Here is a 56080-nt window from a genome sequence, read left to right on the forward strand (position 1 = left end):
CGCGCGCCCCTGGTCCTGATCGGCCACGACGGCGCCAAGCACAAGAAGCACCCGGCGATGACGGGCCGCGCCCACCGTCTCGTGAACCACTGCGGTTTCCATGTCGCCGTCATCGACGCGCCCGGTCACGGCGACCGGCCGCGCACCGCGCACGACGAGCGGGAGCGGGCCGCGCTGTCCGAGGCGTGGCTGCGGGGGCGATAGCGCACACCCTCAAGATGAGAAGGGATACCCCGCACTATCCGACTGAAAGATTCCCGCGACCCTGCCGGTGTCTTCATCGCTTGATGTGGATGATGGGGCCGTTTCACTCGTAGACGCGAGCGGCCATAACCATATGGGCAATCAGTTGCCAGTCCGGCTGCTCTGGTACGGGAATGCCGCGATTCTCGTACCATCCCGGCATATCGTCCAGCCAGGCGGCCCATGCAGCCAGAAAACTCTCAAGGGAGCTGTTCTCCCAGCGTTCTGGATTCTTTGACAAGTCGTCAGCGGCTGAACGCAGGAAAGTGACAAGATCGTCGCGACGCTGAACATTTTCTGTCCCGTCGGAAATTTCCATGATTATCTACGCCTCACGTTGATGGAACTTCCATCGTTTCTAGTGGTGAATTTCCAGCCTTCGTTCTGGATTTCCTGAGGTGTGGCTCTCGCGAATTTTATGTCAACGCCAGCCTCCTGGAAAACGTGGAGCCTTCGATTGTCGAGAGTGTAGATACTCCCATTGCGCTCGAATACTCGAATCGCTGGAAACTCGTCTGTGGTGACCCGTCCATGCCGCAGATCCTCGATAACGTCATCGATGCTCTTTCCGTTCTTGAATCTTTCGCTGATGCTGTCCTGACTAAAACGCACTGCCCTTGGTGAGATTGTTCCCGCTGCGGGAAGCCCGCGAGGTCCAGGCCCGGGTCGGCTGGGCCCCGGACGCGGGTAGTCCGGCGCGAGCCCCAGCGGATCGGCCCAGGTATGCGGGTTGTGGACGTATGCAACCGGGTTGGGCGCCGGCGTCAGGCCCAGTGGGTCCGGGGTGAGGTAGCGGGCTGTTTCGGGGTCGTAGTGGCGGTGGAGGTTGTAGTGGTGGCCGGTTTCCAGGTCGTGGTATTGGCCGGGGAAGCGGAGTGGGGTGTAGGCGGTGGCGTCGGGGTTCCAGGTGGTGGTGCCCCAGAGGGTGGCGTGGGCGTGCCAGGCGATGTGGCCGGATTCGTCGACGAGGTGGGTGGGGGTGCCGATGAGGTCGGTGATGATCGCGTGGAAGCGGGTGTCGGTCTCGGACTGTGGGGTGTCGGCTGCGGGGGTGTAGTGGGTGGTCTGGGTGAGGGGGGTGAGTCCCGAGGCGTCGTGCTCCCAGGTGAGAGTTTCGCGGCCGGGCCAGTCCGTGGATGTGGTGGTCTGTTCAATGAGCGTGTTGCCGTGCCAGGTGAAGGTTGTTTCGTCGGCGACCGCCGAGTCGTGGGCCAGGCGTTGTTTGGAGGTGCGGCGGCCCAGGGGGTCATAGGTGTAGCGCCAGGTGGTGCCGTCAGGGGTGGTGACGTGGGTGAGGTGGTCCTCGGTGTCCCAGGTGTAGTGCCAGGTGTCGGGCTTCCTGGAGAGACGGGTCTTCTGGCGGAGCGTGGTGCGCCCGGCGGCGTCGTACTCGTAGCGGACGCTGCCCGCGGTATCGATGCGGGTGCCGGTGTAGGTGCGGGTGCCGGTGGCTTCGGAGTGGGGAAACGCCTCGGGCCAGGCGGCCTGCGTCTGGTTGCCCGCCTGGTCGTAGGCGTAGGACTCCTGCCAGGTGGTGGCCTGGATGTGGGTGACGCGGCCGGCGGTGTCGAGGGTGTAGTGGGTGTCGTCGGTGGCGGTGAGACTGCCGTCGGAGCGCCAGGTGTGGGAGTGGTGCAGGAGCGGGGCTGTGGTCGCGTACGTCTGGGCGGTGATACGCCCGGCTGTGTCCCGGTCCTGGGCGAGAGAAAGCGCACCGTTCCAGGAGCGCGCGGTTTCACGGCCGGCCGGATCGAGTCGGTGGGTGAGGGTGCGGCCGGACGTGGTCAGGGCTGTGCGCTGTCCCGCGAGGTCGTGTGTGTAAACGGACAGGGACCCGGCAGGTGTCTCCCTGTGTGTCAGGTTGCCTGCGGGGTCGTAGCTCATGCGCAGCGTGCGGCCGTTGACCGTCTCCGAGAGCAACCGGCCCGTCGGGTCGTAGGCGCGGATCAGGTCCGCCCCCGCTCCAGTCGCCTGGAGGAGGTCGCCGGTGGGCGTCCAGCGGTAGGTGGTGCGTTGACCGGCAGCCTCCTTGGTGAGGACGCGACCGAGCGGGTCGTGGGTGAAGTGGGTGACCTGGCCGAGCGGGTCGGTTTGTGCGGTGAGTTGGCCCGCCTGGTCGTGGGCGTAGGTCAGCGTGCGGTCGTCGAAGTCGGTCTCGGACCGCAGACGGCCGGCCGGGTCGTACACGTAGTTCCAGGTCAGACCCTGGGAGTTGGTGACCTGGGTGAGGCGGGCCTCGGCGTCGTGGGTGAAGGCGTAGCGGGCGCCGTCGGGGTCGGTCCGCGCGCTGAGCAGGTCGAAGTGGGTGTACTCGTAGCGGGTGACCCGGCCGAGTTCGTCGGTGTGGGTGGTGCGGTTGCCCTCCCCGTCGTACGTCCATGACTCCGTGGCCCCGTCCGGGCCACTGCGGTGCAGGAGATGGCCCTCCACCGACCAGGTGAACGCGGTGGTGGCGCCCAGGGGGTCGATGGCGGTGGCCACGCGGCCGAAGAGGTCGCGTCGGTAGTAGGCCGTGGCGCCCAGCGGGTCGGTGACCTCCGTGGGGAGCCCGGCCGCGTCGCAGCGGATGCGGGTGGTCGCGCCCAGTGGATCGGTGACGGCGATCAGGGCGCCGTTCGCGGTGTACGTGGAGCGGGTGACCCGGCCCAGTGGGTCGGTGAGGCTGGTGCGATGGCCCGTCGGGTCGAAGCTCTGCTGCCAGACGGCACCGGCCGGGTCGGTGATCCGGAGCGGGTTGCCGTGCTCGTCGAGCGTGGCCGCGATCTCGGTACCGTCCGGGCGGAGCACCCCGGTCAGGTGGCCGTGCCCGTCATGGCGGAAGCCGGTGGTGCGGCCGAGCCCGTCGGTCTGCGCGATCGTGCGCCCCGCGTCGTCGTACGCGGTACGGGTCACCGCACCGGTCGGGTCGATCTCGCCGACGACCTGATGACGGTCGTCGATCAGATACCGGCTGACGGCCCCTTCCGGCGAGGTCAGTGTGGTGACGCACAGGCCTTGGAAGTCGGGATCGGTGCCCTCGTAGGTGAAGCGGAAGGTGTAGTGCCCGCCCTCTCCGCCCTCGGCGGTCACCCGGTCCCGGTCGTCGTAGGCGTACGAGTAGGAGCGGCTGTTCGTGTCGGTCCACGAGGTGATCCGGCCTTCGGCGTCGTACGTGAACCGCAGAGGCAGGCCCGAGGAGTTGACTGTTTCGGTGAGGTGGCCGGCGGTGTAGCCGTACGCCATCGCCCTGGTCCCGGCCAGATGCAGGGCGGTGATCCGGCCGTCGGTGGTGGTGAGGCGGAGCCGGTAGCCACCGCTGTGCTGGATTTCGAGGGGGGTGCCGTCGAGTGCGTAGGTGAACGTGATGCGGTTGCCGTTGCGGTCGGTCAGGTCCGTCAGCAGCGCCGGGCCGTGGCCGTGCGGGGTAAACGTGCGGACGTGACCGGTGTCCGGTTCGGTGACCGTGTAGGTGCCGTCGGCTGCCCTCAGCAGCGGGCGGCGTGGGCCGTCCTCGGGCAGCACTTCAATACCTGCAGCGGAGTGTGGGTAGGTGAGGAGCAGCCCATCCTCGGTGAAGAAGACGACGCCCTGCTCGTCGAACTCAAGACGTTGGTCGGCCGTGGAGGACCAGCCGGGCCCGAACCAGCGACCGCCTCGGTAGCCGGAGTCGGCGCGCCTCGTGAACACCAGGGGCAGTACTCCGGGCAGTTCGATGTCGGTCAGCGGGAGGAACATCCGCCCGGTTGCCAGGTCCACGGGGTCGGTGCGGCCGTGGCGTATTCGGTCCCGGGCGCGTGTGAAGAGTCCCCGCCCGCGCCTGGCCGCATTGCGTGCCCACGCCATCGCTTCACGTTCGGCCACCCTGACCGCGATCCGCTCAGCCACTGGGGCAAGCAGACGCGAGCCCGCCATCATCAGTAGGTCGCCGGCGATCGACTCGCCCAGCAGGAGTTCCAACGGCATACCGAAGGGGCCGGCGAACATCAGCAACGCCATCAACAGGGCGGGGGCCAACTGGACAATCTTTTCCAGGAGGAAGGTGGCGGTCTTGTACTGGTCGAATACGCCTCCCTCCGGACCGAAATTGCTTGAGAGTGACCACAGCAGGCCACCGGCGACAAGGGATCCCGTCAGTGTCACCACGCGCAGCACGGACGCAGCCTGCGCCTCGGCCAGTGTCTCCAGGCGTGCGGCACGTAGCCCGCGGATCGCGAGGACCAGACGGATCAGTCCGAGAAGTAGTCCGGCCAGAGCTGTGGCGACCAGCAGATGCCAGCCGGTGCTGGTGGCGAAGGAGTCCTCCCAGTCCTGCGCCCAGGGAAAAGCCCGCACCGCCATCAGCACACCGGCGGGGACAAGCAGGAGCGCGCCGACTACCAGCAGAACCTTTTCCCACCATGGCCAGCGCCCCGACCGGGCACGAATCCTCTGCCAGACCTGCCGGCCGCCGATGCCTCTCCAGGCAGCCTCACTCGAAGCGGCATCCATGCGCCCCGTCTGACCGGTGACCAGCTCACGCAGAGCCGGCAGTTGTTCGGAGCGGGTCCGTGGGTGGCTTGCGGAGTACAGCAGCGCACGCCGTCGGCGGGCGTAACCCAGCGCGACCACCGGAGTCCAGGGCAGGCGCAGCAGTGCGAAGTTCAGCAGTGCGGCACCGGCCGAACTTCCATTCCGTTCCATCGCGAGCCGGACAACCGGCTCCAGCTGCTTGCCCCGACGTCCCGCACGGATGTCCCAGATCACGGCCAGAGCGATGCAGATCAGCACGGTCCACCAGCCAGCTCCTTCCAGCCGGTCGTACCATTCCTGCGGCCAGCCGTCCGCCCCCTGCCGGGCGGCCGCGTAATTGACCACCATGTGCTGCCCGATCGCCAGCATGGCCGGCACGAGTCCGATCAGTCGCGCCCACCACGAGTGCCCGAGCAGGAATAGCCCCACCCCGAGGCCTCCGAGTGCCGACCACACCACGTGGTGCCCGGCTGTGATGCTCATGTCGAAACTGCCGAGCGCGACTGTGCCCACCGGAGAGGGAAACCAATGTCCGAGGAACTCCGGGAACCCTGCGACGAACGGCGCCGAGAAGCCGCTTCCCACCATCCAGCCGCCGTCGATGCCACGCACCACCGCGTCCGGTGCCAGCGCGTACTGAGCAACCGCCTCCAACAGACCGAAGCCGGCCCCGATGGCGCCACCCAGTACGACGAAGTCCGCCATACCCCACTGCATTCGCCGACGTAAAGTCCAGGCGGCCAGCGCGAGTGGTGCCAGCTTCAACAGCTCTTCGGACGCCGGGGCCGTAGTCCACATCACTGTGTCCAACACGTCGTGGAGCGAACTCTCCCGGGAGCCCGCCAAGCGCTGTGCGACGAAGACCTCGACCAACACCGATGCGACGCCGCTGCCGTATGCGCCCACTCCAAAGGCCAGGAAAACGGTGGGCCATCGAACCGCACGCACCGGCCAGGTGAGCAGGAGTAACTGCAGCACGCACCACACCGATGCTGCCGCCATCCAGAACGCCACGTGCCAACCCCCACCATTAATTTGCATACGCACATTCATGTGTGTGGGTAGGCTAGGTTGAGGAGGTCGGTGGGTTCAAGACCGGGCGGGGAATGCGACGCAAAACCGCATCTCGAACGTCCGCCTCGCGAAGCGAATGACCAGCTCGCTGCTCAGATCAGTTATGAGACCACCTTGGCGAGCTGGGTCTTCGCCCGGCCCGCCGCCGATGCGGGCGCCGTGGCGGGAGCCGTCCCGGCAGGTCCGGCCCGAACCGTCTCGGGTAGCCGTCAGGCACGTGAGATTTCGTCCTACCGCCCGCCGAGTCGGAGCACGACCACCACGTAGAGGCTCGCGGACACCGTCAGAACCAGAAGGGCGAGAACCGTGTGGCCTACCAGCCCGCGCCCTGGGGCAAGGCCCAGATGTGCCCGAGCCGCGCGGCTCACACGGGGTCCGGCGGCGCCTCGCGCGGCGTTCGCGTCGGCCTTCTCTATCGCTCGGCGCAGCTTTCTGCGGCTTCTTTCGGTCGTGATGCCCAGCGCCACCCCGTCGGCGTCGCGGACCAGCAGGGTCCGGTACGCGCTGCCGTACGAGAAGGTCGTCAGCAGCCGGACGGTGGTGATCCGGTTGAGGTCGACGGACCGTTCGCCGGTCAAGGTGCGCGCGATCAGGTGCGACGAAGAGTGCCGGAACGGGGCCCGCTCCTCGCACAGGGCGGGCAGGAGGACGCCACCGGCGATCAGCGACAGCAGGCCGAGCGCGATCGGCGTTCCGTCCGGGACCAGCCCCGCCCTGGCCAGCCCGTAGCCGCCGAAAGGCAGCAGGAGGACCGTCACCGCCAGGGCCGATCCCATGCGTGCACGCGTCACGGCGCGGATTGTGTTCGCTGCCACTGATGGCCCCCGTCTCTGTCGGCAGCCATCAGCATGCAGGTGCGGCAAGCCTCCGCACACTGCCTGGGTCCGGCAGTCTTCGGCCCGGGAACAGGGCAGCCATCGCCTCTACGCGGTGACGGACGACTCCGCGAGGCACTCGCCGCACCTGCCGGGCTCGGGTGCTCTGAACGCGCGGTCGCAGTCGTCGCAGTTCTGGAGCGGCACCGGGGGAGGGGAGAACGGTGCGGGCGGGACGGAGGCCGGGAGCAGTGTGTTCAGCCGGTGCGCGAGCAGCTTGGCCGGGTACTTCAGGGGGACGGGCAGGTCCGTCGTCAGGGCCCGGGTGATCGTTGCGGGGACGGCGTCGCGTTCGAGCCAGGTCGCGACGGCGGGGGTGAGGCTACGGATGTCCTTGTCGGAGAGGACGAGTACGGGAGCTTCTCGCCGCAGCCCGAGCAGGATCGTCGAGGCACGTCGGTGCAGGTCCGGGGTGAGTGCCTGCGGCTGGGGGAGGGTGGGTACGGGTACGGGTACGGGGGCTGGTGGGGCAACTGGGGCCGGAGCCGGGGCCGGGACCCGAGCCGGAACACGGGCTGGAGTGGGTGCAGGAGTGGGCGCGGGAGCCGGAGTCGGTGCGGGCGGGCCGACCGCCTGCGTACACGGCTGGTTGTACGACGTCGTGCGCGTGATCACGCGGCCGCTGGCCAGGCGTTCGCGGTCGCGCCTCAGGTAGCCGTTCTCTTCGAGTTCGCGCAGTGCCTCGGCGATGCGGGCCTCGCTCTCCGGGAAGCGCTCGACCAGGAACTTGATGCCGACCTTCGCCCCGGCGGGCAGCGACTGGATGTGGGTGGCGAGCCCGATCGCGACGAGTGAGAGATCCTGGTGCTGTGCCAGGTGGTTGCCCACGACCGTGAAGTGGCTGGTGTGGCGCACGTTGACGTGTAAGACACCGCCGGACCGGGCGCCGGTCCGGATGCCGGACGGGGTGCCTGGCCGGGTGCCTGACGGGGCGCGCGAGGGCGCGATAATCTGCTGGCTATCCATCGGGAAGCGTCTTTCTTCCGTGGTGGTCAGGCCCTCGCTCGGGATGTCAGTCCCGGCGGGGGCCGTCTCAATGTCTGAAGTTGGTTTCGCGAGCATATGCCAGGCAACCCGGGCGAAAGCCAGCCCAGTTGGCCAACCTCACCCGTGTGAGTGACGGGCGCCCCCGTGGGCGCGCGGGGGCCTGCTGAGGTCCGCCGGGATGGGTTGGGTCGGGTTTGGTTTGCGAGTTTCTTCTTCCCAAAGGACTTAAAAGCCTTTTACGTCGTGGGCCGCCGCGTCGCGGCCGGCCGGGACGCGCCCCACCGGGTCGTAGCCGGCCGCGTCGCGCTCGTTACGATCCGGTGAGGGAGATCTCCGCCCAGACCGTTTTCCGGGGGAACGGCCCGTGCCGGACGCCCCAGCGCGTGGCCAGCGCCTCGACGAGGAGGAGCCCCCGCCCGGACTCGTACGTCTCGGACTGCTCCAGCACGCGGGGCAGCCGCTCCCCGCGTGCGTCAGCCACCTCGATGCGGAGCGTGTCCCCGGTTACCGTCAGCAGGATGCGGAAGTCCCGCCCCGGTACGTAACCGTGCAGCGCCGCGTTCGACGCCAGCTCGGCGATGACCTGGCTCGCGTCGTCCAACGGCAGTCCCCAGGAACGGAGCTGTTCGGTCGCCAGCAGCCGGGCGAGCCGGGCGCCCCTGCGGGTCGCGGAAAGCTGCACGGCGAATTGGCCGCTGCGTGCACGCGGTTGGGTGATTTCTCGGTTCACGTCACTCAGCGTGGCCGTCCGTCGCTACGCTGAAAAGCAGTGACACGTATACGGACGGTGACTGTCCAGCGGTCGTACGGGCCTGTCCACGCCGTACAGCGCCGGAGCGCCGCGAACGGGTGGAGGCGGATGGCGCATGAGTGGCAACGACGTGGTGGACGGACCGGATTGGGCTGTTGACCCCGAGGACGAGTCCGGGGCCGTGATGGCCGTGGTCGGCCGGCAGATCCGGCTCTGGCGGGAGGCGGCGAACCTGCGCGCCGCAGAACTGGGCGAGGCGATCGGGTACGGCGAGAACCTGGTCTACAAGGTGGAGACCGGCACCCGGATTCCCAAGCCGGAGTTCCTGGACCGGGCGGACAAGGCCCTGGGCGCGAACGGCAAGATCGCCGCGATGAAGCGGGACGTCGCGGAGGCGCGGTATCCGAAGAAGGTCCGCGATCTGGCCAAGTTGGAGGCCGGTGCGGTCGAGCTGGGCTCGTTTGCGGCTGGTGTGATTGACGGGCTGCTCCAGACGGAGTCGTATGCCCGCGCCCTCTACGGGGAGCGGCGCCCGGCGTTCACCGAGGAACAGGTCGACCAGCTTGTGGCCGCGCGGTTGGCCCGGCAGGCGATCTTCGCGCGTCGGCCCGCCCCGCTGCTGACCTTCGTGCAGGAAGAGGCCACGCTCAGGCGCCCCACGGGCGGGAAAATGGTGTTGCGTCAGCAGCTCGAACACCTGCTAGAACTGAGCATGTTGAGGCATGTCGAGATCCAGGTGATGCCGACCGAGACCGAGGAGCACGCGGGCTTGGGCGGCCCTCATCGGGTGTTTAAGCTGAGTGACGGCACGGCTGTGGGGCTCAACGAAGTTCAGCTCACCAGTCGGCTGATCAGCGATCCCAAGGAAGTCCAAATCCTTGAGATGCGGTACGGCCTGACCCGGGCCCAGGCACTCACGCCTCGGCTCTCACGCATCTTCATCGAAAAACTGCTGGGAGAGACATGACTGCGAAGCCCTCGGTCGGAAGCCCTTCCGAACTGACCTGGTTCAAGAGCAGCTACAGCACCAACGACGGCCCCTCGTGCGTCGAGGTAGCCACTGCCCCCACCGCCGTCCACGTCCGCGACTCCAAGAACATCCCCGGCCCCGAACTCGGCTTCGCCCCGGGCGCCTGGGCGGACTTCGTCTCGTACGCGTCGGCCAACTGAAGACAGCGCCGCCCGGCGTCACCGCCACGCGGCGATCACGGCCTCCGGCCCCCAGTGCGCGGCCAGCCCCTCGGCCGCCGCTCCCGTCGGGGGCCGGCGGCTGACCGCGACCAGGGCCGCGTCCTGCGCACCCGGCACCTGCTGTGCTGACGCGACGAGTCCGGCCAGGTCCGTTGCCCCGAACGGCGTCTCGTCGCGCCACTTCACCGACCCCACGAAGGCGACCCGGCGCGCCACCGGCTGGGTGTCGGCGCCGATGAGGTCGACCTCCGGGTTGTTCTGACGGTTCCACCAGCCGCCGACCTCGGTCGCCTCGGGGAAGAGGCCGTCCGGTACCCGGCGGGCGAGTGACTCCCTGATCACCGGTTCCACCGCGCGTCCCCTGTCCCCGAAGTGACGCGCTCCAGCCATGTTCCGAGAATGCGCAGCTCACGGCTGCGTCCGGTGAAGGCCACGGGCTCTCCTGAGGCAGGCGGTAAAGTAGGAACGGTTCAAAGTATGAATGGTTCCTACTTTGCTGCTCGGCCGCAGGAACGGAATCGCCCCTTCAGGAGCCGTTCAGGTCCACTGCCGGCGTCTCAGGCGGCCGGTCCCTGCTCGAAGGCCGCCTTCGACCGGGTGGTGAGCAACGCGGTGATCTCATCGGCGACCTGCGGGCCCAGCTCGCCCCAGCCGTCCTTGTAGCCGTAGACACCGGACAGGGTGCGGGCGTCGTAGTCGCCGTTCAGGATCTCGATGTCGTTGGCCGTGATGAAGGCCGGGTGAGCGACGCCGACGGCCGCCGAGACCTTCATCAGCTCCATACGCAGGGTGCGCAGGTAGACAGCGGCCCGGGTGGCCTTCGAGGTCGGGTCGAGGCCGCGGGCCAGCCGCGGGTTCTGGGTGGCGATGCCGGTGGGGCACTTGTCGGTGTGACACTTCTGCGCCTGGATACAGCCGATCGACAGCATCGCCTCACGCGCCACGTTGATCATGTCGGCGCCCAGCGCGAAGGCGACCACGGCGTTCTCGGGCAGGCCGAGCTTGCCGGAGGCGATGAAGGTCAGGTCGTCGGTCAGCCCCAGCTCGGCGAAGGTGCCGTAGACCCGGGAGAAGCCCATCCGGAACGGCAGTGACACCGAGTCGGCGAAGATCAATGGTGCCGCCCCGGTGCCGCCCTCGCCGCCGTCGACGGTCACGAAGTCCACGCCACGGTCGCCGTGCGCCATCAGCGTGGCCAGCTCCTGCCAGAACCCCATCTCTCCCACCGCGCTCTTGACCCCGACCGGCAGACCGGTCTCGGTGGCGAGCAGTTCGACGAAGTCGAGCATCGAGTCGACATCGCTGAACGCGGTGTGCCGCGACGGGGAGGCGCAGTCCTCGCCGACCGGGATGCCACGGATCTCGGCGATCTCCGGGGTCACCTTCGCGCCCGGGAGCAACCCGCCCAGCCCTGGCTTGGCGCCCTGGGAGAGCTTGATCTCGATCGCCTTGACCGGGGCGCCGGCGACCACGTCCAAGAGCTTGTCGAGGTTGAAGCTGCCGTCCTCGTTGCGGCAGCCGAAGTAGCTCGTACCGAGCTGAAGTATGAGGTCGCCGCCATTGCGGTGGTACGGCGAGAGGCCACCCTCGCCCGTGTTGTGCATCGTGCCGGCCAGTGCCGCCCCCTTGTTGAGAGCCGTGATCGCCGCACCGGAGAGCGATCCGAAGCTCATCGCCGAGATGTTCACCACGCTCGCCGGCCGGAACGCCTTGGCCCGCCCGCGCGGCCCGCCCAGCACCTTGGCCGACGGCAGCGGGGCCTGCGGGTCATGCACGTCGGGGAGCAGTCCGGCGAACGTGCGCTGCTTCACGTACGCGTGCCCCTGCACGTGCTCGATGTCGTTGTCGGTTCCGAACCCGAAGTAGTTGTTCTCCCCCTTCGCCGACGCGTAGATCCAGGTGCGCTGGGCGCGGCTGAACGGGCGCTCCTCGTCGTTGGAGGTCACGATGTACTGCCGCAGCTCCGGCCCGATCGTCTCCAACAGGTACCGGGCGTGCCCGACCACCGGGAAGTTCCGGAGCAGTGCGTGCTTCTTCTGGATGAGGTCGCGGGCGCCCACCAGCGCCAATGCTGTCGCGGTGGCGGCAACGATGTTCCGGGCACGCATGAACGTTCCTCTCCTCGATGCTCGACTCCACCGCCATGGGGTGGCCGTCGTCGTGTCGTGTCGCTGTTGGGCGGCGGGCACGACCAGGCGGGCGTCGGCATCCGCCGGAGAACAGCCGGAATTGATATTAGAAGCCCGCGTGCGTAGGCACGGGATCAGGGTCGTCGGGCGGGGCCGGCCCGGCAAGGTCCTCCGGGGCGGCGGCCCGCTCCGGCGCCGGGCCGTGGCGCCGCATTCCCCGGCCGACGCCGTCCTCCCTGCCACCCCCCGCACCTTCTGCGAATATGCGAAGAAAACTGGCGGATGACAACAAAGGGGCTGGTATGTGCGGAATCATCGGATACATCGGTGGGCAGTCGGCGCAGGACGTCGTCGTCGCGGGCCTCAAGCGTCTGGAGTACCGGGGGTACGACTCCGCCGGGATCGCCGTCCTCGCCGATGGCGGGCTGGCCGCCGCGAAGAAGGCCGGGAAACTCGTCAATCTGGAGAAGCTGCTGGTCGAGCGACCGCTGCCGACCGGAAACGCCGGGCTCGGCCACACCCGCTGGGCCACCCACGGCGGGCCCACAGACGTCAACGCCCACCCGCACCTCGACAACGCCGGCCGCGTCGCCGTCGTCCACAACGGGATCATCGAGAACTTCGCCGCCCTGCGCGCCGAGCTGACCGGGCGCGGCCATGACCTGATCTCCGAGACCGACACCGAGGTCGTCGCCCACCTCCTCGCCGAGGCGTACTCCGGCGGCGCGGACCCGGCCGAGGCGATGCGGCAGGTCTGCCGGCGGCTCGACGGGGCGTTCACCCTCGTCGCCGTGTTCGCGGACGCGCCCGACGTGGTGGTCGGGGCCCGGCGGAACTCGCCGCTCGTGGTGGGCGTGGGGGAGGGCGAGGCGTTCCTCGCCTCCGACGTCGCCGCATTCATCGCGCACACCCGGTCCGCGATCGAGCTGGGCCAGGACCAGGTGGTGGAGCTGCGCCGGGAGGGGGTGCTCGTCACCGGGTTCGACGGGCGGCCCGCCGAGGTGCTTCCGTACCACGTGGACTGGGACGCGTCCGCCGCCGAGAAGGGCGGCTACCCCTCCTTCATGCTCAAGGAGATCGCCGATCAGCCGAAGGCCGTCACCGACACCCTCCTCGGCCGGATCGACCCGGAGGGGACGCTCCACCTCGACGAGGTGCGGATCACCCGGGCGGAGCTCCGCGAGGTCGACAAGGTGGTGATCGTCGCCTGCGGGACCGCGTTCCACGCCGGGATGATCGCCAAGTACGCCATCGAGCACTGGACCCGGATCTCCTGCGAGACCGAGCTGGCCAGCGAGTTCCGCTACCGGGACCCGATCCTGGACCAGCGCACCCTCGTCATCGCGATCTCGCAGTCCGGCGAGACGATGGACACCCTGATGGCGCTGCGGCACGCCCGCGAGCAGGGCGCGAAGGTCCTCGCCATCTGCAACACCAACGGGTCCAGCATCCCGCGCGAGTCCGACGCAGTCCTCTACACGCACGCCGGTCCCGAGGTCGCCGTCGCCTCGACCAAGGCGTTCCTCACCCAGCTCGTCGCCTGCTACCTCGTCGCCCTGTACCTCGGCCAGGTCCGCGGGACCAAGTGGGGCGACGAGATCCGTACCGTCATCCGCCAGCTCTCCGAGATCTCCGGCGAGGTCCAGCGGGTCCTGGAGACCATGGAGCCGGTGCGCGCGCTGGCCCGCTCCCTGGCGTGCCACGACACCGTGCTGTTCCTCGGCCGGCACGTCGGCTACCCGGTCGCGCTGGAAGGCGCGTTGAAGCTCAAGGAACTCGCGTACATGCACGCCGAGGGGTTCGCCGCCGGTGAGCTCAAGCACGGGCCGATCGCCCTGATCGAGGAGGGCCTCCCGGTCGTCGTGGTGGTGCCGTCGCCGCGCGGGCGCTCCGTGCTGCACGGCAAGATCGTGTCGAACATCCAGGAGATCCGGGCCCGCGGCGCGCTCACCGTCGTCATCGCCGAGGAGGGCGACGAGGCGGTCGTCCCGTACGCCGACCACCTCATCCGGATTCCCGCAACGCCTACGCTGCTTCAGCCGCTGGTCGCGACCGTGCCCTTGCAGGTCTTCGCCTGCGAGCTGGCCACGGCCCGCGGCAACGAGGTGGACCAGCCGCGCAACCTGGCGAAGTCCGTCACCGTGGAATGAAACGTGCAATGAAGTGAGTGGGCAGTTGTGAGGGGACGTACGTGATCATCGGGGTCGGGATCGACGTGGCGGAGATCGAACGGTTCGACGCGGCGCTGGAACGTACGCCGCAACTGGCCCAACGCCTCTTCCTGGAGAGCGAGTTGCTGCTGCCCGGCGGCGAGCGGCGCGGGATCGCCTCGCTGGCCGCCCGGTTCGCCGCCAAGGAGGCCCTCGCCAAGGCGCTCGGCGCGCCCGGCGGGCTGCTGTGGACGGATGCCGAGGTGTACGTCGAGGAGACCGGGCAGCCCCGGCTGCGGGTGAGCGGCACGGTCGCCGCGCGCGCCGCCGAACTGGGCGTGCGGCAGTGGCACGTGTCGCTCAGCCATGACGCGGGGATCGCGTCGGCCGTGGTGATCGCGGAGGGGTGAGCGGGGGCCCGGTCCGGCTTTCGGCCCGCCCGTCCGCGTGCCGAGGGCGGGGATGTCTGCGTACGTTGGAGCCATGCGTACTGCGTACAGCGTCTCGACCGTACGGGCCGCCGAACAGGCCCTCATGGCACGGCTTCCGGAGGGCGCGCTGATGCAGCGCGCCGCCGCCGGGCTCGCCGCCGTCTGCATCGATGTGCTGCGGCGCGGCGGCCGGGTCTACGGGTCCCGCGTCGTCCTCCTCGTCGGCAGCGGCGACAACGGCGGCGACGCGCTGTACGCGGGCGCCCGGCTCGCCCGGCGCGGGGCCGGTGTGCTGGCCGTACGGGTCTCGCCCGGCCGGGCCCACGAGGACGGGAGCGCGGCGCTGCGCGCGGCGGGCGGACGGGTGGTGGACGCCGACGCGAGCCCGGCGCAGGGCCGGCACCGCGACTGGGGCCGCCGGGTCGACCTCGTCGTCGACGGCATCACCGGCATCGGCGGGCGCGGCGGACTGCGCCCGGCGGCAGCCGCACTGGTGGAGCAGTACGCGGCACACGGGGCGCCCGTCGTCGCCGTCGACCTGCCGAGCGGTGTCGAGGCCGACACCGGTGAGGTGCGGGGCGACGCGGTCCGCGCCGACGTGACCGTCACCTTCGGGGCGTACAAGCCGGGGCTGCTCATCGACCCGGCCGCCGAACGGGCGGGGGCGGTGCACCTCGTCGACATCGGGCTGGGCGCCGAACTGCCGGACGTGCCCGGACTGGAGGCGCTCCAGTACGCGGACGTGGCCGCGCTGCTGCCCGTACCGGGCGCCGAGAGCGACAAGTACCGGCGCGGCGTCGTCGGCATCGTCGCCGGGTCGGCACGCTATCCGGGCGCCGCGGTGCTGGCCGTCTCCGGGGCGCTGCGCGGCGGGGCCGGCGCGGTGCGGTACGTCGGTCCGGGGGCGGACGCGGTCATCGCGCGGCACCCGGAGACCCTGGTCCACGCGGGCCCGCCGTCGAAGGCCGGGCGGGTGCAGGCCTGGGTCGTCGGGCCGGGGCTCGGGGACGGCACCGACGCCGTCGAGGCGGTCTCCGACGTGCTGGCCGCGGACGTCCCGGTGCTGGTCGACGCGGACGGGCTGCGGCTGCTGGACGCCGCAGCCGTACGGGCGCGCACCGCCCCCACCGTCCTCACCCCGCACGCCGGGGAGGCCGCCGCGCTGCTCGGCGTCCCCCGCGAGGAGGTCGAGGCGGGGCGGCTCGACGCCGTACGCGAACTCGCCTCCCGGTACCGTGCGACGGTCCTGCTCAAGGGTTCGACGACGCTGGTCGCCACCGACGCCCCGCGCACCCCCGTGCGGGTCAACCCGACCGGCACCTCCTGGCTGGCCACCGCGGGCAGCGGTGACGTGCTCTCCGGCCTGACCGGCTCGCTGCTCGCCGCCGGCCTCGCCCCGCGCGACGCCGCGTCCGTCGGCGCCCACCTCCACGGCCTCGCGGCCCGGCACGCCTCGGACGGCTCCCCGGTCGCCGCGCAGGACGTCGCGGAGGCGATCCGGGCGGCCTGGCGGGACGTACGGGCCTGAGCGATGCTGGGAGCGGAGGCGGGGGACAGCGACAGCGAGGGAGTGAGCGGTCGTGGGCAGCAACGGTGACGGTGACGTGCGCGTACGCCGGGTGTACGACGCACAGGAGGACGGCGACGGCACCCGCGTCCTGATCGACCGGCTCTGGCCGCGCGGGGTCGCCAAGGAGCGCGCCGCGATCGACAAGTGGCTCAAGGACCTCACCCCGTCGAAGGAGCTGCGCTCCTGGTACCACGAGGACCGCTCCGGCACCCGTTACGACGACTTCGTCGACCGCTACCGCGCCGAACTGACCGATCCCGCGCACACCGCCGCCGTCGGCGAACTCGTCGCACTGGTCCGCGACGGTGGCCCGGTGACGCTGGTCACGGCCGTCAAGGACGTCCCGCACAGCCATGTACCGGTCCTCGTCGACCACCTGGAACACGAGCTGCACCACGGCTGACGGGAGCGGCGGCGCGCCCTGCCGCGACCGGCGGCCGGGGGGCCGTGCCGTACGGCTCTGAGACACTGGGCGCGATGAACGAGACAGCGTCCTTGAGAGCCCGTGCCGAGATCGACCTCGCCGCACTCCGCGCCAATGTGCGCGTTCTGCGTGCCCGAGCGTCCGGCGCGCAGCTCATGGCCGTCGTCAAATCCGACGCGTACGGACACGGCGCGGTGCCCTGCGCCCGTGCCGCGCTGGAAGCGGGCGCCACCTGGCTGGGCACCGCCACCCCGCAGGAGGCGCTCGCCCTGCGCGCGGCGGGGCTCGGCGGCCGGGTGATGTGCTGGCTGTGGACGCCCGGCGGGCCCTGGCGCGAGGCGATCGAGGCCGATGTCGACGTCTCGGTGAGCGCTATGTGGGCGCTGCGCGAGGTCACCGCGGCGGCCGCCGAGGCGGGCCGCCCCGCCCGTATCCAGCTCAAGGCCGACACCGGTCTCGGGCGCAACGGCTGCCAGCCCGCCGACTGGCCCGAGCTCGTCGCCGCCGCCCGCACCGCCGAGGAGGCGGGCACCGTCCGGATCACCGGCCTCTGGTCCCACTTCGCCTGCGCGGACGAGCCCGGACACCCCTCCATCGCCGCCCAGCTGGACGCGTTCCGCGACATGGTGGCGTACGCCGAGAAGGCCGGTGCCGAGCCCGAGGTCCGGCACATCGCCAACTCCCCGGCGACGCTGACCGTCCCCGATTCGCACTTCGACCTGGTGCGGACCGGGATCGCCATGTACGGCATCTCGCCCAGCCCGGAGCTGGGCACCCCGGCGGGCTTCGGGCTGCGTCCGGTGATGACGCTCGCCGCGTCGGTCGCCCTGGTCAAGCGGGTGCCGGCCGGGCACGGCATCAGCTACGGGCACCACTGCACGACGTCCCGGGAGACCACGCTCGGCCTGGTGCCGGTGGGGTACGCGGACGGCATCCCGCGCCATGCGTCGGGCCGCGGCCCGGTCCTGGTCGGCGGCGTCCGCCGGACGGTCGCGGGCCGGGTGGCCATGGACCAGTTCGTCGTCGACCTCGACGGGGACGTGGTCGAGGAGGGCAGCGACGCCGTGCTGTTCGGCCCGGGGGACCGGGGCGAGCCGAGCGCCGAGGACTGGGCGCGGGCGGCGGACACGATCGCGTACGAGATCGTCACCCGGATCGGCGGCCGGGTGCCGCGCGTCTACCGGGACGGGACGGCGGACGGCAAGTCGGCCGGGTCCTGAACGAGGAAGCGTTCCTGACCGGGCACGATCAGAGCATGATCGGAAGACCGGAACGGACCGGACCGGATCGGACTGGATCGGACTGGACTGGATCGGACTGGACCAGTTCTGACCCGTTCCGACCTGTTCGACCAGCCCTGACCTGACGGACACGACCCACGAGGAGCGCGGCACGGTGAGCGAGATCAGCGCGGGGGACGCGATGGCGACGGCCGCTTCGACGGTCGGCTGGCGCCGGGCGGGGATCGCCGGGGCCGCCATAGGCGTGATCGCGGCGGGCGCGGCCGCCGGTGTCGCGGTCGAGCGGCTGACGGTCGGCCGCGGGATGCGGAAACGGGCCAGGCTGGCACTGGACGCCACCGGCCCGTACGGCTCGCTGCGCGGGCTGCCGGGCCGGGCCGCGGCCGACGACGGCACCGAGCTGTACTACGAGATCGACGAGGTCGAACCCGGCGGCGGCACCGGCACGGGCGGCACGCCCCCCGGCACCGCGGCCGGTCCGCGCAGGCGCCGGCTCTTCGGGCGCAAGGCCCCCGCCCCCGTCACGGTCGTCTTCAGCCACGGCTACTGCCTCAGCCAGGACTCCTGGCACTTCCAGCGCGCGGCCCTGCGCGGCCTCGTGCGCACGGTCCACTGGGACCAGCGCAGCCACGGCCGCTCGGAGCGCGGCCGGGCGCAGGCGCAGGGCGTCCACGTCGGCATCGACCAGCTCGGCCGCGACCTCAAGGCCGTGATCGACGCGGCCGCGCCCGAGGGTCCCCTGGTGCTGGTCGGGCACTCCATGGGCGGCATGACGATGATGGCGCTCGCCGACCAGTACCCGGCCCTGTTCCGCGACCGGGTCGCCGCCGTCGCCTTCGTCGGCACGTCGAGCGGGAAGCTCGGCGAGGTCAGCTTCGGGCTGCCGGTGGCGGGCGTGAACGCGGTACGGCGCGTGCTGCCCGGGGTGCTGAAGGCGCTCGGCTCGCAGGCGGAGCTGGTGGAGCGGGGGAGACGGGCGACCGCGGATCTGTTCGCGGGGCTGATCAAGCGGTACTCGTTCGGTTCGCGGGACGTGGACCCGGCGGTCGAACGATTCGCCGAGCGGCTCATCGAGTCCACGCCGATCGATGTGGTCGCGGAGTTCTACCCGGCCTTCACCGAGTACGACAAGACCGCCGCGCTGCCCCTGTTCCGCGAGGTCCCGGTGCTGATCCTGGCGGGCGACAAGGACCTGGTGACCCCCAGCTCGCACAGCGAGGCGATCGCGGACCAGCTGCCCGACGCGGAGCTGGTCATCGTTCCGGACGCCGGCCACCTCGTGATGCTGGAGCACCCGGAGACGGTGACGGACCGGCTGGCCGACCTGTTGGTGCGGGCGGGGGCCGTACCGGAATCCTCTAACGTTGGCGGGCATGGAAGCACCGCAGAACAGCCCGGCGGCTGAGGTCGCCGAGGGCGCCGGGCCGGGCACCGTCACCGTGAACCTGGCCGTCGAGTCCCCCGAACAGATGCGGGCCCTGGGCCGCCGGCTCGCCGGTGTGCTGCGCCCCGGCGACCTCGTGATGCTCACCGGCGAGCTCGGCGCCGGGAAGACCACCCTGACCCGCGGCCTCGGCGAGGGCCTGGGGGTGCGTGGCGCCGTCACGTCCCCCACGTTCGTGATCGCCCGCGTCCACCCGGCGCTCGGCGACGGCCCGGCGCTCGTCCACGTCGACGCGTACCGCCTGGGCGGCGGGCTCGACGAGATGGAGGACCTGGACCTCGATGTGTCGCTGCCGGATTCGGTGGTGGTCGTCGAGTGGGGCGACGGCAAGGTCGAGGAGCTGGCGGACGACCGGCTGCGGGTGCTCATCGACCGCGCGGTCGGTGACACGGACGACGAGCGGCGCGCGGTGACGCTGGTGGGCGTGGGCGCACGCTGGGCGGGCCTGCGGCTCGCGCCGTGGGCGCCGTGGGTGGTGGACGAGGACAACGGGCCTGGTGAGGCGTAAGAGGCGTCGAGTGATCTCCGGGTGATCTCCGGGTGATCTCCGGGCCCGCGCACCCGCTTTCCGACACGGTGTCGGCAAATTGTTGCGCGCGGCGGGGCGGGCGTGGTGACATGGAGGGCGAGAGCAGGTTAGGTCTGCCTAACCGTGCCTTCCACCGGAGTCCCAGGAGGCGTCCATGCCGACATCCGAGCACGAAGTGCGGCAGCCGCCGCGGGCGGTATCGATGCGGGATCTGCTGGCCGCGGGGGCGGCGGCGATCGCGGTGTCCACGCCGCCGGGTGTGGAGCGGCCGGGCGCGGCGGTGGCTGCCGCGCCACGAGAGGGCACGCCCTCGGCCCCTGACCGCGCCTGACGCACATCAAGCCGGTCCGGCACGTTCAGCCTGTCCGGCGTTTGAGGACGGAACCCCGGGCCGGTGCCGCTTGAGCCCAAAGACGTCCTCAATCGCCGGACGGGCTGATTTGACCCGTCCTACGGGATCACGACCACCTTCGCGCCGACCGTGGCGAACGTCCACACCGCGTCGCCGTTCGCACGGGACATCCGTACGCCGCCCGCCTTCAGGGTCGGGTCCGGGCTCTCCATCGAGCCGTCCTGCGCGGCGCTGAAGCCGATGGCCACGTCGCCGGTCGTCGCGAACCGCACCACGTGCTCGATCGGTACCCCGTCGGAGCCGGTGACGGTGCCGGAGCGCGAGGTGACCTGGTACGTCCCCGGAAGCGCGCTCACCGCGCTCGGCATGACCGTGAAGGTCCGCGTCGACTTGCCCTTCGCGTCGACCAGCCACACCCGCCGGTCGTCCAGCGCGTACACCACCCGCATCCCCGTGCCCGAGGAGGCCGGCACCGCGAGCGGGTCCTTCTTCGGCTTCGGCTTGGCGTGGCCCGCCCCGGGGGGCGTGCTGCTGGAGGACGCCTTCGGCTTGGGGGCGACTGTGTCGGGGACGTTCGCCGATGCCTGGTACGCCAGGAGACCGACCACGGCTACGGCCGCCGCGGTGAGCGCGGCCACGATTCCTGAGCTGCCCCTTGCCACCGTGCGCGCCTCTTTCGCCGTTGGGTTGTCGTACAAGCGTTTACACGTACTCCGCGTATACCCGGTGACGGTAGCAGCCGTGCCCCCCGGTACCGGGACGCCGTACGGGGCGCGGTCGCCCCCCGCGCCGGAGCCGTAGGCTGTTTGCGTGCTCTTGCTCGCTATGGATACCGCCACCCCTGCCGTCACCGTCGCCCTGTACGACGGGACCCGTGTCGTCGCCGAGTCCGGTCAGGTCGACGCCCGGAGGCACGGGGAGCTGCTGCTGCCCGCCGTCGACCGGGTCCTCGCCGCCGCCGGGGTGAAGCTCGACGCCGTGACGGACGTGGTCGTGGGCGTCGGCCCCGGCCCGTACACCGGACTGCGGGTCGGCCTGGTGACGGCCGCGACGTTCGGGTCGGCGCTGTCCGTGCCCGTGCACGGGCTGTGCACCCTGGACGGCCTCGCGTACGCCGCCGGACAGGCCGGCCTGGAGGGACCGTTCGCCGTCGCGACGGATGCCCGCCGCAAGGAGGTCTACTGGGCGCGGTACGAGGACCCCCGCACCCGGACCGGTGAACCCGCCGTCGACCGGCCCGCCGACATCGCGGCCGAGCTCGCCGGGGTCCCCGTGGTCGGCGCGGGCGCGGTGCTCTACCCCGACGCGTTCCCGGACGCGCGCGGCCCCGAGCACGTCGCGGCCGGCGCCCTGGCCGCCCTCGCCGCCGAGCGCCTCGCCGCGGGCGCCGGCCTGCTGCCGCCGCAGCCGCTCTACCTCCGCAGGCCCGACGCGCAGGTTCCGAAGAACTACAAGGTGGTCACCCCGAAGTGACCACCGCGACCGCTGTGCTGCGCGAGATGCGCTGGTGGGACATCGACCCCGTGCTCGGCCTCGAACACGAGCTGTTCCCGGACGACGCCTGGTCACCCGGCATGTTCTGGTCCGAGCTGGCGTACGCCCGCGGCCCGCAGGCCACCCGCCGCTACGTGGTCGCCGAGGACCCGGTCACCGGCCGGATCGTCGGGTACGCGGGACTGGCGGCGGCCGGCGACCTCGCCGACGTACAGACGATCGCCGTCTCCCGCGACCACTGGGGCGGCGGCCTCGGCTCCGAGCTGCTGACCGATCTGCTGAAGCACGCCACGGCCTTCGAGTGCGCCGAGGTGCTCCTTGAGGTCCGGGTCGACAACACCCGGGCGCAGAAGCTGTACGAGCGCTTCGGCTTCGAACCGATCGGCTTCCGCCGCGGCTACTACCAGCCGGGCAACATCGACGCGCTCGTCATGCGCCTGCACGTGCACGAAGAAGACGTACAGGCACCCGTACAAGAGACAGAGACTGACTGATGGCTGACGAACCGCTCGTACTCGGCATCGAGACCTCCTGCGACGAGACCGGCGTCGGCATCGTCCGCGGGACGACGCTGCTCGCCGACGCCGTCGCCTCCAGCGTCGACACGCACGCGCGCTTCGGCGGCGTCGTCCCGGAGATCGCCTCCCGCGCACATCTGGAGGCCATGGTCCCGACCATCGAACGCGCCCTGAAGGAGGCCGGGGTCAGCGGCCGCGACCTCGACGGCATCTCCGTCACCGCCGGTCCGGGACTGGCGGGCGCCCTGCTCGTCGGCGTCTCGGCGGCGAAGGCGTACGCGTACGCGCTGAACAAGCCGCTGTACGGGGTGAACCACCTGGCCTCGCACATCTGCGTCGACCAGCTGGAGCACGGCCCGCTGCCCGAGCCGACCATGGCGCTGCTGGTCAGCGGCGGGCACTCCTCGCTGCTGCTGGCGCCGGACATCACCAACGACGTACGGCCGCTGGGCGCGACCATCGACGACGCGGCGGGCGAGGCCTTCGACAAGATCGCCCGGGTGCTGCACCTCGGCTTCCCCGGCGGCCCGGTCATCGACCGTCTCGCGAAGGAGGGCGATCCGAAGGCCATAGCGTTCCCGCGCGGTCTGAGCGGCTCGCGCGACCCCGCGTACGACTTCTCCTTCTCCGGCCTGAAGACCTCCGTCGCCCGCTGGATCGAGGCGAAGCGCGCGGCCGGCGAGGAGGTGCCGGTACGGGACGTGGCGGCGTCCTTCCAGGAGGCCGTGGTGGACGTGCTCACCCGCAAGGCCGTCCGCGCCTGCAAGGACGAGGGCGTCGACCACCTGATGATCGGCGGCGGGGTCGCGGCCAACTCGCGGCTGCGGGCACTCGCCCAGGAGCGCTGCGAGCGCGCCGGTATCCGGCTGCGGGTGCCCCGGCCGGGACTGTGCACCGACAACGGCGCGATGGTCGCGGCACTGGGCGCGGAGATGGTGGCCCGCAACCGGCCGGCCTCCGACCTGGAGCTGTCGGCCGACTCCTCGCTGCCGGTGACCGAGACGCACGTACCGGGCGCCCACGGCCACGCGCACTCGCACGATCACGTGCACGAGATCAGCAAGGACAACCTCTACTCATGAGCGGTACGACGGTCGCCCTGATGTGGGAGGCCCGCGCCACCGACGGCCGGGGCGCGGAGCTGCTGGCGTGGGCGCGGGCCCGTGCGGGCGAGCTGGCCCGGCCGCCGCTGCGCAGCGAGCTGCTGCGCGCCCCGCAGGACCGGGTCCTGGTCATCACCTGGTGGGAGGGCGCGTACGGCGACGAGCTGCCGGAGCTGCCCGAGCCGGACGCGGGGCTCGTCACCCGGCCGGTGCACCGCTGGCGCTTCGAGTCCCTCGGGTCAGCAGACCGGTGACGATCGCGTCGAGCTCGTCCACCACGTCGTAGTAGGCGGCGTACGCCCGCCAGTCGTCCTTGATCGCGGTGAGGCGGGGCAGCTCCGCCGCGTCCGCGTCGGTGACCACGTCGGGGAAGTACCGCTTGGACGGCGGGTGTTCGGCCCGGCGGTCGGCCGCCCGGCGGAAGACCAGGTCGCCGTAGACGTAGCTCCGGATCGTCCGGTAGGCGCGTACCGCCTGCCCGGGGGTCAGGCCGCAGGCGAGCGCGCAGTCGATGATCTCCTCGACCATCCACAGCGCGTTCCGGTCGGTCAGCTGGGCCGCCGCCGGACTGCTCGCGGCGGGGGCGCCGGCGGCGCTGGTCCCGCTCCCGCGCGACCGGGAGCCGGGACGGCGACCCCTCCCGGAACCGGCTCGGCGGGCGTTCCGGTGGCCGACCCGGAAGATTCTCAGAAGAATTCCGGGGGAGCTGTCGATCCGGCCCTGTCCCGTTCGACGCAGGGGTGAGAGGCGGGGAAAGGGTCCCCGCCCTCCCGACCCGAGGAGTCACCATGCCGCGCTTCATGTCACTCATCCGCATCGACGAGCGGGCCGCCGCCGATTTCGAGCCCGATCCCGACCTGGAGAAGCGGATGGGCGCCCTGTTCGAGGAGATCAGCAACGCCGGGGTGATGCTGGAGACGGCCGGTCTCGCCCCGACCTCCCAGGCCACCCGCGTCCACTGGTCCGGGGGCAGGCTCAGCTACACCGACGGCCCCTTCACGGAGACCAAGGAGGTCGTCGGCGGCTACGCGATCCTCCAGTGCAAGGACAAGGAGGAGGCACTGGAGTGGACCAGGCGGTTCCTCCAGGTCCACCCGGAGTCCTGGAGCGTCACCTCCGAGGTCCGCGCCATCGACGAAGGCTGAGCGACCGCCGCCACCAGGGAGTGTTTCAGAAGTAGCGTCGGCCGCCCGGACCACGCGAGACAGACGGGACTTCAAAAACGCGACCTGGTCCCGGCCGCGCTTGCGGGGGTCCGGAGCGGCTGCTCTGATGGGTGGCCGTGACGGCAGCGAGCGCGGTTGAGACGGTTTTCAGGATCGAGTCCGCGCGGATCATCGCCGGTGTCGCCCGGATCGTCCGGGACGTGGGCATCGCCGAGGAGCTCGCGCAGGACGCCCTGGTCGCCGCGCTGGAACAGTGGCCGGAGTCGGGCGTCCCGGACAATCCGGGAGCCTGGCTCATGGCCACAGCCAAGCACCGCGCCATCGACCTCGTGCGCCGCCGCGAGACGTACGCCCGCAAGCTGGCCGAGATGGGCCGCGACCTCGACGGGGCGGGCCGGGGCCCGGAGCCCGGCCCGGCCGATCCCGACGGCATCGACGACGACCTGCTGCGGCTGATCTTCACCTCCTGCCATCCGGTGCTCTCCACCGAGGCCCGGATCGCCCTCACCCTGCGGCTGCTGGGCGGCCTCACCACCGAGGAGATCGCCCGCGCGTTCCTCACCTCCGAGCCGACCGTCGCCCAGCGGATCGTCCGGGCCAAGCGGACGCTCGGCCGGGCCGGCGTCCCGTTCGAGGTGCCGTACGGACCCGAGCGCGCCGCCCGGCTCCGATCGGTGCTCGAAGTCATCTACCTCGTCTTCAACGAGGGCTACGCCGCGACCGCCGGGGACGACTGGCTGCGCCCGGCGCTCTGCGAGGACGCCCTGCGGCTGGTCCGGGTGCTGACCGGCCTGATGCCGCAGGAGCCCGAGGTGCACGGACTGGCCGCGCTGCTGGAGCTCCAGGCCTCGCGCACCGCCGCCAGGACCGGACCGGACGGCGCACCGGTGCTGCTCGCCGACCAGAACCGGGCCCGCTGGGACCGGCTGCTGATCCGCCGCGGCTACGCCGCGCTGCTCCGGGCGAGTGAAACAGCGGGCGCGGCGGGGCAGGCCCTCGGCCCGTACGCGCTCCAGGCCGCGATCGTCGCCTGCCACGCACGGGCGGCGCGGTACGAGGACACCGACTGGGCCGCCATCGCGGCGCTCTACGACCGCCTCAGCGCCCTGACCCCGTCCCCCGTCGTCGAGCTCAACCGCGCCGTCGCCGTCTCCATGGCCGAGGGCCCGGCGGCCGGTCTGGTCCTGGTCGACGCGCTGGCCGCGGACCCCGCCCTCAAGGCGTACCACTTGCTGCCGAGCGTCCGCGGGGATCTGCTGGCCAGGATGGGGCGTACGGACGAGGCACGCGCCGAGTTCGTACGGGCGGCCGAGCTGACCCGCAACGAGCGGGAACGGGCGATGCTGCTCGACCGGGCGACGCTCCTCGGCCGGGCCGGCCGATGAGTTCCGGGCCCGCGACCGGTCCACCCTGCACGACCGTCCGCACCACCGCGTGAGGAGAACGACCATGCAGAAGATCACCACGTTCCTGTGGTTCGACCACAACCAGGCCGAGGCGGCCGCCGCGCACTACATCTCGGTCGTCGGCGGCGACTCCGGCGTCGTGGACGTGACCCGCTGGACCGCGGCCGCACCGGGCGAGGCGGGCGCCGTGATGACCGTACGGTTCCGGCTGGCGGGCACCGAGTACATCGCCTTCAACGGCGGCCCCGAGTTCCCCTTCAGCGAGGCGGTCTCCCTCTCCGTCGACTGCGAGTCGCAGGAGGAGGCGGACGCGCTCTGGGACAAGCTCACCGCGGACGGCGGACAGGAGAGTCAGTGCGGCTGGCTCAAGGACAAGTTCGGCGTCTCCTGGCAGATCGTCCCGCCCGGCCTCGGTGAGGCCCTGACCGACCCGGACCCGGACAAGGCGGCCCGCGCGATGAAGGCGATGCTCGGCATGAAGCGGCTCGACGTCGAGGCGCTGCGCAACGTCTGAGCACCGGCCCCGGCGAACGGCGGCGGAAGGCCGTGCGCCCGGCACTCGGTAGGGTCGCGCGCATGTCCCGCCGTTCAGCGCTGCCCCCGCCACCGCCGCCCGTGGAGATACGCACCTGGCCCGACCGGGGAGCGCTGCTCGCCGACCGGGCCCTGATCCTCGGCGAGCTGGTGACGATGCACCTGGGGCCGGCGCGGCTCGGGATGCTGTGGCTCCGGGGTGGGCTCGGCGCGCTCGGCTGGTCGCTGGCCGGCACGGCGCTCATCACCTTCGAGGAGTCGTACGACGTCTTCAGCGCCGTCTTCGGCGTGGTCTTCCTCGCCCTGGGCGTGTGCTGCCTGGTGCCGGCCGTCATCCTCGTCGTCGTCGGGCTGCGCCGCGACCGGCAGGTGCGCCGACTGCTCGCGCTGTGGGGCGAACTGGACCGTGACGCGGCGGGTGACCGTGCGCTCCGGCTGCCCGGCACGAGTCTGGTCTGGCTGCTGGGTTCCTTCCTCCTGTGCGCTTTCGGGCTGTACGCCTGCGTCGCCGTTCCGGCCGGCGCGGTCAGGGGCGACGACACCTACGGCCTGATGGCCCTCGTCATGGGTCTCGGGTTCGTCGGCTGGCTCATCGGGATCATCGGGGTCACCAAGGCGGTCCTGCACCGGCGTTGGGTGATCCGGGTGCTGATCGGGGCGCCCGCGCCCGCGCCGCTGATCTCCTCCGGCGGCGGGGCGCACCGCTGACTCCGGCTCTATCCTTGGCGCGTACACGAAGGACTTCAGGGGGAGGACGGCTCATGCAGTGGTACTGGTGGTTGCTCATCATCTTCTGGACGGGCGGATTCGGCTGGCTCGTCGACAACGGCCGCACCGCGCTGCGTAACCGGCACACCCGCAAGCTGGAGCTGCTGGAGGCCGACCGGCAGGAACGGCTGGCCGTCGAGGCGGCGCACAAGCCGCCGGAGCCGGTCTGCGGCTGCACGCACCACCTCGCCAAGCACGACAAGCAGGGCAAGTGCCACGAGCTGGTCGAGGTGCCGACCGCCTGGGACGAGCAGAAGAAGCCGGTCCGCTTCGAGTCGGGGCAGTGCAACTGCCAGCAGTACGTCGGCCCGCAGCCGCTCTCCCAGGTGTACGCCGACGACCTGACCGACCTCGCGTAGACCCCGGGCCCGGCCGGCTCCCGTCTTCAGCCCCGGTCCTCCTGAGTTCCGGTCTTCAGCCCCGGCCGGCCTCCGGGCCGGTCACGGGGTGGCCGATCAGCATCGTCGGAGCGTCCGCGACCCGGGTCAGGAAGACGGTGGCCCGGTTCGGGCCCTGGAGCTTCATCTTCCGTCGCAGCTCCTCCGGTTCGACCGGTGAGCCGCGCTTCTTGACCGTCAGGACGCCGACCTTCCGCTCGCGCAGCAGCGCCTTCAGCCGCTTCATGTTGAACGGGAGCCGATCGGTGATCTCGTACCCGGCCGTGTACGGCGATTCGTACAGCTCGTCGCTGGTGACGTACGCGATCATCCCGTCGATCAGCCGGCCGCCGCACCGGTTCACGATGTCGGCGACCAGATGGGCCCGGATCACCGCGCCGTCCGGCTCGTACAGATAGCGGCCGACCGGTCCGACCGGCGGGGCGGGCAGCACGGCCGGGGCCGACAGGGTGGCTCCGGACGGGAGCAGCGTGGCGCGGTACGCGCCGGCCTCGAAGCCCTCGCCGAACCAGAGCACCGCCTCCTTCACGTCGCCGCCGTCCGAGATCCACTCGGCCTCCGCCTGCGGGCCGATCGCCTCGTGCGGGACTCCCGGGGCGATCTTCAGCGCCGCCCTGGGGGCCTTCAGTGCGGCGGCGGTCGCCCAGGAGAGGGGCGGGGAGTAGGCCTCCGGGTCGAAGATCCGGCCGCGGCCGCCCCGGCGGGCCGGGTCGACGAACACCGCGTCGTACGGCGAGGTGTCGATCTCCGTGACATCGGCGCACCGCACCTCGATCAGCGTGTCCAGGCCGAGCGCGGCGGCATTGGCCCTGGCCACCTCGGCGGTCAGCGGGTCGCGGTCCACGGCGAGGACGGAGATCCCGGCGCGGGCCAGCGCGATGGCGTCCCCGCCGATGCCGCAGCACAGGTCGGCGACGCTGCGCACCCCGGTGCCCGCGAACCGTCCGGCGCGGTGGGCCGCCACCGAGGTGCGGGTCGCCTGCTCCACCCCGTTCGGCGTGAAGAACATCCGGTGCGCGTCCTCGGCGCCGAACTTCGCCACCGCCCGCTGCCGCAGCCGGGCCTGCCCCAGCGCCGCCGAGACGAGGCCGGCCGGGTGGGTGCGGCGCAGCCGGGTGGCGGTGGCGAGTTCCGTCGCGGGGTCGTACGACCGCAGCCCGTCCAGCAGCCCGGCGCCCTCCGGGGTGCGCAGCGCCAGGAAGCCGGCGAGGGGGTTCGGGGTGCCGGAAGGGTCGGGGGCGTCGGGCGGGCCGGTCGGGGCGAGAGCGTTCACCTGCCCCATTGTGAGCCAGCCGGGGGACCGTGCGGGCCCGGCGGCGGTGTCGGCCCGGGAGCCCGATCACGGACTGGCAGTATGCGGCGCCATGCAGCTTGTACGACAAAAGGAAGAATCAACCATGAAGCGGCGCAGACCGGGGCAGGAGGAACAGGTGCGGGCGGAGCCGGCGCAGATGCGGACGGAGCCGGTGCGGGACGGGTCGGTGCGGAGCGGGTCGGTGCGGAGCGGGCCGGGGCGTGGCCGGGGATACCTGCGGCGCCGGCCCGGTTACGCGGTCCTGGCCGCGCTCCTGGTCGCCGCGGTCGGCTCCGGCTGCGCGGCCGGGACCGACAGCAGCACCGCGACCGGGGCCGGGCCGGGAGCCAAGGCCCTCGCCGGGCAGCCGGGCGGCCCGGCCGGGAACGCGGGGGCGGCGGGCACGCGTGCCGCGCAGGCCGAGAAGGCGCGCCTCGCCCAGGCCGCCCGTGCGGTCGCCGCCAAGAAGTGGGGCCTGGCGAGCACGCCGCTGGCCGCGCCCGTCCCGCCCGCCGTGAAGCCGCACATCACCACCCGCAAGGGCTTCGAGGTCGAGGGCGGTGACGACTCGCTGCCGCCGGTCTTCACCACGGTCCCGACCGACAAAAAGATCGTCTTCCTGACGATGGACGACGGGGGCGACAAGGACCCCGAGCTGCTGCGGATGATGTCGGACCTGAACATCCCGTACAGCGCGTTCCTCAGCGACTACCTGGTGAGCGACGACTACGGGTACTTCAAGGACGCGCAGTCCCGTGGCGTCACCCTCAACAACCACACGCTCAACCACCGCTATCTGCCGGGCCTCTCCTACGGCGAGCAGAAGCAGGAGATCTGCGACCAGCAGGACATCATCGAGAAGCAGTACGGCGAGCGCCCCCGGCTCTTCCGGCCGCCGTACGGCAACTACAACGGCGACACCCTCCGGATCGCCAAGTCCTGCGGCATCACCGCCGTACCCCTGTGGTCGGAGGAGGCCTTCCCCGACCACATGGAGTGGCGGGAGGAGGACCAGGACCTGCACCCCGGAGACATCATCCTCACGCACTTCCGCGGCAAGAAGGACTGGAAGGGCTCCATGCCCGACCTGGTCCGGGCCGTCATGAAGGTCATCACGGACAAGGGATACGCCGTGGCCCGGCTGGAGGACTACGTATGAGAGGGGCGCACCGGCTGCTGGCCGGACTGCTGGCCGCCGGTGCGCTCCTGACCGCCACCACCGGCTGCGCGCAGTCGGTGGACCCGATCGAACGGCTGGGCCGCAAGGCCGCGCAGCGGGTGAACCGGCCGCGGAGTCCGGCGGAGGTGCGGCCGGCGGCGGTGCGCGGTGACCACGGGGCACCTGGCTCGATGGTCGTCGTCGCCTGCGGCCGGCCGCAGGAGTCCGGAACGGCCGGGAGGGGCCGGACGTTCTCCCTGTGGCAGGGCCGGTTCGAGCCGGGTCCGGGCCGTGACGTCGTACGACATGGGCGCCACGAGGGGCGTGAATTGGCACTCCGCTTGACCGAGTGCTAATCGCGGTCATAGTCTCAGTGCTGGCACTCCCCACTGGAGAGTGCCAGCAGTACTGTGCGACCGGCAGGTCCGGCACCCGCGACGACGGGCCCACCTGGTCGCCGACCAAAGACTGTTAACCCCGTGAGATCTCCGAAGGGGGAGACCGGATCGTGTCGACCAGCACCAAGGTTGCGATCAAGCCGCTCGAGGACCGCATTGTGGTCCAGCCGCTCGACGCCGAGCAGACCACGGCCTCCGGCCTGGTCATTCCCGACACCGCCAAGGAGAAGCCCCAGGAGGGCGTCGTCCTGGCCGTGGGACCGGGCCGCTTCGAGAACGGCGAGCGCCTTCCGCTCGACGTCAAGACCGGCGATGTCGTGCTGTACAGCAAGTACGGCGGCACCGAGGTGAAGTACAACGGCGAGGAGTACCTCGTTCTCTCGGCTCGCGACGTGCTCGCGATCATCGAGAAGTAATTCACCCACGTTTGCTTCTGTTCTGCGCCCCTGGCCCCCTGCGAAATAACTAGCCGGGCGGCGAGGGGCGCAGTTCTTGTTTTGAGAGGACAGTTCAGCTCCATGGCGAAGATCCTGAAGTTCGACGAGGACGCCCGTCGCGCCCTCGAGCGCGGCGTCAACAAGCTTGCCGACACGGTGAAGGTGACGATCGGTCCCAAGGGCCGCAACGTCGTCATCGACAAGAAGTTCGGTGCGCCCACCATCACCAACGACGGTGTCACCATCGCGCGCGAGGTCGAGCTGGATGACCCGTACGAGAACCTCGGTGCCCAGCTGGTGAAGGAGGTGGCGACCAAGACCAACGACGTGGCGGGTGACGGTACGACCACCGCCACCGTGCTCGCTCAGGCGCTCGTCCGCGAGGGCCTGCGCAACGTGGCGGCGGGTGCCTCCCCGGCCGCCCTGAAGAAGGGCATCGACGCCGCGGTCAAGGCCGTGTCCGAGGAGCTCCTCGCGACCGCCCGCCCGATCGACGACAAGTCCGACATCGCCGCCGTGGCCGCGCTCTCCGCACAGGACAGCCAGGTCGGCGACCTCATCGCGGACGCGATGGACAAGGTCGGCAAGGACGGTGTCATCACCGTCGAGGAGTCCAACACCTTCGGTCTGGACCTTGAGTTCACCGAGGGCATGGCCTTCGACAAGGGCTACCTGTCCCCGTACATGGTGACCGACCAGGAGCGTATGGAGGCCGTCCTCGACGACCCGTACATCCTGATCCACCAGGGCAAGATTGGCTCGATCCAGGAGCTGCTGCCGCTCCTGGAGAAGGTCATCCAGGCCGGTGCGTCCAAGCCGCTGCTGATCATCGCCGAGGACGTCGAGGGCGAGGCCCTGTCGACCCTGGTCGTCAACAAGATCCGTGGCACCTTCAACGCCGTCGCGGTGAAGGCCCCGGGCTTCGGTGACCGCCGCAAGGCCATGCTCGGTGACATCGCCACCCTCACCGGTGCGACCGTCATCGCCGAGGAGGTCGGCCTCAAGCTGGACGGCGCCGGTCTCGACGTGCTGGGCACCGCCCGCCGCGTCACCGTCTCCAAGGACGACACGACCATCGTCGACGGCGGCGGCAAGTCCGACGAGGTCAAGGGCCGCGTCAACCAGATCAAGGCCGAGATCGAGTCCACGGACTCCGACTGGGACCGCGAGAAGCTCCAGGAGCGCCTGGCGAAGCTGGCCGGCGGTGTCTGCGTGATCCGCGTCGGTGCGGCCACCGAGGTGGAGCTCAAGGAGAAGAAGCACCGTTTGGAGGACGCCATCTCCGCGACCCGCGCCGCGGTCGAGGAGGGCATCGTCTCCGGTGGTGGCTCCGCTCTGGTCCACGCCGTCAAGGTCCTCGAGGGCAACCTCGGCAAGACCGGCGACGAGGCCACCGGTGTCGCGGTCGTGCGCCGCGCCGCCGTCGAGCCGCTCCGCTGGATCGCGGAGAACGCGGGCCTCGAGGGCTACGTCATCACCTCGAAGGTCTCCGAGCTCGACAAGGGCCAGGGCTTCAACGCCGCGACCGGCGAGTACGGCGACCTGGTGAAGGCCGGCGTCATCGACCCGGTCAAGGTCACCCGCTCCGCGCTGGAGAACGCCGCGTCCATCGCGTCGCTGCTCCTCACGACCGAGACCCTGGTCGTCGAGAAGCCGGCCGAGGAAGAGGCCGATGCCGGCCACGGCCACGGTCACTCGCACTAGCGGGTAGCTCTCCGCGCAAGCGGTGAGGCCCGGTACCCCACAAGGGGTACCGGGCCTTTCGCGCGTCCGGCCCCTGCGCGTTCAGCTTCGCCGTGCGTATCCGGGCACATCCGGCCTGGCACGTCAGCTTCGCCGCGCGTATCCGGGCACATCCAGCCCCGCGCGTTCAGCTTCGCCGTGCGTATCCGGGCACATCCGGCCTGGCCCGTCAGCTTCGCCGCGCGTATCCGGGCACATCCAGCCCTGCGCGTTCAGCTTTGCCGTGCGTATCCGGGCACATCCGGCCTGGCCCGTCAGCTTCGCCGCGCGTATCCGGGCACATCCAACCCTGCGCGTTCAGCTTCGCCCTGCGTATCCGGGCACATCCAGCCTGGCCCGTCAGCTTCGCCCTCCGTATCCGGGCACATCCAGCCCCGCCGGCGTTTGAGGCGCGGGGGTCCGGGGCGGAGCACCCGGGGCTCTGCCCCGCACCCCGCTCCTCAATCGCCGGAGGGGCTTGAGGAGGCCGGCGAGCCCGAAAGAGCCGGCGAGGCTGAAGGCGCCGGGGCTTGAGCTACGCCGAGCGGGACTGCGCGTCGCCGTGGACCGGGTCCGCGAACGGGCGGCCGGTCGCGAACCGTTCCAGCTCGTCCAGCGCCTGGTCCGCCATCCGGTGCAGCTCATTGCCGAGCGAGCCCGCGACATGAGGAGTCAGCAGCACGTTCGGCAGGTCGTAGAACGGCGAGGACGCACGGGGCGGATCGGGGTGCGTCACATCCAGCACCGCGTGCAGCCGGCCGCTCGTCAGCTCGGGAAGCAGCGCGTCCTCGTCGACCAGCGAGCCCCGCGCGGTGTTGATGAGCGTCGCGCCCGCCGGCATCGCGGCCAGCTGGGCGGCGCCGATGAGGTGGCGCGTCTCGGGGAGCTGCGGGGCGTGCACCGAGACCACGGAACTGCTCGCGCACAGCTCGTCGAGCGTGCTGAGACGGGCACCCAGCCCCGCGGCCCGTTCCGCGTCGACGTAGGGGTCGTACAGCAGGACGTCCAGGTCGAAGGGGCGCAGCAGCTCGATCACCCGGCGGCCGATGCGGGAGGCCCCGATGATGCCGACCGTGCGGCGGTAGTTGCCGGAGCCGTCCAGCTCCGCGAGCCAGTCGTGGTCGGCGCGCAGGGCACGGTAGCGGTCCGCGGAATGCAGGACGCGCTTGCCCGCGAACAGGATCGCCGCGAGGGTGAACTCGGCGACCGGCAGCGCGTTGGCCCCGGCCGCCGAGGTGACGGCGATGCCGCGTTCCCAGCAGGCGTCGGTGATGTGGTGCTTGACCGAGCCGGCCGCGTGCACCACCGCGCGCAGCCGCGGCGCGGCGGCCAGCACCGGTGCGGTGAGCGGCGTCGCGCCCCAGCAGGTGAACAGCACCTCGGCCTCGGCGAGCGCGGCGGCCACCTCGGGCGTCGGCTCGGCCAGGTCGTGGGCGACCAGACGGGTGTCCGTACGGGCGAGGGCGGCCAGCCGGGTGTGGTGGCGTTCGGTGAGGAGGCGCCCGGCGATGCCGGGGCCCATCGCGAGCAGGGCCCTGGGCCGGTTGTCAGTGGCGTGCGGCATGGTGGAACTCGTACTCCTCGGGGCTCGCGTGGACGGTCACTTGACGCTTCCGGCGGTCAGTCCCGCCTTCCAGTGCCGCTGCAGGGAGACGAAGGCGACGATCAGCGGGATGACGGCGAGGAGGGACCCGGTGACGACGAGGGGGTAGAAGCTCGGCTCGCCATGGGTGTTGGTGTTCCACGAGTACAGCCCGAGGCTCAGCGGGAACAGTTTGCGGTCCGAGAGCATCACGAGGGGGAGGAAGAAGTTGTTCCAGATCGCGGTGAACTGGAAGAGGAAGACGGTCACGAAGCCCGGCATGACCATGGGCAGACCGACGGACCAGAAGGTGCGCAGCTCACCCGCCCCGTCGATACGGGCCGCCTCCAGGGCCTCGTTGGGTATGTACCCCGCGCAGAACACCCGGGCGAGATACACGCCGAACGGGTTGACCAGCACCGGGATCAGCACCGACCAGTAGGTGTTCACCAGACCGGCCTTGGACGCCAGCAGATACATCGGCAGGGCCAGCGCGGTGGTGGGGACCAGCACGCCCATCAGCACCAGGCCGAACAGCTGGTCCTTGCCCCGGAACGTGTACTTGTCGAAGGCGTACCCCGCGGCGACGCAGATCAGCGAGCAGACGAGCGCGCCGCCGCCCGCGTAGCCGAGGCTGTTGAGGTACCAGCGGAAGTAGATGCCGTCGCCGTAGGAGGCCAGGTTCGACAGGTTCTCGCCGAGGTTGAACCCGTCGAAGGAGAACGCGTTGCCGGCGAGCAGTCCACCGGTGTCCTTGGTGGCGGCGGTGACCAGCCAGACGAGCGGGAAGAGCATGTAGACGACGGCGAGCAGCAGAAAACCGTTGACCGCGGTCTTCGACATCCAGCGGCCGCGGGAGGCGGGGGAACTCATGCTTTCTTGCCCTTCCGGCCGGTGAAGCGGGTCACGACGAAGGACAGCAGCGCGGCGGTGAGCGCCAGCAGGACGGAGGCGGCCGCGGCGAGTCCGTAGTCGTTGCGTTCGAAGGCCGCGGTGTACGCGTACATGTTCGGCGTCCAGGTGGAGGAGACGGCGGAGCCCGTCCCCTTGTTGAGGATCAGTGGTTCGGTGAAGAGCTGGAGCGAGCCGATGACGGTGAACAGCGCGACCATCACGACCGAGGCGCGGATCAGCGGGACCTTGATGGCGATCGCGACGCGCCAGGCGCCCGCACCGTCGACCGTGGCCGCTTCGAGCACGGAGCGGTCGATGGCCTGCAACGCGGCGTAGAAGATCACCATGTTGTAGCCGAGCCACTCCCACAGCGCGATGTTCACGATGGAGGGCAGTGCCCCGTCGGGCGAGAAGAAGTCGAAGCCGATCCCGCCGGACTCCATGGCGCTGACCACCGGGCTGAGCTGCGGTGTGTAGAGGTACACCCAGATCAGCGCGGCGATGATGCCGGGCACGGCGTGCGGCAGGAACAGCGCGAGCTGGAAGAACCGGCGGGCGCGGGCCAGTGTGGAGTCCAGCAGCAGGGCGAGGGCGAGGGCTCCGACGAGCAGCAGCGGAATGTAGAACAGGCAGTATCCGAGGAGTACGCCGAAGCCCTCGCGGAACGCCCGGTCACCCAGGGCCGCCGTGTAGTTGTCGAGCCCGCTGAAGACGGTCTCGGTGCCGCCGAAGCCCAGGCCGGACTGCTTCTCGGTGAACAGGCTGAGCCAGACCGCGTATCCGATCGGCAGCACCATGGCCAAGGTGAACAGTACGAAGAAGGGCCCCAGCAGGATCGCGGCGGCTCTGGTTGTCCGGGCGTGCCTCATCAGCCTGCGTCCTCGACCTTCAGACCGCGCTTCTTCAGCTCGGCGACCGTGGCGTCGTGTCCGGCCTTCACCGCGTCCTTGACGGTGGTGCCACCGCTGGCGACCTTGCCGAACTCGTCCTTCATCGTGGTGTTCGTGGTGCCGGTCGTCGGGCCCCAGCTCCAGTCCGGGCCGATGGACGTCGCGGCCTCGTCGAACACCTGGTAGATGTCCTCGCCGCCGTAAAAGCCGGCGTCGAACGCCTTCTTCGCGACCGGGCGCAGGGACGCGGCGGCCGGGAAGGCGCTCGAAGTGCCGGACTCGATGCGGGCCTTGATGCCGTCCTCGGTGGTCGACATCCAGGTGGCGAACTCGACCGCCGCCTCCGCCTTCTTGCTGGTCTTCGTCACCGCGAAGGTGGAGCCGCCGAGCATGCCGCTGGCCGGCTTCCCGTCCCAGCTGGGCATCGGGGCGACGGCCCACTTGCCGCTCTGCTCGGGCAGGGTCCCCTTGAGGACGCCCGCGCCCCAGGCCGCGCCGACGTAGCCGATGGTGCCGCCGTTCTTGAGGGAGTTGGTCCACTCGGGGCTGAACGAGGCGTTGGCGCGGATCAGGTCGTCGTCGAGCAGACCCTGCCAGTAGTCGGCGACCTTGTCGGTGGCCGCGTCGGTGGTGTTGACCTTCCAGGTGTCGCCCTCGGGCTTGTACCACTGGGCGCCGGCCTGCCAGGCCATCGCCTGGAACGTGGTCGGGTCATCGGGGAAGAACGTGCCGATGCGCGCCTTCTTGTCGGCCTTCTTGACCTTCTCGGCGGCCTTGCGGAAGTCGCCCCAGGTCTTGGGGACCTCGACGCCGTACTTCTTGAACAGGTCCTTGCGGTAGTAGAAGGACTGCGGCGAGGCGTCGAAGGGGACGGCCCAGTTCTTGCCGCCGAGCGTCGTCAGCTCCACCGCCTGGGGCAGCAGCTTCTTCCTGATGTCCTCGGTGAAGTACTGGCCGATGTCCTGGAGCGCGCCCTGACTGACGTACTCCGGGAGCTGCGGGTACTCGATGGAGACCAGGTCGGGGGCGTTGCCCGCCTTCACGGCGTTGGAGATCTTGGCGTAGCCGCCGGCGTTGCCGGACGGGATCTCCTCGTACACCACCTTGATGTTCTCGTGCGAGGCGTTGAACGCGTCAACGACCTCCTTGGACCCCTTGGTCCACCCCCAGAAGGTGATGCTGACGGGCTTGCCGTCGCTTCCGGCGGCGGACGTGTCGTCACCGCTGCCGCCGCAGGCCGTGAGAACGGCGAGGGCGGTGGCGGCGCCGACTACGGCGAGGGACGTTCTGCTCGAACTGCGGCTCACAGCGAGGCTCCTGAACAGGCGGCGACATTGGCGTTGGCCGTGATCCTTGGACCAGCCGTGACCGAAGTCAAGAGCGAAAGATCGATTGATCGAAAAAAAATCAAACGTGTTGTGGGCGGAGACGGTATGAAGGCGTGCGGGAACAGCCCTCCCGATGCGCTCGGGAGGGCCTGCGGAAGCGGCCGGGGAAGGGGCCGGGGAGCTTCTGGGGGTGATTGCGCGAGAGCCTGCGGGGGCTCTTACGGAAGCGGCGCCCCGCAGGAGTCCCTGACCCGGAGCTGCGGAAGCAGCGTCAGGTGCCGGCGGGGCGCACCGGCCTCCTGGCCGAGCCGTTCCACCAGGAGTTCCGTCGCGTGGCGGCCCACCTCGCGCTTGGGCGGTGCCACCGCGGTGAGCGGGGTGTCCGCGAGCGCCGCCACCTCGTCGTCGTACGCGATCAGCGCCAGGTCCTGCGGCACGCGCACGCCCAGCTCGGCCAGGCGCTGCACCACCTGGATGGCGTCCACGTCGTTGTGGATCAGCGCGGCCGTCGCCACCCCCGAGCCGACGGCCTCGCGGAGCGCCTGCACGGCCTCCTCGAACGCCTCCGGGGCCTGCTCGGCGGGAACGGACTCGATCACGTCCTGGGGCACGCGCAGCCCGAGCGTGGCCAGCGCCTCCGCGTAGCCGGAGCGCACCGCGAGGGCGGTCGGGGAGTCCGCGCGGGCCATCAGCAGCGGCGCCCCGTGCCCGAGGCGCACCAGGTGGCGCACGGCCAGCAGCACCCCGTGCGCATGGTCCGAGCAGACCCGGTCCAGACCGTCCAGCGGGGAGCCGGCGGTGGGCCTGCGTTCCAGCAGCACGGTCGGCACGGGCAGCGAGCTGATCCAGTCGCCGAACGCGGAGGGGTCGCCCGGATGCTGCCAGCCGGGCGCGACCAGCAGCCCTTCGGCGCCCGCGGAGAGCAGCCCCTGGGTGCGGGCGTGGTCCTCCTGCGGCCGGTAGTCGGAGATCCGCAGGATCAGCCTGGCCCCCGCCCGCGCGGCGGCCTCGTGGGCGCCGCGGATCACCTCGGCGAAGTAGTACGTCGCGGAGGGCGCGAGCATCCCGAGGACCAGGCCGCCGCCCGCGCCGCCCGGCCCCGGGGCGGAGCCGGCGTCCCGCGGCCAGGACACCGAGCCGTGGACCCGGTCGAGCAGGCCGCGGCCGGCCAGTTCCTCGACGTCCCGGCGCACCGTGACGGGTGAGACCCCCAGCTGCGAGGCCAGGTCCGACACCCGGGCGGAGCCCCGGTCCCGTACCAGCCCGAGCAGGCGGTCATGACGTTCAGCAGCACTCTCGCGCACGGCGGCAGTCCCCTCGCAGTGTGTGGCCCGGCCGGAGTCGGAGCCAGTGCCGGAGCCGGTGTCCGACCCTAGACCAATGTGATCGAACGATGGGAGTTTCGATCATTCAAACGTAATCCATTGACGTTCGATCAATCCGAGTCCAGGATTCCCGGCGATGCCGATCGGGCCGTTCATGGCCCGCCCCGTCCCTGACTGTTCGTACGGAGGAATTGTGAGACATCGCGTCACCGCCGCGGCGCTCGCGGCACTGACCGCCGCCGCCGGTCTGACCCTCGCAGGACCGAGCGCCGCGCAGGCGGCACCCGCCGGCCGCACCTTCCACGTCGACTGCGCCGCGTCCCCCCAGGGCGCGACCGGTAGCAGGCAGCACCCCTGGACCACCCTCGCCGAGGCCAACGCGCACCCCTACGGGCCCGGCGACCGGCTGCTCTTCAAGCGCGGCGCCACCTGCACCGGCACCCTCGCACCCACGGGCAGCGGCTCCCCGCGCGCGTCGTTCACCATCGCGGACTACGGCAACGGCCCGGACCGCGCCAGGCTCGACGGCGCGGGAGCCCACGACACCGTCCTGCTCTCCAACACGCAGTACGTGCACCTCAGGGCCCTGGAGATCACCAACGCCGACAACCCCGGCAGCGAGCGCAACGGCGTCCGCCTCCTCCTCACCGACTACGGGGTGGCCCGCGGCTTCGACATCTCCGGCCTGTACGTCCACGACGTGCGCGGCGGCGACCACAAGACCGTGTCCGGCTCCAGCGCGATCCACATCGCCGTCGAGGGCACCGCGAAGGCCAGCCGGTACGACGGCCTGGACATCGGCAACAACCGCATCGAGGACGTCGACCGCGAGGGCATCTACTTCAAGTCGACCTTCTCCAGGCGCGATCTGGTCGGCGGACAGCAGGACCCGGACGTCTACCCGGGCGAGTGGACCCCCAGCACCGGAGTCCGCATCCACCACAACACGCTCAAGTCGCTGGCCGGCGACGGCATGAAGCTCGACACCACCAGCGGCGCCCGGGTCGACCACAACCGGGTCGACGGCTTCCAGCTCCGCTCGCCCTCCGCCAACGCGGGCATCTGGACCTTCAACACCGACGACACCACCGTCGAGTACAACGAGGTCTCGGGCGGCGGCAACACCCACGACGGCATGTCCTTCGACGCCGACGGCGCCTCCCGGAACACCGTCTTCCAGTACAACTACAGCCACGACAACAAGGGCGGCTTCCTGCTGATCTGCCCGTACGACGGCGCGAAGACCATCGGCACGGTCGCCCGGTACAACGTCAGCCGCGACGACGGGGCCCGCCTCATCCAGAACTGCTGGGGCCCGATCCTCGGCACCGAGATCTACAACAACACCTTCCACAACAAGGACCGGATCCCCGGATACCTCGTCCAGGACGACGCCGGCAGCCCCGCCACCACCCAGCACGAACTGTCCGTCCGCAACAACGTCTTCGTCAGCGAGGGCACCGGCGGCTACGCCTTCAAGAACCCGACTCCCGGGCTCTCCTTCGACCACAACGCCTTCCACGGCATCGACATGACCCGCCCCGACCCCGGCGGCATCACCGCCGACCCGAAGCTCCGGACCGACTTCCGGCTCGGCGCGGGCTCGCCCGCCCTCGCCGCCGGAGCCGTCATCGAGAACAACGGCGGCAAGGACTACTTCGGCGACAGGCTGAAGCCCGGAGCCCCCAACATCGGCGCCTACGCGGGCCGCGGCGTGCGGTAACCGACCGCTCACTGAGGCCCGTACTTGCGGCCTGTCTTGGAGGTGACCCCTCCGAGCAGGCCGCGCGGCGTCACCTTGACCAGCCCCATCAGCGCCTTGTACCGGGGGTCCGGGACCGAGACCGACTTGCCGCGCGCCAGATCCGCCAGGGCCGCGGACACCAGCTTGTCGGCGTCGAGCCACATCCAGCCCGGGATGTTGCCGGTTCCCATGCCCGCCCGCTCGTGGAACTCCGTGCGGACGAAGCCGGGGCAGAGCGCCATCAGCCGCACGCCCGACCCCGCCAGGTCCTTGGCCGCGCCCTGGGTGAACTGCACGACCCACGCCTTGGACGCCCCGTACGTGCCGCGCGGCACGAACGCCGCCACCGAGGCCACGTTCACGACACCGCCCCTGCCGCGCTCCTTCATGCCGGCCGCGGCCGCCGAGGTCAGCCGCAGAACCGCCTCGCAGTGCACCTTCAGCATGGCCAGCTCATCGGCCATGGGGACGTCCAGATAACGCCCCTTGTTGCCGAACCCGGCGTTGTTGACCAGCAGATCGACGGACTGCAGGCGGTCGCCCAGCCGTGCCTCGACCGCGGCGATCCCGTCGTCCGTGGACAGGTCCGCGGACAGGACCTCGGCCTCGATGCCGTGCCGGTCGTGCAGCTCGGTGGCCTGCTCCCGCAGCCGCTCGGTGTCGCGGGCCACCAGGACCAGGTTGTGCCCCTCGGCCGCAAGCCGCCGCGCGAAGGCGGCCCCGATGCCCGCGGTCGCGCCCGTAATCAGTGCTGTCGTCATACGCGGCACGTTAGTGCCCCACCCGTGGCCCCGGCCGACCCGCCCGGCGCTCCCCGCTCACCGCTGCCGCGCCGCGTACTCCCGCGCCCTCCGCAGCGGCTCGGGGTGCAGCGCGTTACCGGCCGCGAGCAGGAGCGGCAGCAGCTCCCTGTGGGTCGTAACGGCCCGGAACTGGAGCTCCACCGTGACGTCGTGGTCCGGCCGGTGAACGATCTCCACCGGGTCACCGGCCCGGACCGCACCCGGCGTGATCACCCGCAGGTACGCGCCGGGCGAGGCGGCCCGCGTGTACCGCTTGACCCACTGCTTCTCGTCGAGGTGCCCCGCGAACGTACGGCACGGGATACGGCCCGACGTGATCTCCAGGACCAGATCGGAGCCGATCCGCCAGCGCTCGCCGATCAGCGCGCCCCTGACGTCCACCCCGCCCGTGGTCAGGTTCTCGCCGAAGCGGCCATTGGGCAGCGGGCGCCCCAGCGCCCGCTCCCACCGGTCCAGTTCCTCGCGGGCGAAGGCGTACACCGCCTGGTTCGAGCCGCCGTGAAAACGCAGGTCGCAGACCGCGTCCCCGGCCAGACCGCTGCCGCCGGAGCCCTCGGGACCGGGGTCGGCGACCTGTACGGGACCCTCGACCGGGTGCTTGTCGATCCCGGTCACGCCGCCGGGGGAATCGGTGTACGGCACTGCCACGGGGCGGCCCGCGTTCACGGTGAGCACTCTCGGCGCGTTCATACCCGCACGCTAACGACTGCTGGCTCAAAGTCGCACACGAATAATTCGCAGCTTCTCCAAGAAGCCCTTATATTCGAAGGGTGATCGAAGCCCGTCATCTCCGCGTCCTGCGAGCCGTGTCCACCACCGGCTCCTTCTCCGCCGCCGCCCGCGAGCTGGGCTGCACACAGCCCGCGGTCAGCCAGCAGATGAAGGCCCTGGAGTCCTCCGCCGGCACCACGCTGCTCATCCGGACCGGACGCGAGATGCGGCTGACGCAGGCCGGTGAGGCGCTCGTACGGCACGCCTCGGGCATCCTCGCCGGGCTCACCGCCGCCGAGGAGGAGGTCGCCGCGATCGCCGGTCTGCGGGCCGGCCGGGTCCGGCTGGTGTCCTTCCCGAGCGGCAGTTCCACCCTGGTCCCCGGCGCCCTCGCGGCGCTGCGGGCCGCGCACCCCGGCACCCGGGTCTCCCTGGTCGAGGCCGAGCCGCCCCGCTCCGTGGAGATGCTGCGCGACGGCGACTGCGACATCGCCCTGGCCTTCCGGTACGGCACGCAGGGCGCCGAGTGGGACGACCTGGTGGTGCGCCCGCTGCTCACCGACCGCCTGATCGGCCTGCTGCCCGACGGCCACCACCTGGCGGGCCGGCCGGCGGTGGACATCGCCGAACTCGCCGGTGAACCGTGGATCGCCGGCTGCCCGCGCTGCCGCCGGCAGCTGGTGGAGGTCTGCGAGGAGTCCGGTTTCACCCCCCGGATCGACTTCGCCACCGACGACTACCCGGCGGTGATCGGCCTGGTCGGCGCGGGGCTGGGGGTGGCCGTGCTGCCGGCGCTGGCGATCGAGTCGGTACGCCCCCGGGGCGCCCGGACCGTCGCGGTGGAACCGGCCATCGAGCGCGAGATCGTCGCGCTGACCCTGCCCGATCTGGCGCAGGTCCCGGCGGTGGCGGCCACTCTGGACCAGCTGTCGCTGGCGGCCGCCCGCTGAGCGGAGCGCGGTGCGGGGTGCGCGGGCGCGGTCAGTGGCCCGAGGCACGCGCGTCGCGGGTCCGAGGCACGGTGGGTCGCGGGTCCGAGGCACGCGCGTCGCGTGCGCAGAAACGTTTCTGCTGCGAGGCAGGGGTCAGCCGTGCCCAGGAGGCGACGCGGGGCCCGAGGGTGCCGTCGCCGCGATGAGCCGGTTGCGGGCCCGTCCCATGAGCTCCTCGCGCTCGTCCTCGGTCAGGCCGCCCCACACCCCGTAGGGCTCTCGTACCGCCAGTGCGTGGGCCGCGCACTCGGCGCGTACCGGGCACCGCATGCAGACCTCTTTCGCGGAGTTCTCGCGGGCGCTCCGGGCGGCGCCCCGTTCTCCCTCGGGGTGGAAGAACAGCGAGCTGTCGACCCCGCGGCAGGCCGCCAGCAGCTGCCAGTCCCACAGATCGGCGTTGGGTCCGGGAAGGCGGGAGAAATCTGCCATTGCTTGTCCCCTCGAAACCATGCTGAGTCGGAAAGGTCGTGGTCGTCCGTCTTTGTCCGTGCTCATGACCGTACATCTACGGTGTTAGTAGATGTAAATATGACTGATTGCGAATCTAGTCACAGACACCAGCAAAAGGGAAGAAAATCCGCTAAATGGGGCATAAGTTCCTTCGAAGGTTCAGTTGACGGCTGGACGACCCGTGGCGCTCTGCTCCGTGTCCGCCCCCTCACGTAGAGTGCCGAACTCGGTTGTCCGACCCGTAACTCTTTCGAGTGACCATCGTTGAGAGTGCGGAGGCGGTTGGCAGAGAAAGTGATCGGGCAGATGTCCGAGAGCGTCAATCGCACAGGTGACGACTTGTAACAGCCTGGAGGCTCAAGGTGACGCGCATCAGCTTCGGAGGGCGGTCATGACATCCGTCCTCGTCTGCGACGACTCCCCGCTTGCCCGAGAGGCGCTCCGCCGCGCGGTCGCGACCGTGCCCGGCGTCGAGCGTGTGACGACGGCGGCCAACGGCGAGGAAGTCCTCCGCCGCTGGGGTGCCGACCGTTCGGATCTGATTCTGATGGACGTACGCATGCCCGGTCTGGGGGGTGTGGAGACCGTCCGCCGGCTGCTCTCCGCCGACCCCGGGGCGAGGATCATCATGCTGACCGTCGCCGAGGATCTGGACGGCGTCGCGCTCGCGGTCGCCGCCGGGGCCCGCGGGTATCTGCACAAGGACGCCTCCCGGGCGGAGCTCCGGGCGACCGTCACCCAGGCGCTGGCCGACCCGACGTGGCGGTTGGCCCCGCGCCGGCTGCGGTCGGCCGAGATGGGCGCGGCGCCCACGCTCACGGCGCGTGAGATCCAGGTGCTCGAAGGGATGAGCCACGGCCGCTCCAACGCGGAGATCGGCCGTGAGCTGTTCCTCTCCGAGGACACGGTGAAGACCCACGCCAGGCGGCTGTTCAAGAAGCTCGGCGCCTCGGACCGGGCGCACGCCGTCGCGCTCGGCTTCCGCTGGGGCCTGGTCCGCTAAGGCCTGTCGTCAAACTGCCGTCTGCCGTCTGCCGTGCGGCGTCCGGCCCCAGGCCCTGGGCCGTGTCCGCAGAGCCAGAGTCCCGTCTGCCTCGCGGCGGGCGGGGCGGTCCGGGCCAGGGGTGCACCGGGGTCTGTTCCGAGGCCCCGCCCACCGTGCGGCGCCCGGGGCGCACGCCCGCGGAGCCGTTGAATTTCCGGTGGGCCCTTCCCGGTATGTGACGCTTCCCGGCGGATGACGCATCCTTGAGATGTGGAGTTCCTCGGGAACGATTCGGTCGAGCGGAAGGGGAGGGCGCAGGACATGACTTCCGGCGCACCCGCTCATAACGCTTCGGTGCACAACTACGGACGCGGTGCCGCGGATGACGCGGCACCGAGGCACCATGGTCCGATGCGCGAGGACGGAACGACGGTGATCGGTGCCCTGGTGCACCGCGCCGTCGAGGGCGACGCGCAGGCCACCCATGATCTGCTGGCCCATGTCCACCCCCTCGCGCTGCGCTACTGCAGGTCGCGGCTGAACCGGCTGCCCGGTGATGCCCGCCACTTCGTGGAGGACCTGGCGCAGGAGGTCTGTGTCGCGGTGCTGATGGCGCTGCCGCGGTACAAGGACACCGGCAGGCCCTTCGAAGCCTTCGTCTTCGCCATCGCCGGCCACAAGGTGGCCGATCTCCAGCGGGCCGCGATGCGGCACCCGGGATCGACCGCGGTGCCCTCCAACGAGATGCCGGAGCGGCCGGACGATTCGCTCGGGCCCGAGGAGCGCGCGCTGCTCAGCAGCGATGCGGCCTGGGCCAAGAGGCTCCTCGCCAACCTTCCGGAGAACCAGCGTGAGCTGCTGGTTCTGCGCGTCGCGGTCGGGCTGACCGCCGAGGAGACCGGACAGCTGCTGGGCATGTCCCCGGGTGCGGTCCGGGTCGCCCAGCACCGTGCGCTGAGCCGGCTGCGAGCCCTCGCCGAGCAGTGAGCCGGGGATCGCCGCGGCCCCGTACGAAGCTACAGAACCTCCAGGTGATCTTGCTCGTGGAATGAGACGCCCACGGAGGCCGTTAGCATGGACATCCGCACCGATCAAGGCCATTTGGGGAAGGTGTCATGACTGCAAACGTCGACGGAGTGCCCGAGAAATTCGCGACGCTCGGGCTGACATACGACGACGTGCTGCTGCTGCCGGGCGCATCTGACGTGCTGCCCAACGCGGTCGACACCTCGTCGCTCATCTCGCGCAACGTCCGGGTGAACATCCCGCTGCTCTCCGCCGCCATGGACAAGGTGACCGAGGCGCGGATGGCGATCGCCATGGCCCGTCAGGGCGGCGTCGGCGTACTGCACCGCAACCTCTCGGTCGAGGACCAGGTCAACCAGGTGGACCTGGTGAAGCGGTCCGAGTCCGGCATGGTCACCGACCCGATCACGGTCAGCCCGGACGCCACGCTCGGCGAGGCCGACGCGCTGTGCGCCAAGTTCCGCATCAGCGGCGTCCCGGTCACCGACCCGGCGGGCAAGCTGCTCGGCATCGTCACCAACCGCGACATGGCCTTCGAGTCGGACCGCTCGCGCCAGGTGCGCGAAGTCATGACGCCGATGCCGCTGGTCACCGGCAGGGTCGGCATCTCCGGCGTGGACGCCATGGAGCTGCTGCGCCGCCACAAGATCGAGAAGCTTCCGCTGGTCGACGAGGCGGGCATCCTCAAGGGCCTCATCACGGTCAAGGACTTCAAGAAGGCCGAGCAGTACCCGAACGCGGCCAAGGACGCCGAGGGCCGCCTGCTCGTCGGCGCGGCCGTCGGCGCCAGCCCGGAGGCGCTGGACCGCGCCCAGGCGCTGGCCGGGGCCGGGGTGGACTTCCTGATCGTCGACACCTCGCACGGCCACAACAGCAACGCCCTCAACTGGATGGCGAAGATCAAGTCGGCCGTGGACGTGGACGTCATCGGCGGCAACGTCGCGACCCGCGACGGCGCCCAGGCCCTGGTCGACGCGGGCATGGACGGCGTCAAGGTGGGCGTCGGACCCGGCTCGATCTGCACCACCCGGGTGGTCGCCGGCATCGGCGTCCCGCAGGTCACCGCGATCTACGAGGCCGCGCTGGCCGCCCGTGCGGCGGGCGTCCCGGTCATCGGTGACGGCGGCCTGCAGTACTCCGGCGACATCGGCAAGGCCCTGGTGGCCGGCGCGGACGCGGTGATGCTCGGCTCGCTGCTCGCGGGCTGCGAGGAGTCCCCGGGCGAGCTGCTCTTCATCAACGGCAAGCAGTTCAAGTCGTACCGCGGCATGGGTTCGCTGGGCGCGATGCAGTCCCGCGGGCAGGGCCGCTCGTACTCGAAGGACCGCTACTTCCAGGCCGAGGTGTCCTCCGACGAGAAGCTCGTCCCCGAGGGCATCGAGGGCCAGGTTCCCTATCGCGGCCCGCTGGGCAACGTGCTGCACCAGCTCGTCGGCGGTCTCCGCCAGACGATGGGGTACGTGGGCGCGGCCTCGGTCGACGAGATGGAGAGCAAGGGCCGCTTCGTGCGGATCACCTCGGCGGGTCTCAAGGAGAGCCACCCGCACGACATCCAGATGACGGTCGAGGCACCGAACTACAGCAGGAAGTAACGCAACGACGCAGGTGAGGGGCGGACCGGGGTTCCCGGGACCGCCCCTCATGTGCGTGTCGGGGATACTGGACAGCGCAGACGTAGAGGGAAAGGCCACACCATCGTGACTGAGATCGAGATCGGGCGCGGCAAGCGCGGCCGCCGGGCATTCGCATTCGACGACATCGCCGTCGTCCCGAGCCGCCGGACCCGCGACCCGAAGGAGGTCTCGATCGCCTGGCAGATCGACGCCTACCGCTTCGAGCTGCCGTTCCTGGCCGCGCCCATGGACTCCGTCGTCTCCCCGCAGCACGCCATCCGCATCGGTGAGCTCGGCGGCCTCGGCGTGCTCAACCTGGAAGGCCTGTGGACCCGGCACGCCGATCCGCAGCCGCTGCTCGACGAGATCGCCCAGATGCCCGTCGAGTCGGCCACCCGCCGGCTCCAGGAGATCTACTCCGCCCCCATCCAGGAGGAGCTGATCGGGCAGCGCATCAAGGAGGTGCGCGACTCCGGCGTCGTCACCGCCGCCGCGCTCTCCCCGCAGCGCACCGCCCAGTTCTCCAAGGCCGTCGTCGACGCGGGTGTGGACATCTTCGTCATCCGCGGTACGACGGTCTCCGCCGAGCACGTCTCGGGCGCGGCCGAGCCGCTCAACCTGAAGCAGTTCATCTACGAGCTGGACGTCCCGGTGATCGTCGGCGGCTGCGCCACGTACACCGCCGCCCTGCACCTGATGCGTACCGGCGCGGCCGGTGTCCTCGTCGGCTTCGGCGGCGGCGCCGCGCACACCACGCGCAACGTCTTCGGCATCCAGGTCCCGATGGCGACCGCGGTCGCGGACGTGGCCGGTGCCCGCCGCGACTACATGGACGAGTCCGGCGGCCGGTACGTGCACGTGATCGCGGATGGTGGCGTCGGCTGGTCCGGCGACCTGCCGAAGGCCATCGCCTGCGGTGCGGACGCCGTGATGATGGGCTCCCCGCTCGCCCGCGCGACGGACGCGCCCGGCCGCGGCCGGCACTGGGGCATGGAGGCCGTCCACGAGGACGTGCCGCGCGGCAAGCTGGTCGACCTCGGCTCGGTCGGGACGACGGAGGAGGTCCTCACCGGCCCCTCGCACACCCCCGACGGCTCGATGAACATCTTCGGCGCGCTGCGCCGGGCGATGGCCACCACGGGCTACAGCGACCTGAAGGAGTTCCAGCGCGTCGAGGTCACGGTGGCGGACTCGCAGCACCGCCGCTGAGTACGCGCAGTACGACGGGAGGGCCCGGACCGCGATCGCGGTCCGGGCCCTCCCGTGTGCGGGGTGCGACCCTAGGCTGCGGCCTTCTTGGCGCCGGAGAACGCGGCGACCGCCGCGACGGCGAAGAAGAGGTACGAGATGAAGTCCGAGTCGGCCTTCCACGCATCGTTCAGCAGGCCGAAGTGGTCGAAGAAGAGCTCGGAGACCGTGATGGGGTAGTCCTTGGCCGCGATCATGGCCTCGCCGAGGAGCTGGCCGAAGTAGACGGCGATCAGCGCGAAGACGGCGCTGAGGACCGGCAGCGCGGGGTTCCGGCCGCCGACCTTGCCGGAGGCGAAGCCGACGAGGAAACCGACAGCCACGGCCGCATAGCCGATCTCGTGCTTGGTGGCGCCGATGATCGCACCGTAGACCGCTCCGGCGACCACTGCCGCCACGAACGCGGCGAGGATACCGAGCCCGACGTTGTCCCGTGCCGGTGCCACCGGGGCGAACGGTGTACCGCCGCCGAACTGCGGGCCGGGCTGGCCCGGCTGGCCGTACGGGCCCGGCTGCTCGGCGAACGGGTTACCGGTCGGGGCGCCGGGCTGCGGCTGGCCCGGCTGCTGGCCGGCGTACGGGTTGCCGTCCTGGGGCGGGCCGCCGTACGGCTGCTGCGGCTGGTTCGGCGGTGGTACGGGCTGGCTCATGACGCGATCCCCCTGGGACGTGTACGCACGACTGTGCGAGAAGTGACGCCGCAGGCTAGCAGTCGCTTCGGACATCGGCCCAGAAGAATTCCTTGGGGGGACTGCGATCAGAGCCGGTGAGCGGCTCCGGCCGGCGTCGCGCCCCGGGTGTCGAGGAGCAGCTGCGCCTTCACGGCGAGACCTTGCAGGTCGTACGTGCGGTGGTGCTGGAGCAGCACCGTGAGGTCGGCGCTGGAGGCCGCTTCGTACAGCGAATCGGCGCGGGGGACCGGGAGTTCACGTACGCGCCAGTCCAGGACGTGCGGATCGTGGTAGCCGATCTGGGCCCCCATGTCCATCAGCCGGGTGGCGATCTCGCGGGCGGGGGAGGCCTCCTGGTCGGCGAGGTCCGGCTTGTAGGTGACGCCGAGCAGCAGTACCCGGGCACCGCGCACGGATTTCCCGTGTTCGTTGAGGAGGGTGGCGCAGCGCTGGATCACGTACTGCGGCATCCGGTCGTTGATCTCCTGGGCGAGCGAGACCATCCGCAGCGGGTGGCCGGGGGTGCGGCTGCTGTACGGGAGGTAGCCCGGGTCGACCGGGGCTCCGTGGCCGCCGACGCCGGGGCCGGGACGGAAGGGCTGGAAGCCGAAGGGCTTGGTCTCGGCGCACCTGATGACGTCCCACAGGTCGACGCCGATGTCGTGGCAGAGCACGGCCATCTCGTTGACCAGGGCGATGTTGACGTGCCGGAAGTTGGTCTCCAGGACCTTCGTCATCTCGGCCTCGCGCGGGCCGCGGGCTCGTACGACCTTGTCGGTGAGCCTGCCGTAGAAGGCCGCGGCCGATTCGGTGCAGGCGGGGGTGAGGCCGCCGATGACCTTGGGGGTGTTGGCGTAGACGTGGGTGCGGTTGCCGGGGTCGAGCCGGGTCGGGGAGTAGGCGAGGTGGAAGTCGCGTCCGCCGCGCAGCCCCGAGCCGTTTTCGAGGAGGGGGAGCAGGAAGTTCTCGGTGGTGCCGGGCGGCACGGCCGATTCCAGCAGCACCGTGGTGTGCGGTCGCAGCCGGGCGGCCAGGGCGCGGGCCGCGTCGGCGACGGCGCCGAGGTCCAGGGTGCGGTCGGGGCCGAGCGGGGTGGGCGCGCAGATCACGGCGGTACGGACCCGGCCCAGCTCGGCCTCGTTGGTGGTGGGGCGGAAGCCCCCGGAGAGCATGCGGCGGACGTCGGACGCGGTGAGCGGACCCTCGACGGGGGTGCGGCCCGCGGAGAGCTCCGCGAAGGCCCGGGGGTCGGTGTCGTAGCCGACTGTCTGGATGCCGGCTGTGACGGCGGCTTGGGCGAGGGGCAGGCCGAGGTGACCGAGTCCGATGACGGCGAGGTCTGCAGGCACGTGGGTGGCCGTCCTTCCCTAAGACCATGAGGGCAGAAAGTGCAACTGCTGGGGACAGTGCAATGTCAGACTAGGCGTAAATATGACCTATATGTCGCATTGTGCTGCCCTGGTTGTCCGGGTGTTGTCCACAGGCGGTGGCTGAAGTCGCGGAGCCCGGACAGAATCGAGGGGTGGGCACGGGCGCCCGACCCCACGGTCGGACCGCACCCCCGTGCCCGGACCACCCCGATCTACCGGGAGGCAGCAGTGAGGACAGCGACACTGGGACCCGCGGAGCGCGGCGAGGCGCTCGCAGCGATGGCCGAGCGAGAACTGGACGTGCTGGTCGTGGGGGCGGGCGTGGTCGGCGCCGGGACGGCACTCGACGCGGTCACGAGAGGGCTCTCGACCGGGCTGGTCGAGGCGCGCGACTGGGCGTCCGGCACGTCGAGCCGGTCGAGCAAGCTGATCCACGGCGGGCTGCGCTATCTGGAGATGCTCGACTTCGCGCTCGTCAGGGAGGCGCTGAAGGAGCGCGGGCTGCTGCTGGAGCGGCTGGCCCCGCATCTGGTGAAGCCGGTGCCGTTCCTCTATCCCTTGCAGCACAAGGGCTGGGAGCGGCTGTACGCGGGCTCGGGCGTCGCGCTGTACGACGCGATGTCGGTGTCGTCCGGGCACGGCCGCGGGCTGCCCGTGCACCGGCACCTCTCCCGCCGCCAGGCCCTGCGGGTCGCGCCCGCGCTGAAGCGGGACGCCCTGGTGGGAGCCCTGCAGTACTACGACGCCCAGATGGACGACGCCCGCTATGTGGCGACGCTGGTGCGCACCGCCGCCGGCTACGGCGCACACGTGGCGAACCGGGCCCGGGTGACCGGATTCCTCCGGGAGGGCGAGCGGGTCGTCGGCGTCCGGGTGGAGGACGTCGAGGCGGGTGGTGAGTACGAGGTCAGGGCCAAACAGGTGGTCAACGCCACCGGCGTCTGGACGGATGACACCCAGGCGCTGATCGGCGAGCGCGGTCAGTTCCACGTCCGGGCGTCCAAGGGCATCCACCTGGTCGTCCCGAAGGACCGCATCCACTCCTCCACCGGCCTGATCCTGCGCACCGAGAAGTCCGTGCTCTTCGTCATCCCGTGGGGGCGGCACTGGATCGTCGGCACGACGGACACCGACTGGGACCTGGACAAGGCGCATCCGGCGGCGTCCAGCGCGGATATCGACTATCTGCTGGAACACGTCAATTCGGTGCTGTCCACCCCGCTGACCAGGGACGACGTCCAGGGGGTCTATGCGGGGCTGCGGCCGCTGCTGGCCGGCGAGTCGGACGCGACCAGCAAGCTCTCGCGCGAGCACACCGTGGCGCATCCGCTGCCGGGCCTCGTCGTCGTCGCGGGCGGGAAGTACACCACGTACCGGGTGATGGCCAAGGACGCCGTCGACGAGGCGGTGCACGGCCTCGACCAGCGGGTGGCCGAATGTGTCACCGAGGACATTCCGCTGCTGGGCGCCGAGGGCTACCGAGCCCTGTGGAACGCGCGGGCCCGGATCGCCGCCCGGACCGGACTGCACGTCGCCCGGGTGGAGCACCTGCTGAACCGGTACGGCGCCATGACCGAGGAGATCCTGGAGCTGATCGTCGCCGATCCGGTGATGGGCGAACCGCTGCCGTCCGCCGACGACTACCTGAAGGCCGAGATCGTCTACGCCGCCTCGCACGAGGGGGCCCGCCACCTCGACGACGTGCTGACCCGGCGGACCCGGATCTCCATCGAGACCTTCGACCGGGGCACGCGCTCCGCGCAGCTCTGCGCGGAACTGATGGCTCCGGTGCTCGGCTGGGACAAGAGCCAGGTCGGGCGGGAGGTCGCGCACTACGAGAAGCGCGTGGAGGCGGAGCGCGAGTCGCAGCGCCAGCCCGACGACCTGACGGCGGACGCGGCACGGCTCGGGGTGCCGGACATCGTGCCCGATTAGGGCCTGTATTGGGTTGTCCCGTGACGCCGCGGGACAACCCAATACAGGCCCTAGGAGTGGGGTGGCTCCGGTGCGGGGCCCGTGCCGTGCGGGCCCCGCACCGGGCAGAACTCCGCTGCCAGGAGCGCGGGTTCGAGGGTGTCCGCGTGGTCCAGGATGTCCGTGTCGACTCGGTACGTCAGAATGTGGCCGCCGGCGCGGCTCGCGGCGGTACGGACGTAGCTGCCCGCGATGCGGCCGTTGTGGCCCCAGACGGTGACCCCGCAGGAGAGCCGCTCCGGGTAGATCCCCAGGCCGTAGTTCCCTTGCGCCGCAGCGGTGTTCAGCAGCGCGGCGAGCTGGGCGGGTGGGAGCAGCCGTCCGCCCAGCAGGGCCGCGTAGAAACGGTTCAGATCGTCGAGCGTGGAGATCAGCTCACCGGCTGCGCCCGCGGTGCGCGGGTCGAGCTCGGTGGCATCGCTCAGGCCGCCGCCCGCCGGATCGCGGGACCAGCCCCGGCCGTGCGGTGCGGGAAGGGTGGTGCGGGCCCCGGGCAGGGAGGTACCGGTGAGACGGAGGGGAACGATGATGCGGCGCCGGATCTCGGTGGCGTATGTGTGTCCGGTGACGCGCTGAACGATGAGTCCCAGTGCGGTGTAATCGGTGTTGGAGTAGGCGAATCTGCCGGGGCGGGACATGGGGCGGTGGCTCGTCGCCGTACGGATCGCGGCGGTGGCGGAGAGCGGGTGCGCCGACCTGTCGTCGGTGTAGTCGTAGAGCCCGCTGGTGTGGCTGAGCAGGGCGCGCAGGGTGATGCGCCGGCCGTCGTTCCCGTGGCCGCGGATCAGTCCGGGCAGGAAGCGCTCGACCGGGTCCGACAGTCGCAGTCCGCCCTCGTGGGCGAGTTGGAGGACGACGGTGGCGACGAACGTCTTGGTGATGCTGCCCGCCCGGAAGCGGTCCGCGTACCGGATGCCGGGACCCGTTGACCGGTAGACGCCGGGGCGGGCGGCGGAGGAAGTACGGGTCAGGAGTGCGGCGGTGGGGGCTTCGCCCTGGACGGCGAGGCGTGGCAGGTAGGAGGCTGCGGGCGTGAGGTGTGGTTCGCTGGGCAGGTTCGCTGTTCCGAGGCCGAGCAGCGCTGTCACCAACAGGGTGACGAGTGGTGCCCTCGGGGTCGGCATGGCGGGGGAGTCCTTTCCTCCGGCCACATCATGGCGGACCCGGGCCCCGGCACCAGGACCGGTCCCGGGGTAGGGGACAATGAACGCTCTGCCAGGGCGGGTTGATCGCAGAGGGGACGCATGTCGGAGGCGGAGCAGGCACGGGAGCCCCAACGGGACAAGGACGGACGTCTCCTCGCGGGGCGGTACCGGCTCGGGGAGGTGCTCGGCCGGGGCGGTATGGGCACGGTCCACCGCGCCGTCGACGAGACGCTGGGCCGCACGGTCGCGGTCAAGGAACTGCGGTTCCCGACAGCCATCGACGACGACGAGAAGCGCCGTCTCATCACGCGTACGCTGCGCGAGGCGAAGGCGATCGCCCGGATCCGCAACAACGGCGCGGTCACGGTCTACGACGTGGTCGACGAGGACGACCGGCCGTGGATCGTCATGGAACTCATCGAGGGCAAGTCGCTGGCCGAGGCGGTGCGCGAGGACGGTGTCCTGACGCCGAGACGCGCGGCCGAGGTGGGTCTGGCCATTCTCGACGTGCTGCGCTCGGCGCACCGCGAGGGCATTCTGCACCGTGACGTGAAGCCGTCCAACGTGCTGATCGCCGAGGACGGCCGGGTCGTGCTGACCGACTTCGGGATCGCCCAGGTCGAGGGCGACCCCTCCGTCACCTCCACGGGCATGCTCGTCGGCGCCCCCTCGTACATCTCGCCGGAGCGGGCCCGTGGACACAAGCCGGGCCCGCCGGCCGACCTGTGGTCGCTCGGCGGACTGCTGTACGCGAGCGTCGAGGGCTGCCCGCCGTACGACAAGGGCTCCGCGATCGCCACCCTGACCGCGGTGATGACCGAACCGCTCGACCCGCCGAAGAACGCGGGCCCGCTGGAAGAGGTCATCTACGGCCTGCTCGCCCGGGACCCCGAGCAGCGGCTCGACGACGCCGGTGCGCGCGCCCTGCTCAACGACGTGATCGACGCCCCCGAGCAGGAGGACGTCCCGGTGCCGCCGCCGGCCGACGCCACCCAGGTGATGGCGCTGCCCAAGGTGCCGGCCCCCGCCAGGCCGGCGTCGAAGTCCGGTGAAGCGGGCGAGGGTGCCCGCGACCGGCTGCGGGGCGCACTGCGCTCCGCACGGAACGCGAAGGCGGCGCCCGTCGCCGCCGCGGGCGCCGTCGCCGCGGCCCCGTCCGCACCGGCCCGCCCCGCCACGACCCCCACAACGGCCGCGGCCTCCGCCTCCGCGGCCGTACCGCCGCCGCGTCCGGCCACCTCTCCGAGCACCCCGCCCCGGGCGTCCCTCACGGACGTGGTGCCGCGCCGCACCCTGGCGATCATCGCGGCCGTCATCGTGCTCGCCGTGCTCGGCACGGTCCTCGCGCTCACGCTGGGCGGGGACGGCAAAGGCGCCGACAACGCGGGCAAGGGCAAGGGCGACACCTCCGCCTCGGCCGGCTCGTCGGCGGGCGGCGGCTCCGCCGGTACGGAACAGGGCGGCAGCGGCAAGGACCAGGGCAAGGGCCAGGACGGCACCGACGGTAAGGACCAGGACAAGGGCAAGGACTCCGGCAAGGACGACTCCGGCAAGGGGTCGGACGACGCGGACGACGACGCGGACGGCAAGGGTGCGCTGCCCGCCGGGTACAAGTGGGTCACCGACAAGCGGTTCCACTTCACCATGGCGATGCCCGAGGGCTTCGAGCGCAATTCGATCGCGGGCAGCAATTCCGGCGGCATCTACAACATCGACAAGGGCTTCCCGCGCGTCCAGATCGACTACAACAGCTCGCCCGGCGATGACGCGGCCTCCGCCTGGAACGCGCTGAAGGGCGCGGTTGCCGGCAGCAGCAGCGGGTACAAACACCTCGGTATTGATCCGGTCGAGTACAACGGGTACCCGACCGTCGCCGACTGGCAGTTCGAGCGCGACGAGCACGGCCGGCGCAGCCGCGTCCTGAACCGCGGCTTCAAGGTCGACGCCAAGCGCGGCTACTCGATCATGATCAGCTGCAAGGTCGACGAGTGGGACGGCAAGGCGTGCAAGACGCTGCGCGAGACGGCGTTCGACACGTTCAAACCGCTCGACTGAGGGTGCGGCCGGCGGACCGGGTTGCGGCGACCTTCCGCGCGGCCGCCGGTTGCCACGTATTGTGAGAGCTCGAAGACCGTACGCAGCCGGAACCGCAAGTCAATTGCACGGTAAGTGACCGCAATTGGTGGGTTTCGTGCGGTCTACGTGACCGGGGGACAGCGCGCTCTGGGGAGGCGTCGTGGACGACTACGCGGGTCGGGTACTTGCCGACCGCTATCGCCTTCCGCTGCCCCCGTCCGATGCCTACGAACTGGTCGAGACCCGGGCGTTCGACACCTACAGCGGACAGGAAGTCCTGGTCCGGCAGGTGCCGTTGCCCGAGGTCGTGGACGCGGAGGTGCTCGACGCCGACGGTCTGCCCACGCAGGCCCGGCGCACGAGCGCGCGCACGGTGCGGCGGTCCACCGACCCGGCGGTCCGGCGCGCCATCGAGGCCGCCCAGGCGGCGGCCCAGGTGCCCGACCATCCACGGCTCGACCAGGTCTTCGACGTGTTCGCCGAGGCGGGATCGCTCTGGATAGTGAGTGAACTGGTCGCGGCCCGCCCGCTGGCGGCCCTGCTCGCGGAGCGCCCGCTCAATCCGTACCGGGCCGCGGAGATCGGCTCCGACGTCCTGACGGCGCTGCGCGTCCTGCACGCCCACGGCTGGACCCATCGCAACATCACCGTGCGCACCGTGCTCATCTGCGACGACGGACGCGTCGTGCTGACCGGCCTGGCGGCCGGTGCGGCGGAGGAGGCCCTCTGCGGGTACGTGCCGGTGCCGCGCCCCGACGACGCCGAGGACGACGGGGAGTACGGCCGCCCCGCGGTGGAGTCGGGCCCCACCGGCCCGTACGTGCCGCCGATGGCCGAGACGGGGTCCGGCGATCCCTACGCGCTGCCGATGGCCGGCTACGAGTCCGGGGCCGATGACGCGTACGCGCTGCCGATGGCCGACTCAGACTCCGAAGCCGAATATGACGACGACTACGAGACCGGGCCGGGCGCGCCCG

At 71.0% G+C, this 56080-nt stretch carries 53 protein-coding genes and 1 pseudogene (1 of these 54 cut by a window edge); 33 read left to right on the forward strand and 21 right to left on the reverse strand.

From position 1 onward, the window contains the following. Positions 1–177, forward strand: a pseudogene (locus AB0I52_RS07545) (alpha/beta hydrolase); the annotation flags it as partial. 130 nt (positions 178–307) lie between these two features. On the opposite strand, the gene AB0I52_RS07550 reads toward AB0I52_RS07545, so the two are convergent. From AB0I52_RS07550 to AB0I52_RS07570, 5 genes are all read right to left on the reverse strand, one after another. Beyond that, positions 308–562, reverse strand: coding sequence for a hypothetical protein (locus AB0I52_RS07550; protein WP_363069896.1), 255 nt, complete (start codon positions 560–562; stop codon positions 308–310). 2 nt (positions 563–564) lie between these two features. Beyond that, complete coding sequence (locus AB0I52_RS07555; RefSeq protein WP_363069898.1) at positions 565–5436, reverse strand: DUF6531 domain-containing protein; 4872 nt, start codon at positions 5434–5436, stop codon at positions 565–567. Positions 5437–6035: 599 nt separating this feature from the next. Next, a complete protein-coding gene (locus AB0I52_RS07560) occupies positions 6036–6596 on the reverse strand; it encodes a hypothetical protein (RefSeq protein ID WP_363069900.1) in 561 nt (186 codons plus the stop codon). Positions 6597–6728: 132 nt separating this feature from the next. Next, entirely contained in the window at positions 6729–7535 is an 807-nt protein-coding gene (locus tag AB0I52_RS07565) for a helix-turn-helix domain-containing protein (protein ID WP_363069902.1), read from the reverse strand. Positions 7536–7977: 442 nt separating this feature from the next. Next, positions 7978–8397, reverse strand: a complete 420-nt coding sequence (locus AB0I52_RS07570; RefSeq protein WP_363069904.1) for an ATP-binding protein — start codon at positions 8395–8397, stop codon at positions 7978–7980. 136 nt (positions 8398–8533) lie between these two features. Here AB0I52_RS07570 and AB0I52_RS07575 point away from each other — a divergent pair, with 136 nt between their 5' ends. Together AB0I52_RS07575 and AB0I52_RS07580 are read left to right on the forward strand one after the other, a co-directional pair. After that, on the forward strand, positions 8534–9385 hold the full coding sequence (locus AB0I52_RS07575; RefSeq protein ID WP_363069906.1) for a helix-turn-helix transcriptional regulator: 852 nt from the start codon (positions 8534–8536) through the stop codon (positions 9383–9385). Then, positions 9382–9588, forward strand: coding sequence for a DUF397 domain-containing protein (locus tag AB0I52_RS07580; protein WP_363069908.1), 207 nt, complete (start codon positions 9382–9384; stop codon positions 9586–9588). The genes AB0I52_RS07575 and AB0I52_RS07580 overlap by 4 nt, the downstream gene beginning before the upstream one ends. An 18-nt stretch (positions 9589–9606) precedes the next feature. Here AB0I52_RS07580 and AB0I52_RS07585 read toward each other — a convergent pair whose 3' ends face one another. Together AB0I52_RS07585 and AB0I52_RS07590 are read right to left on the reverse strand one after the other, a co-directional pair. Continuing rightward, on the reverse strand, positions 9607–9999 hold the full coding sequence (locus AB0I52_RS07585) for a DUF234 domain-containing protein (RefSeq protein WP_363069909.1): 393 nt from the start codon (positions 9997–9999) through the stop codon (positions 9607–9609). 167 nt (positions 10000–10166) lie between these two features. After that, entirely contained in the window at positions 10167–11717 is a 1551-nt protein-coding gene (locus tag AB0I52_RS07590; RefSeq protein WP_363069911.1) for an FMN-binding glutamate synthase family protein, read from the reverse strand. Positions 11718–12040: 323 nt separating this feature from the next. Here AB0I52_RS07590 and glmS point away from each other — a divergent pair, with 323 nt between their 5' ends. The 8 genes from glmS to AB0I52_RS07630 all read left to right on the forward strand — a co-directional run bounded on the left by glmS (position 12041) and on the right by AB0I52_RS07630 (position 19858). Beyond that, positions 12041–13888, forward strand: a complete 1848-nt coding sequence (glmS, locus tag AB0I52_RS07595; protein WP_363069913.1) for a glutamine--fructose-6-phosphate transaminase (isomerizing) — start codon at positions 12041–12043, stop codon at positions 13886–13888. Positions 13889–13929: 41 nt separating this feature from the next. Further along, positions 13930–14298 (forward strand): holo-ACP synthase, encoded by a 369-nt coding sequence (locus tag AB0I52_RS07600; protein ID WP_363070187.1) that lies wholly within the window; start codon positions 13930–13932, stop codon positions 14296–14298. A 73-nt stretch (positions 14299–14371) separates the two neighbouring features. Then, a complete protein-coding gene (locus AB0I52_RS07605) occupies positions 14372–15847 on the forward strand; it encodes an NAD(P)H-hydrate dehydratase (protein WP_363069915.1) in 1476 nt (491 codons plus the stop codon). Positions 15848–15899: 52 nt separating this feature from the next. After that, positions 15900–16292, forward strand: coding sequence for a DUF488 family protein (locus tag AB0I52_RS07610; RefSeq protein ID WP_363069917.1), 393 nt, complete (start codon positions 15900–15902; stop codon positions 16290–16292). A gap of 74 nt (positions 16293–16366) precedes the next feature. Then, positions 16367–17533, forward strand: coding sequence for an alanine racemase (gene alr / locus AB0I52_RS07615; RefSeq protein WP_363069919.1), 1167 nt, complete (start codon positions 16367–16369; stop codon positions 17531–17533). 175 nt (positions 17534–17708) lie between these two features. After that, positions 17709–18959 (forward strand): alpha/beta hydrolase, encoded by a 1251-nt coding sequence (locus tag AB0I52_RS07620; RefSeq protein WP_363069921.1) that lies wholly within the window; start codon positions 17709–17711, stop codon positions 18957–18959. Next, on the forward strand, positions 18928–19506 hold the full coding sequence (tsaE, locus tag AB0I52_RS07625; protein WP_363069923.1) for a tRNA (adenosine(37)-N6)-threonylcarbamoyltransferase complex ATPase subunit type 1 TsaE: 579 nt from the start codon (positions 18928–18930) through the stop codon (positions 19504–19506). The genes AB0I52_RS07620 and tsaE overlap by 32 nt, the downstream gene beginning before the upstream one ends. Positions 19507–19681: 175 nt before the next feature. Further along, entirely contained in the window at positions 19682–19858 is a 177-nt protein-coding gene (locus AB0I52_RS07630) for a hypothetical protein (protein WP_363069925.1), read from the forward strand. A 119-nt stretch (positions 19859–19977) separates the two neighbouring features. Here the strand turns inward: AB0I52_RS07630 and AB0I52_RS07635 are convergent, their stop codons facing one another. Continuing rightward, positions 19978–20517, reverse strand: a complete 540-nt coding sequence (locus tag AB0I52_RS07635) for a hypothetical protein (RefSeq protein WP_363069927.1) — start codon at positions 20515–20517, stop codon at positions 19978–19980. Between the two features lie 187 nt (positions 20518–20704). On the opposite strand from AB0I52_RS07635, the gene tsaB reads away from it, so the two are divergent. From tsaB to AB0I52_RS07655, 4 genes are read left to right on the forward strand one after another with little or no spacing between them, the layout of a single operon-like run. Continuing rightward, positions 20705–21352 carry a tRNA (adenosine(37)-N6)-threonylcarbamoyltransferase complex dimerization subunit type 1 TsaB gene (gene tsaB / locus AB0I52_RS07640; RefSeq protein ID WP_363070189.1) on the forward strand — a complete coding sequence of 216 codons (648 nt, stop codon included), beginning with the start codon at positions 20705–20707 and terminating at the stop codon, positions 21350–21352. Continuing rightward, positions 21349–21867, forward strand: coding sequence for a ribosomal protein S18-alanine N-acetyltransferase (gene rimI / locus AB0I52_RS07645; protein ID WP_363069929.1), 519 nt, complete (start codon positions 21349–21351; stop codon positions 21865–21867). Before tsaB ends, rimI begins: the two co-directional genes overlap by 4 nt. Continuing rightward, a complete protein-coding gene (gene tsaD / locus AB0I52_RS07650; RefSeq protein ID WP_363069931.1) occupies positions 21867–22973 on the forward strand; it encodes a tRNA (adenosine(37)-N6)-threonylcarbamoyltransferase complex transferase subunit TsaD in 1107 nt (368 codons plus the stop codon). Before rimI ends, tsaD begins: the two co-directional genes overlap by 1 nt. After that, entirely contained in the window at positions 22970–23248 is a 279-nt protein-coding gene (locus AB0I52_RS07655) for a hypothetical protein (RefSeq protein ID WP_363069933.1), read from the forward strand. The genes tsaD and AB0I52_RS07655 overlap by 4 nt, the downstream gene beginning before the upstream one ends. Here AB0I52_RS07655 and AB0I52_RS07660 read toward each other — a convergent pair. Continuing rightward, positions 23193–23522 carry a hypothetical protein gene (locus AB0I52_RS07660; protein ID WP_363069935.1) on the reverse strand — a complete coding sequence of 110 codons (330 nt, stop codon included), beginning with the start codon at positions 23520–23522 and terminating at the stop codon, positions 23193–23195. The genes AB0I52_RS07655 and AB0I52_RS07660 overlap by 56 nt on opposite strands. Positions 23523–23782: 260 nt before the next feature. Between AB0I52_RS07660 and AB0I52_RS07665 the strand changes: the two genes are divergently transcribed. From AB0I52_RS07665 to AB0I52_RS07685, 5 genes are all read left to right on the forward strand, one after another. Continuing rightward, the gene (locus AB0I52_RS07665; protein ID WP_363069937.1) at positions 23783–24139 is read left to right on the forward strand and encodes a YciI family protein; all 357 of its coding nucleotides are present in this window, start codon (positions 23783–23785) and stop codon (positions 24137–24139) included. 137 nt (positions 24140–24276) lie between these two features. After that, positions 24277–25545 (forward strand): RNA polymerase sigma factor, encoded by a 1269-nt coding sequence (locus AB0I52_RS07670; protein WP_363069939.1) that lies wholly within the window; start codon positions 24277–24279, stop codon positions 25543–25545. Positions 25546–25609: 64 nt separating this feature from the next. Continuing rightward, complete coding sequence (locus AB0I52_RS07675) at positions 25610–26080, forward strand: VOC family protein (RefSeq protein ID WP_363069941.1); 471 nt, start codon at positions 25610–25612, stop codon at positions 26078–26080. Between the two features lie 62 nt (positions 26081–26142). Continuing rightward, on the forward strand, positions 26143–26808 hold the full coding sequence (locus AB0I52_RS07680) for a hypothetical protein (RefSeq protein ID WP_363069943.1): 666 nt from the start codon (positions 26143–26145) through the stop codon (positions 26806–26808). A 53-nt stretch (positions 26809–26861) separates the two neighbouring features. Next, positions 26862–27227, forward strand: coding sequence for a hypothetical protein (locus AB0I52_RS07685; protein ID WP_362964973.1), 366 nt, complete (start codon positions 26862–26864; stop codon positions 27225–27227). Between the two features lie 55 nt (positions 27228–27282). Here AB0I52_RS07685 and AB0I52_RS07690 read toward each other — a convergent pair whose 3' ends face one another. Further along, on the reverse strand, positions 27283–28548 hold the full coding sequence (locus AB0I52_RS07690) for a methyltransferase domain-containing protein (RefSeq protein ID WP_363069945.1): 1266 nt from the start codon (positions 28546–28548) through the stop codon (positions 27283–27285). 115 nt (positions 28549–28663) lie between these two features. On the opposite strand from AB0I52_RS07690, the gene AB0I52_RS07695 reads away from it, so the two are divergent. From AB0I52_RS07695 to groL, 4 genes are all read left to right on the forward strand, one after another. Continuing rightward, positions 28664–29719, forward strand: a complete 1056-nt coding sequence (locus tag AB0I52_RS07695) for a polysaccharide deacetylase family protein (protein ID WP_363069946.1) — start codon at positions 28664–28666, stop codon at positions 29717–29719. Continuing rightward, entirely contained in the window at positions 29716–30075 is a 360-nt protein-coding gene (locus AB0I52_RS07700; protein WP_363069948.1) for a hypothetical protein, read from the forward strand. The genes AB0I52_RS07695 and AB0I52_RS07700 overlap by 4 nt, the downstream gene beginning before the upstream one ends. Positions 30076–30224: 149 nt before the next feature. Continuing rightward, positions 30225–30533, forward strand: coding sequence for a co-chaperone GroES (gene groES, locus AB0I52_RS07705; RefSeq protein WP_024490209.1), 309 nt, complete (start codon positions 30225–30227; stop codon positions 30531–30533). A gap of 102 nt (positions 30534–30635) precedes the next feature. Further along, a complete protein-coding gene (groL, locus tag AB0I52_RS07710; RefSeq protein WP_363069950.1) occupies positions 30636–32258 on the forward strand; it encodes a chaperonin GroEL in 1623 nt (540 codons plus the stop codon). 553 nt (positions 32259–32811) lie between these two features. On the opposite strand, the gene AB0I52_RS07715 is transcribed toward groL, so the two are convergent. From AB0I52_RS07715 to AB0I52_RS07735, 5 genes are all read right to left on the reverse strand, one after another. After that, the gene (locus tag AB0I52_RS07715; RefSeq protein WP_363069952.1) at positions 32812–33840 is read right to left on the reverse strand and encodes a hydroxyacid dehydrogenase; all 1029 of its coding nucleotides are present in this window, start codon (positions 33838–33840) and stop codon (positions 32812–32814) included. A gap of 36 nt (positions 33841–33876) precedes the next feature. Continuing rightward, positions 33877–34731, reverse strand: a complete 855-nt coding sequence (locus tag AB0I52_RS07720) for a carbohydrate ABC transporter permease (protein WP_363069954.1) — start codon at positions 34729–34731, stop codon at positions 33877–33879. After that, entirely contained in the window at positions 34728–35621 is an 894-nt protein-coding gene (locus AB0I52_RS07725) for a sugar ABC transporter permease (protein WP_363069956.1), read from the reverse strand. Before AB0I52_RS07725 ends, AB0I52_RS07720 begins: the two co-directional genes overlap by 4 nt. After that, positions 35621–36949 (reverse strand): sugar ABC transporter substrate-binding protein, encoded by a 1329-nt coding sequence (locus AB0I52_RS07730; RefSeq protein WP_363069958.1) that lies wholly within the window; start codon positions 36947–36949, stop codon positions 35621–35623. The genes AB0I52_RS07725 and AB0I52_RS07730 overlap by 1 nt, the downstream gene beginning before the upstream one ends. Positions 36950–37188: 239 nt before the next feature. After that, positions 37189–38274 carry a substrate-binding domain-containing protein gene (locus AB0I52_RS07735; protein WP_363069960.1) on the reverse strand — a complete coding sequence of 362 codons (1086 nt, stop codon included), beginning with the start codon at positions 38272–38274 and terminating at the stop codon, positions 37189–37191. 214 nt (positions 38275–38488) lie between these two features. On the opposite strand from AB0I52_RS07735, the gene AB0I52_RS07740 reads away from it, so the two are divergent. Beyond that, positions 38489–40018, forward strand: coding sequence for a right-handed parallel beta-helix repeat-containing protein (locus tag AB0I52_RS07740; RefSeq protein ID WP_363069962.1), 1530 nt, complete (start codon positions 38489–38491; stop codon positions 40016–40018). Positions 40019–40026: 8 nt separating this feature from the next. On the opposite strand, the gene AB0I52_RS07745 is transcribed toward AB0I52_RS07740, so the two are convergent. Beyond that, positions 40027–40800, reverse strand: a complete 774-nt coding sequence (locus tag AB0I52_RS07745) for an SDR family oxidoreductase (RefSeq protein ID WP_363069964.1) — start codon at positions 40798–40800, stop codon at positions 40027–40029. A 57-nt stretch (positions 40801–40857) separates the two neighbouring features. Then, positions 40858–41532 carry an MOSC domain-containing protein gene (locus AB0I52_RS07750; protein WP_363069966.1) on the reverse strand — a complete coding sequence of 225 codons (675 nt, stop codon included), beginning with the start codon at positions 41530–41532 and terminating at the stop codon, positions 40858–40860. Positions 41533–41612: 80 nt separating this feature from the next. Here AB0I52_RS07750 and AB0I52_RS07755 point away from each other — a divergent pair, with 80 nt between their 5' ends. Then, positions 41613–42503, forward strand: coding sequence for a LysR family transcriptional regulator (locus AB0I52_RS07755; protein WP_363069968.1), 891 nt, complete (start codon positions 41613–41615; stop codon positions 42501–42503). Positions 42504–42638: 135 nt separating this feature from the next. Here AB0I52_RS07755 and AB0I52_RS07760 read toward each other — a convergent pair whose 3' ends face one another. Beyond that, positions 42639–42974 carry a WhiB family transcriptional regulator gene (locus tag AB0I52_RS07760; RefSeq protein WP_362954185.1) on the reverse strand — a complete coding sequence of 112 codons (336 nt, stop codon included), beginning with the start codon at positions 42972–42974 and terminating at the stop codon, positions 42639–42641. Positions 42975–43386: 412 nt separating this feature from the next. Between AB0I52_RS07760 and AB0I52_RS07765 the strand changes: the two genes are divergently transcribed. The 4 genes from AB0I52_RS07765 to AB0I52_RS07780 all read left to right on the forward strand — a co-directional run bounded on the left by AB0I52_RS07765 (position 43387) and on the right by AB0I52_RS07780 (position 47828). Continuing rightward, positions 43387–43998, forward strand: a complete 612-nt coding sequence (locus tag AB0I52_RS07765; protein WP_003948568.1) for a response regulator transcription factor — start codon at positions 43387–43389, stop codon at positions 43996–43998. A 393-nt stretch (positions 43999–44391) separates the two neighbouring features. After that, positions 44392–44967 carry a sigma-70 family RNA polymerase sigma factor gene (locus AB0I52_RS07770; protein WP_363069970.1) on the forward strand — a complete coding sequence of 192 codons (576 nt, stop codon included), beginning with the start codon at positions 44392–44394 and terminating at the stop codon, positions 44965–44967. Positions 44968–45095: 128 nt separating this feature from the next. Then, positions 45096–46598 carry an IMP dehydrogenase gene (gene guaB / locus AB0I52_RS07775; RefSeq protein WP_363069972.1) on the forward strand — a complete coding sequence of 501 codons (1503 nt, stop codon included), beginning with the start codon at positions 45096–45098 and terminating at the stop codon, positions 46596–46598. A 105-nt stretch (positions 46599–46703) separates the two neighbouring features. Further along, complete coding sequence (locus AB0I52_RS07780) at positions 46704–47828, forward strand: GuaB3 family IMP dehydrogenase-related protein (RefSeq protein ID WP_362954179.1); 1125 nt, start codon at positions 46704–46706, stop codon at positions 47826–47828. A 71-nt stretch (positions 47829–47899) separates the two neighbouring features. On the opposite strand, the gene AB0I52_RS07785 is transcribed toward AB0I52_RS07780, so the two are convergent. Together AB0I52_RS07785 and AB0I52_RS07790 are read right to left on the reverse strand one after the other, a co-directional pair. After that, a complete protein-coding gene (locus AB0I52_RS07785; protein ID WP_363069975.1) occupies positions 47900–48517 on the reverse strand; it encodes a hypothetical protein in 618 nt (205 codons plus the stop codon). A 107-nt stretch (positions 48518–48624) separates the two neighbouring features. Continuing rightward, positions 48625–49887: a nucleotide sugar dehydrogenase gene (locus AB0I52_RS07790; protein ID WP_363069977.1), complete on the reverse strand. Its 1263-nt coding sequence runs from the start codon at positions 49885–49887 to the stop codon at positions 48625–48627. 249 nt (positions 49888–50136) lie between these two features. Between AB0I52_RS07790 and AB0I52_RS07795 the strand changes: the two genes are divergently transcribed. Further along, entirely contained in the window at positions 50137–51843 is a 1707-nt protein-coding gene (locus AB0I52_RS07795; protein WP_363069979.1) for a glycerol-3-phosphate dehydrogenase/oxidase, read from the forward strand. Positions 51844–51893: 50 nt separating this feature from the next. Here the strand turns inward: AB0I52_RS07795 and AB0I52_RS07800 are convergent, their stop codons facing one another. Then, the gene (locus tag AB0I52_RS07800; protein WP_363069981.1) at positions 51894–53006 is read right to left on the reverse strand and encodes a serine hydrolase domain-containing protein; all 1113 of its coding nucleotides are present in this window, start codon (positions 53004–53006) and stop codon (positions 51894–51896) included. Positions 53007–53126: 120 nt separating this feature from the next. Here AB0I52_RS07800 and AB0I52_RS07805 point away from each other — a divergent pair, with 120 nt between their 5' ends. Both AB0I52_RS07805 and AB0I52_RS07810 read left to right on the forward strand, forming a co-directional pair. Continuing rightward, complete coding sequence (locus tag AB0I52_RS07805) at positions 53127–55082, forward strand: serine/threonine-protein kinase (protein WP_363069983.1); 1956 nt, start codon at positions 53127–53129, stop codon at positions 55080–55082. Between the two features lie 181 nt (positions 55083–55263). Next, positions 55264–56080, forward strand: the start of a protein-coding gene (locus tag AB0I52_RS07810) for a protein kinase (protein ID WP_363069985.1). 2057 nt of this gene lie beyond the right edge of the window; the window shows 817 of its 2874 coding nt (coding positions 1–817); the start codon lies at positions 55264–55266; its stop codon lies beyond the right edge, outside the window.

This window comes from Streptomyces sp. NPDC050423 (genome assembly GCF_040655445.1).
Classification (GTDB): Bacteria; Actinomycetota; Actinomycetes; order Streptomycetales; family Streptomycetaceae; genus Streptomyces.

Coding starts and splice junctions, on each gene's coding strand:
- AB0I52_RS07550 (WP_363069896.1), bottom strand. CDS start 562: ATGGAAATTTCCGACGGGACAGAAAATGTTCAGCGTCGCGACGATCTT.
- AB0I52_RS07555 (WP_363069898.1), bottom strand. CDS start 5,436: ATGGCGGACTTCGTCGTACTGGGTGGCGCCATCGGGGCCGGCTTCGGT.
- AB0I52_RS07575 (WP_363069906.1), top strand. CDS start 8,534: ATGAGTGGCAACGACGTGGTGGACGGACCGGATTGGGCTGTTGACCCC.
- AB0I52_RS07580 (WP_363069908.1), top strand. CDS start 9,382: ATGACTGCGAAGCCCTCGGTCGGAAGCCCTTCCGAACTGACCTGGTTC.
- AB0I52_RS07585 (WP_363069909.1), bottom strand. CDS start 9,999: ATGGCTGGAGCGCGTCACTTCGGGGACAGGGGACGCGCGGTGGAACCG.
- AB0I52_RS07590 (WP_363069911.1), bottom strand. CDS start 11,717: ATGCGTGCCCGGAACATCGTTGCCGCCACCGCGACAGCATTGGCGCTG.
- glmS (WP_363069913.1), top strand. CDS start 12,041: ATGTGCGGAATCATCGGATACATCGGTGGGCAGTCGGCGCAGGACGTC.
- AB0I52_RS07605 (WP_363069915.1), top strand. CDS start 14,372: ATGCGTACTGCGTACAGCGTCTCGACCGTACGGGCCGCCGAACAGGCC.
- alr (WP_363069919.1), top strand. CDS start 16,367: ATGAACGAGACAGCGTCCTTGAGAGCCCGTGCCGAGATCGACCTCGCC.
- tsaE (WP_363069923.1), top strand. CDS start 18,928: ATGGAAGCACCGCAGAACAGCCCGGCGGCTGAGGTCGCCGAGGGCGCC.
- AB0I52_RS07630 (WP_363069925.1), top strand. CDS start 19,682: ATGCCGACATCCGAGCACGAAGTGCGGCAGCCGCCGCGGGCGGTATCG.
- tsaB (WP_363070189.1), top strand. CDS start 20,705: ATGGATACCGCCACCCCTGCCGTCACCGTCGCCCTGTACGACGGGACC.
- tsaD (WP_363069931.1), top strand. CDS start 21,867: ATGGCTGACGAACCGCTCGTACTCGGCATCGAGACCTCCTGCGACGAG.
- AB0I52_RS07655 (WP_363069933.1), top strand. CDS start 22,970: ATGAGCGGTACGACGGTCGCCCTGATGTGGGAGGCCCGCGCCACCGAC.
- AB0I52_RS07660 (WP_363069935.1), bottom strand. CDS start 23,522: ATGGTCGAGGAGATCATCGACTGCGCGCTCGCCTGCGGCCTGACCCCC.
- AB0I52_RS07665 (WP_363069937.1), top strand. CDS start 23,783: ATGCCGCGCTTCATGTCACTCATCCGCATCGACGAGCGGGCCGCCGCC.
- AB0I52_RS07675 (WP_363069941.1), top strand. CDS start 25,610: ATGCAGAAGATCACCACGTTCCTGTGGTTCGACCACAACCAGGCCGAG.
- AB0I52_RS07680 (WP_363069943.1), top strand. CDS start 26,143: ATGTCCCGCCGTTCAGCGCTGCCCCCGCCACCGCCGCCCGTGGAGATA.
- AB0I52_RS07685 (WP_362964973.1), top strand. CDS start 26,862: ATGCAGTGGTACTGGTGGTTGCTCATCATCTTCTGGACGGGCGGATTC.
- AB0I52_RS07690 (WP_363069945.1), bottom strand. CDS start 28,548: ATGGGGCAGGTGAACGCTCTCGCCCCGACCGGCCCGCCCGACGCCCCC.
- AB0I52_RS07695 (WP_363069946.1), top strand. CDS start 28,664: ATGAAGCGGCGCAGACCGGGGCAGGAGGAACAGGTGCGGGCGGAGCCG.
- AB0I52_RS07700 (WP_363069948.1), top strand. CDS start 29,716: ATGAGAGGGGCGCACCGGCTGCTGGCCGGACTGCTGGCCGCCGGTGCG.
- groL (WP_363069950.1), top strand. CDS start 30,636: ATGGCGAAGATCCTGAAGTTCGACGAGGACGCCCGTCGCGCCCTCGAG.
- AB0I52_RS07715 (WP_363069952.1), bottom strand. CDS start 33,840: ATGCCGCACGCCACTGACAACCGGCCCAGGGCCCTGCTCGCGATGGGC.
- AB0I52_RS07720 (WP_363069954.1), bottom strand. CDS start 34,731: ATGAGTTCCCCCGCCTCCCGCGGCCGCTGGATGTCGAAGACCGCGGTC.
- AB0I52_RS07725 (WP_363069956.1), bottom strand. CDS start 35,621: ATGAGGCACGCCCGGACAACCAGAGCCGCCGCGATCCTGCTGGGGCCC.
- AB0I52_RS07745 (WP_363069964.1), bottom strand. CDS start 40,800: ATGACGACAGCACTGATTACGGGCGCGACCGCGGGCATCGGGGCCGCC.
- AB0I52_RS07750 (WP_363069966.1), bottom strand. CDS start 41,532: ATGAACGCGCCGAGAGTGCTCACCGTGAACGCGGGCCGCCCCGTGGCA.
- AB0I52_RS07760 (WP_362954185.1), bottom strand. CDS start 42,974: ATGGCAGATTTCTCCCGCCTTCCCGGACCCAACGCCGATCTGTGGGAC.
- AB0I52_RS07765 (WP_003948568.1), top strand. CDS start 43,387: ATGACATCCGTCCTCGTCTGCGACGACTCCCCGCTTGCCCGAGAGGCG.
- AB0I52_RS07770 (WP_363069970.1), top strand. CDS start 44,392: ATGCGCGAGGACGGAACGACGGTGATCGGTGCCCTGGTGCACCGCGCC.
- guaB (WP_363069972.1), top strand. CDS start 45,096: ATGACTGCAAACGTCGACGGAGTGCCCGAGAAATTCGCGACGCTCGGG.
- AB0I52_RS07785 (WP_363069975.1), bottom strand. CDS start 48,517: ATGAGCCAGCCCGTACCACCGCCGAACCAGCCGCAGCAGCCGTACGGC.
- AB0I52_RS07800 (WP_363069981.1), bottom strand. CDS start 53,006: ATGCCGACCCCGAGGGCACCACTCGTCACCCTGTTGGTGACAGCGCTG.
- AB0I52_RS07805 (WP_363069983.1), top strand. CDS start 53,127: ATGTCGGAGGCGGAGCAGGCACGGGAGCCCCAACGGGACAAGGACGGA.